At 70.4% G+C, this 57,671-nt stretch carries 49 protein-coding genes (2 of these 49 running past the window's edge); 8 read left to right on the forward strand and 41 right to left on the reverse strand.

The features are described 5' to 3' along the window. Positions 1-493, reverse strand: the 5' portion of a protein-coding gene (locus AC6JA9_RS27905) for a YicC/YloC family endoribonuclease (RefSeq protein WP_141331812.1). Its footprint begins 386 nt before the window's first position; only the first 493 of its 879 coding nucleotides appear in the window; it begins with the start codon at positions 491-493; the stop codon falls past the left edge of the window. A gap of 83 nt (positions 494-576) precedes the next feature. Between AC6JA9_RS27905 and AC6JA9_RS27910 the strand changes: the two genes are divergently transcribed. Then, positions 577-1,671 carry a glycosyltransferase family 9 protein gene (locus tag AC6JA9_RS27910; protein ID WP_497958104.1) on the forward strand — a complete coding sequence of 365 codons (1,095 nt, stop codon included), beginning with the start codon at positions 577-579 and terminating at the stop codon, positions 1,669-1,671. Here the strand turns inward: AC6JA9_RS27910 and AC6JA9_RS27915 are convergent. The 10 genes from AC6JA9_RS27915 to AC6JA9_RS27960 form a co-directional block, all read right to left on the reverse strand. Continuing rightward, positions 1,661-1,843, reverse strand: coding sequence for a Trm112 family protein (locus AC6JA9_RS27915; protein ID WP_497958105.1), 183 nt, complete (start codon positions 1,841-1,843; stop codon positions 1,661-1,663). The two genes, AC6JA9_RS27910 and AC6JA9_RS27915, sit on opposite strands and share 11 nt — an antisense overlap. Positions 1,844-1,846: 3 nt before the next feature. Then, a complete protein-coding gene (locus AC6JA9_RS27920; protein WP_046714800.1) occupies positions 1,847-2,335 on the reverse strand; it encodes an adenylyltransferase/cytidyltransferase family protein in 489 nt (162 codons plus the stop codon). Continuing rightward, positions 2,332-3,345, reverse strand: coding sequence for a bifunctional heptose 7-phosphate kinase/heptose 1-phosphate adenyltransferase (locus AC6JA9_RS27925; protein ID WP_497958106.1), 1,014 nt, complete (start codon positions 3,343-3,345; stop codon positions 2,332-2,334). Before AC6JA9_RS27925 ends, AC6JA9_RS27920 begins: the two co-directional genes overlap by 4 nt. Before the next feature lie 31 nt (positions 3,346-3,376). Then, positions 3,377-4,480: a tetraacyldisaccharide 4'-kinase gene (gene lpxK, locus AC6JA9_RS27930; protein WP_497958107.1), complete on the reverse strand. Its 1,104-nt coding sequence runs from the start codon at positions 4,478-4,480 to the stop codon at positions 3,377-3,379. 55 nt (positions 4,481-4,535) lie between these two features. Next, positions 4,536-5,570, reverse strand: a complete 1,035-nt coding sequence (locus AC6JA9_RS27935; protein ID WP_497958108.1) for a glycosyltransferase — start codon at positions 5,568-5,570, stop codon at positions 4,536-4,538. Positions 5,571-5,574: 4 nt separating this feature from the next. Then, on the reverse strand, positions 5,575-6,582 hold the full coding sequence (locus AC6JA9_RS27940; protein WP_483578281.1) for a glycosyltransferase family 4 protein: 1,008 nt from the start codon (positions 6,580-6,582) through the stop codon (positions 5,575-5,577). After that, on the reverse strand, positions 6,579-7,862 hold the full coding sequence (locus AC6JA9_RS27945; RefSeq protein ID WP_497958109.1) for a 3-deoxy-D-manno-octulosonic acid transferase: 1,284 nt from the start codon (positions 7,860-7,862) through the stop codon (positions 6,579-6,581). Before AC6JA9_RS27945 ends, AC6JA9_RS27940 begins: the two co-directional genes overlap by 4 nt. A gap of 21 nt (positions 7,863-7,883) precedes the next feature. Further along, positions 7,884-9,053 carry a PHP domain-containing protein gene (locus tag AC6JA9_RS27950; RefSeq protein ID WP_267700339.1) on the reverse strand — a complete coding sequence of 390 codons (1,170 nt, stop codon included), beginning with the start codon at positions 9,051-9,053 and terminating at the stop codon, positions 7,884-7,886. 544 nt (positions 9,054-9,597) lie between these two features. Next, the gene (locus AC6JA9_RS27955) at positions 9,598-11,382 is read right to left on the reverse strand and encodes an ABC transporter ATP-binding protein (RefSeq protein WP_497958110.1); all 1,785 of its coding nucleotides are present in this window, start codon (positions 11,380-11,382) and stop codon (positions 9,598-9,600) included. A 4-nt stretch (positions 11,383-11,386) separates the two neighbouring features. Continuing rightward, positions 11,387-13,270 (reverse strand): DUF4388 domain-containing protein, encoded by a 1,884-nt coding sequence (locus tag AC6JA9_RS27960; protein ID WP_223745839.1) that lies wholly within the window; start codon positions 13,268-13,270, stop codon positions 11,387-11,389. A gap of 61 nt (positions 13,271-13,331) precedes the next feature. Between AC6JA9_RS27960 and lpxB the strand changes: the two genes are divergently transcribed. Genes lpxB through AC6JA9_RS27975 form a run of 3 tightly spaced genes read left to right on the forward strand, consistent with a single transcriptional unit; the run spans position 13,332 to position 15,857 of the window. Further along, complete coding sequence (gene lpxB / locus AC6JA9_RS27965) at positions 13,332-14,483, forward strand: lipid-A-disaccharide synthase (RefSeq protein ID WP_267700337.1); 1,152 nt, start codon at positions 13,332-13,334, stop codon at positions 14,481-14,483. Positions 14,484-14,500: 17 nt separating this feature from the next. Continuing rightward, positions 14,501-15,205 (forward strand): polyprenol monophosphomannose synthase, encoded by a 705-nt coding sequence (locus AC6JA9_RS27970; protein WP_046714810.1) that lies wholly within the window; start codon positions 14,501-14,503, stop codon positions 15,203-15,205. 19 nt (positions 15,206-15,224) lie between these two features. Further along, complete coding sequence (locus tag AC6JA9_RS27975) at positions 15,225-15,857, forward strand: MarC family protein (RefSeq protein ID WP_141331721.1); 633 nt, start codon at positions 15,225-15,227, stop codon at positions 15,855-15,857. 1 nt (position 15,858) lies between these two features. Here the strand turns inward: AC6JA9_RS27975 and AC6JA9_RS27980 are convergent, their stop codons facing one another. The 20 genes from AC6JA9_RS27980 to AC6JA9_RS28075 all read right to left on the reverse strand — a co-directional run bounded on the left by AC6JA9_RS27980 (position 15,859) and on the right by AC6JA9_RS28075 (position 40,444). Then, the gene (locus AC6JA9_RS27980; RefSeq protein ID WP_046714811.1) at positions 15,859-16,317 is read right to left on the reverse strand and encodes a hypothetical protein; all 459 of its coding nucleotides are present in this window, start codon (positions 16,315-16,317) and stop codon (positions 15,859-15,861) included. 33 nt (positions 16,318-16,350) lie between these two features. After that, positions 16,351-17,376, reverse strand: a complete 1,026-nt coding sequence (locus AC6JA9_RS27985; RefSeq protein ID WP_497958111.1) for an OmpA family protein — start codon at positions 17,374-17,376, stop codon at positions 16,351-16,353. A gap of 238 nt (positions 17,377-17,614) precedes the next feature. Next, complete coding sequence (locus AC6JA9_RS27990; protein ID WP_223745836.1) at positions 17,615-18,436, reverse strand: LpxI family protein; 822 nt, start codon at positions 18,434-18,436, stop codon at positions 17,615-17,617. Positions 18,437-18,445: 9 nt separating this feature from the next. After that, entirely contained in the window at positions 18,446-19,222 is a 777-nt protein-coding gene (gene lpxA, locus AC6JA9_RS27995) for an acyl-ACP--UDP-N-acetylglucosamine O-acyltransferase (RefSeq protein WP_046714813.1), read from the reverse strand. A gap of 29 nt (positions 19,223-19,251) precedes the next feature. Further along, positions 19,252-19,719, reverse strand: a complete 468-nt coding sequence (gene fabZ / locus AC6JA9_RS28000; protein ID WP_046714814.1) for a 3-hydroxyacyl-ACP dehydratase FabZ — start codon at positions 19,717-19,719, stop codon at positions 19,252-19,254. Further along, positions 19,719-20,783, reverse strand: coding sequence for a UDP-3-O-(3-hydroxymyristoyl)glucosamine N-acyltransferase (lpxD, locus tag AC6JA9_RS28005; RefSeq protein WP_223745835.1), 1,065 nt, complete (start codon positions 20,781-20,783; stop codon positions 19,719-19,721). Before lpxD ends, fabZ begins: the two co-directional genes overlap by 1 nt. Positions 20,784-20,795: 12 nt before the next feature. Further along, complete coding sequence (locus tag AC6JA9_RS28010) at positions 20,796-21,353, reverse strand: OmpH/Skp family outer membrane protein (protein ID WP_223745834.1); 558 nt, start codon at positions 21,351-21,353, stop codon at positions 20,796-20,798. 103 nt (positions 21,354-21,456) lie between these two features. After that, complete coding sequence (gene bamA / locus AC6JA9_RS28015) at positions 21,457-23,697, reverse strand: outer membrane protein assembly factor BamA (RefSeq protein ID WP_223745833.1); 2,241 nt, start codon at positions 23,695-23,697, stop codon at positions 21,457-21,459. 295 nt (positions 23,698-23,992) lie between these two features. Next, the gene (locus AC6JA9_RS28020) at positions 23,993-24,667 is read right to left on the reverse strand and encodes an ABC transporter ATP-binding protein (RefSeq protein WP_046714818.1); all 675 of its coding nucleotides are present in this window, start codon (positions 24,665-24,667) and stop codon (positions 23,993-23,995) included. Between the two features lie 2 nt (positions 24,668-24,669). Next, complete coding sequence (locus AC6JA9_RS28025; RefSeq protein WP_223745832.1) at positions 24,670-27,069, reverse strand: FtsX-like permease family protein; 2,400 nt, start codon at positions 27,067-27,069, stop codon at positions 24,670-24,672. Between the two features lie 12 nt (positions 27,070-27,081). Then, positions 27,082-28,611 (reverse strand): lysine--tRNA ligase, encoded by a 1,530-nt coding sequence (lysS, locus tag AC6JA9_RS28030; RefSeq protein WP_223745831.1) that lies wholly within the window; start codon positions 28,609-28,611, stop codon positions 27,082-27,084. A 73-nt stretch (positions 28,612-28,684) separates the two neighbouring features. Next, on the reverse strand, positions 28,685-29,068 hold the full coding sequence (locus AC6JA9_RS28035; RefSeq protein WP_141330615.1) for an anti-sigma factor family protein: 384 nt from the start codon (positions 29,066-29,068) through the stop codon (positions 28,685-28,687). Beyond that, positions 29,065-29,691, reverse strand: a complete 627-nt coding sequence (locus AC6JA9_RS28040) for an RNA polymerase sigma factor (RefSeq protein ID WP_223745830.1) — start codon at positions 29,689-29,691, stop codon at positions 29,065-29,067. The genes AC6JA9_RS28035 and AC6JA9_RS28040 overlap by 4 nt, the downstream gene beginning before the upstream one ends. A 123-nt stretch (positions 29,692-29,814) precedes the next feature. Then, a protein-coding gene (prfB, locus tag AC6JA9_RS28045; protein WP_223745829.1) for a peptide chain release factor 2 occupies positions 29,815-30,937 on the reverse strand; the annotation gives its coding sequence in 2 pieces (ribosomal slippage) (positions 29,815-30,867 and positions 30,869-30,937; 1,122 coding nt in all). 78 nt (positions 30,938-31,015) lie between these two features. Then, positions 31,016-32,344 (reverse strand): Lnb N-terminal periplasmic domain-containing protein, encoded by a 1,329-nt coding sequence (locus AC6JA9_RS28050; RefSeq protein WP_497958112.1) that lies wholly within the window; start codon positions 32,342-32,344, stop codon positions 31,016-31,018. Positions 32,345-32,442: 98 nt separating this feature from the next. Further along, positions 32,443-33,300 (reverse strand): rRNA maturation RNase YbeY, encoded by an 858-nt coding sequence (gene ybeY, locus AC6JA9_RS28055; RefSeq protein ID WP_141330607.1) that lies wholly within the window; start codon positions 33,298-33,300, stop codon positions 32,443-32,445. A gap of 22 nt (positions 33,301-33,322) precedes the next feature. Beyond that, positions 33,323-35,824 (reverse strand): HD family phosphohydrolase, encoded by a 2,502-nt coding sequence (locus AC6JA9_RS28060; protein WP_223745827.1) that lies wholly within the window; start codon positions 35,822-35,824, stop codon positions 33,323-33,325. Between the two features lie 134 nt (positions 35,825-35,958). After that, positions 35,959-37,053, reverse strand: a complete 1,095-nt coding sequence (locus AC6JA9_RS28065) for a PhoH family protein (RefSeq protein WP_141330603.1) — start codon at positions 37,051-37,053, stop codon at positions 35,959-35,961. Between the two features lie 83 nt (positions 37,054-37,136). After that, entirely contained in the window at positions 37,137-38,258 is a 1,122-nt protein-coding gene (locus AC6JA9_RS28070; RefSeq protein ID WP_248544382.1) for a DUF4388 domain-containing protein, read from the reverse strand. A 2-nt stretch (positions 38,259-38,260) separates the two neighbouring features. Then, positions 38,261-40,444 carry a tetratricopeptide repeat protein gene (locus tag AC6JA9_RS28075; protein ID WP_497958113.1) on the reverse strand — a complete coding sequence of 728 codons (2,184 nt, stop codon included), beginning with the start codon at positions 40,442-40,444 and terminating at the stop codon, positions 38,261-38,263. Between the two features lie 152 nt (positions 40,445-40,596). Here AC6JA9_RS28075 and mazG point away from each other — a divergent pair, with 152 nt between their 5' ends. Next, positions 40,597-41,769, forward strand: a complete 1,173-nt coding sequence (mazG, locus tag AC6JA9_RS28080) for a nucleoside triphosphate pyrophosphohydrolase (protein WP_497958114.1) — start codon at positions 40,597-40,599, stop codon at positions 41,767-41,769. 136 nt (positions 41,770-41,905) lie between these two features. Further along, the gene (rpsT, locus tag AC6JA9_RS28085) at positions 41,906-42,178 is read left to right on the forward strand and encodes a 30S ribosomal protein S20 (protein WP_141332110.1); all 273 of its coding nucleotides are present in this window, start codon (positions 41,906-41,908) and stop codon (positions 42,176-42,178) included. 75 nt (positions 42,179-42,253) lie between these two features. Here the strand turns inward: rpsT and lptE are convergent, their stop codons facing one another. The 3 genes from lptE to leuS are packed head-to-tail and all read right to left on the reverse strand — an operon-like array spanning position 42,254 to position 45,926. Further along, positions 42,254-42,778, reverse strand: a complete 525-nt coding sequence (gene lptE / locus AC6JA9_RS28090; protein WP_141332109.1) for an LPS assembly lipoprotein LptE — start codon at positions 42,776-42,778, stop codon at positions 42,254-42,256. 31 nt (positions 42,779-42,809) lie between these two features. Further along, positions 42,810-43,412, reverse strand: a complete 603-nt coding sequence (locus AC6JA9_RS28095) for a hypothetical protein (protein WP_497958115.1) — start codon at positions 43,410-43,412, stop codon at positions 42,810-42,812. 12 nt (positions 43,413-43,424) lie between these two features. Beyond that, the gene (gene leuS / locus AC6JA9_RS28100) at positions 43,425-45,926 is read right to left on the reverse strand and encodes a leucine--tRNA ligase (RefSeq protein WP_223745822.1); all 2,502 of its coding nucleotides are present in this window, start codon (positions 45,924-45,926) and stop codon (positions 43,425-43,427) included. A 698-nt stretch (positions 45,927-46,624) separates the two neighbouring features. On the opposite strand from leuS, the gene AC6JA9_RS28105 reads away from it, so the two are divergent. Both AC6JA9_RS28105 and AC6JA9_RS28110 read left to right on the forward strand, forming a co-directional pair. Further along, positions 46,625-49,477 carry a SusC/RagA family TonB-linked outer membrane protein gene (locus AC6JA9_RS28105; protein ID WP_370640307.1) on the forward strand — a complete coding sequence of 951 codons (2,853 nt, stop codon included), beginning with the start codon at positions 46,625-46,627 and terminating at the stop codon, positions 49,475-49,477. A 3-nt stretch (positions 49,478-49,480) separates the two neighbouring features. Further along, on the forward strand, positions 49,481-50,866 hold the full coding sequence (locus AC6JA9_RS28110; protein WP_223745820.1) for a RagB/SusD family nutrient uptake outer membrane protein: 1,386 nt from the start codon (positions 49,481-49,483) through the stop codon (positions 50,864-50,866). Positions 50,867-50,956: 90 nt separating this feature from the next. On the opposite strand, the gene AC6JA9_RS28115 is transcribed toward AC6JA9_RS28110, so the two are convergent. From AC6JA9_RS28115 to AC6JA9_RS28145, 7 genes are all read right to left on the reverse strand, one after another. Next, positions 50,957-51,850: an NAD(P)-dependent oxidoreductase gene (locus AC6JA9_RS28115; RefSeq protein ID WP_497958116.1), complete on the reverse strand. Its 894-nt coding sequence runs from the start codon at positions 51,848-51,850 to the stop codon at positions 50,957-50,959. A gap of 99 nt (positions 51,851-51,949) precedes the next feature. Next, complete coding sequence (locus AC6JA9_RS28120) at positions 51,950-53,680, reverse strand: putative ABC exporter domain-containing protein (protein ID WP_497958117.1); 1,731 nt, start codon at positions 53,678-53,680, stop codon at positions 51,950-51,952. Next, entirely contained in the window at positions 53,677-54,435 is a 759-nt protein-coding gene (locus AC6JA9_RS28125) for an ABC transporter ATP-binding protein (protein WP_223745817.1), read from the reverse strand. Before AC6JA9_RS28125 ends, AC6JA9_RS28120 begins: the two co-directional genes overlap by 4 nt. Before the next feature lie 16 nt (positions 54,436-54,451). Beyond that, complete coding sequence (locus AC6JA9_RS28130) at positions 54,452-54,832, reverse strand: response regulator (protein WP_223745816.1); 381 nt, start codon at positions 54,830-54,832, stop codon at positions 54,452-54,454. A gap of 46 nt (positions 54,833-54,878) precedes the next feature. Beyond that, on the reverse strand, positions 54,879-55,916 hold the full coding sequence (locus AC6JA9_RS28135) for a protein-glutamate methylesterase/protein-glutamine glutaminase (RefSeq protein WP_267700321.1): 1,038 nt from the start codon (positions 55,914-55,916) through the stop codon (positions 54,879-54,881). Beyond that, complete coding sequence (locus AC6JA9_RS28140) at positions 55,913-56,794, reverse strand: CheR family methyltransferase (RefSeq protein WP_228557003.1); 882 nt, start codon at positions 56,792-56,794, stop codon at positions 55,913-55,915. The genes AC6JA9_RS28135 and AC6JA9_RS28140 overlap by 4 nt, the downstream gene beginning before the upstream one ends. A gap of 15 nt (positions 56,795-56,809) precedes the next feature. Further along, positions 56,810-57,671, reverse strand: partial view of a HEAT repeat domain-containing protein gene (locus AC6JA9_RS28145; protein ID WP_426745774.1) — the end only. 1,115 nt of this gene lie beyond the right edge of the window; the window shows 862 of its 1,977 coding nt (coding positions 1,116-1,977); its start codon lies off the right edge, out of view; its stop codon occupies positions 56,810-56,812.

The raw sequence follows: 57,671 nt of genomic DNA on the forward strand, positions 1-57,671 counted from the left end.
GCTTCATGCGCGCATCGAGGTCGGCGTGGATGGCCTCCCCCTCGACGAGCCGCATCTTCTCCAAGGCCCCGAGCGCCTGGTCCAGCGCCGCCGTCACCGCGGGCGTCGCGGACTCCAGGTCGACGCCCTTCTCCTCCAGGCGGACCACGCCCTGCTGGTTGGCCACCTGGGACCAGGTGACGTCCTGGGAGAGGCCCAGCTCCTTGGCCAGCTCCCGGAAGGTGCGCAGGTACTCGCGCGCCAGGTTGAGGTCCACCGTGGGCACGGTGCCCGAGGCCGTGGAGGACTGCCGCTTCACCAGCAGCTCCACCGAGCCACGCGCCAGCCGGTCCTTCACCTGCTTCGTGACGAGCGGCTCCAGGGAGGCGAGCTCGCGCGGCAGTCGCGCCTTCACCTCGCAGAACTTGTGATTGAGCGAGCGCAGCTCCACGGAGACCTCTTCGTCTCCCACGCGCGCGCGGCCCGCGCCAAACCCGGTCATGCTCTTCAGCATTGGGCGGTTGCTAGGGGCTTTCCGCCCGCAGGTCAAGCAGCGTGCTTGCACGCCTTTCAGTTCTGTGTAGGGTCCGCGCCGCGATGTCCTGGCACAAGCGGCTCGAGTTATGGGCGAAGCTGGCACTCGCGCTCGTGGCGTCCCTGCTGTTCTGGCGCCCCGGCCGCAAGCTGCGCCCCGGAAAGTCTCTCCCCGTCCCCCGGAAGGTGCTGCTCGTGCGGCCCGACAACCGCGTGGGCGAGGCCCTCCTCACCACCCCCCTGCTGCGCGCCCTCAAGGCCCAGGTCCATCCCGCGCCCGAGGTCCACGTCCTGGTCCACGCCAAGGTGGCCCGGGTCCTCGCCAACCACCCCGACGCGGACCAGGTCATCGCCTTCGACCGTCGCCACATCTGGGCCGGTCCCCTGGCCCCCGGCATCCGCTCCCTGCGTCAGGCGAACTACGACCTGGTGGTCGACTGCGCCAACTGGGAGGCCCCGTCCGTGACGAGCGCGCTGGTGTCGCGACTGGCCGCGCCTCGCGCCGTGGTCGTCGGCCCCAAGGTCTGGCCCGTGACGTACCTGCACTCGCTCTCCGTTCCCGCGCGGCCCGATACCCGCAGCGAGGCCGTCCAGCGCACCCACCTGCTCTCCCCCGTGGCCGGCAACGAGCTGGCCCGGGAGCTGTCCTTCCGGGAGCCGTACATCCGCGACTCCTTCCGCACGTTCCTGGAAGAGGACGCCTCCATGCCGTGCGCGGTCATCAACCCCGGCGGCCGGCTGGGCCCCCGTCGCATCCCTCCGGAGGCCTTCGCCGCCGCCGCACGGGCGTTGCTGGAGGCGGGCCGCACGCCCATCGTGACGTGGGGGCCCGGAGAGGAGGAGCTGGCGAAGGCCGTGCTCGTTGGCGCGCCCGGGGCCCGACTGGCGCCTCCCACCAACCTGGATGAGCTCGCGGCCCTCATGCGCGCCGCCGGCCTCACCGTGTGCAACAACACCGGGCCCATGCACCTGTCCGTCGCCGTGGGTGCGCCGACGTTGGCGTTCTTCCTCCGGATGGACATGGAGCGCTGGGGCCACGCCTATGGCCCACACCGCATGGTCGACCTCACGTCCATCGTCGATGGCGCGGGAGGACAGGGGCTCGAGGCTCGCGCCGCCGAAGAGGCGCGGTCCTTCGCCGCGAAGCTCACCCCTTAGGCGCGTCCTCGCGAGTCATCAGCTCGGGAAGCAGCTGCGGCACGCCGTCCTTCACCGGCCACGAGGCACGGCAGGCCGCGCAGTGGAGCCGCTCCGTGGCGCCAGTCCCCAGGACGACGAGCGCCCCCTTGCATCGGGGGCAGCCCAGCACCGCCAGGAGCGGGGCATCCATGGGCTACTTCGCGTCCTCACGCCCGAGCCGACGCGCCAGCTCCGTGGTGCTGTGGTTCTTCGGGTCGCCCGACACCGCGGTGCGGCCACCGTAGGCACGGACCTCGTCACCCTCGGGGATGCTGTCGGGCGTGTAGTCCGTGCCCTTCACATGCACGTCCGGCTTCAACACCCGGATGATGCCGCGCACGTTCGGCTCGTCGAAGACGATGACCCGGTCCGTGCACGCGAGGGCGGCGACCAGCTCCGCGCGCTCGTTCTCCGGGATGTGCGGCCTGCCAGGCCCCTTGTACGCGCGCGTCGAGGCGTCCGAGTTCACCGCCACCACCAGCACGTCCGCCAGCTCGCGCGCGCCCTCCAGGTAGCGCACGTGGCCCACGTGCAGCAGGTCGAACACACCGTTGGCGAGCGCCACCGTGCGGCCCTCCTGCTTCCAGCGGGCCCTCGCCTCGGCCACCTGCTCGAGCGACTGAATCTTCTCCAAGGTGCTCATCGCGAGCTCCGCAGCTCCGCCAGCAGCTCATCCCGGGACACCGTCGCGGTCCCCGGCTTCTGCACCACCATGGAGCCAGCCACGTTCGCCAGCCTCGCCGCCTCGCCGAACGAAGCTCCAGCCGCGACGGCCAGCGAGAAGGTCGCAATCACCGTGTCGCCTGCGCCCGTCACGTCCACCGCGGCCTTCGCGCCGTGCACCGGGATGAGGTCCACGCCGCCGTCCGCGTCGAAGAGCGCCATGCCGTGGCGGCCCCGCGTCACCAGCAACGCACGACACCCCAGCCGGCGCACCGCTTCCTTCCCGGCCAGGAGCAGGTCCTGCTCCGAGCGCACGGGCCGGCCCGCGAGCGCCTCCAGCTCGGGCTCGTTGGGCTTGCACACCGTCAGGCCCGAGAACGACGCGAGCGCATAGCGACTGTCCACGCACACCGGCAGCCCATCCGCCGCGAGCTTGCGGAGCACACCTCGCACCTCGTCGTTCAGCACCCCCGCGCCGTAGTCCGAGACGACCACCGCGTCCGCGTCCCGAGCGGCCTGCTCCACGTGACGGGCCAGGGCCTTGCGCACCCGGGGCGGCAACTCCGAGCGCTGTCCCCGGTCCAGGCGCAGCATCTGCTGCCGCGTGGTGCTCAGGCCACCGGCCAGGATGCGCGTCTTCGTCTCCGTCGCGATGTCTCGACCGCCCACCGCGTGCAGTCGGACGCCGGCCTCGGAGAACAGGTGGCGCAGCTCGCCGCCCATCTCGTCCGCGCCGAGCACACCGACGGCCGTCACCTGGCCCGTCAAGGCGCGGACGTTGGCCGCGACATTCGCGCCTCCGCCCAGCTTCACCTCCGCGGACTCGTAGCGGACGATGAGCACGGGCGCCTCGCGGCTCACCCGGTCCGTCTGTCCGTAGATGTAGTGGTCTGCGACGAGGTCCCCGACCAGCAGCACGCGACGACGCGAGAACGCGAGCGGCAGGCGAGAGGGCAAGGGCGAGGAGCGAACGGGCGAGACCGCGGCCATGGCGGCGGTTTGTCCCACAGCCCCCCTCGTCTCACAAGTCGCCTGACGCGCCCGCCAGCCCGAGCGCCCGATACAGGTGGGCCGCTCCCTCCAGCACCTCCACCCCCAACCGCACCTTCCACGCCTCGAACCCGGGAGGCAGCCGCACCGCGTCCTTCTCCGTCGTCGTCACCATCACGCCGCGACGCGCCGCCCGCTGGACCACGTCCTCCAGCTCCTCGGCAGTGAAGCGGTGATGGTCCGGGAACAGCGCCGCGTCGACGACCTCCACCCCCAGCGTCCTCAGGGTCTTCAGGAAGCCCCCCGGCCGGCCAAGCCCCGCCAGCGCCAACACGCCCTGCCCTCTCAGGCGCTCCGGTGGATGCGACATGCCCTCCGGGTCCACCCATGCCGAGGGCCCATAGCGCGCTCGCACCCGGGGAATCGACTCGGCTTCTCGCGGAAGGCTCACCGCTGGGGGCTCACCCACGGCCGCCGCGGACGTGCGCACCCAGAGCAGCGTGGCGCGTCGAATCGATGAAGCGGGCTCACGCAGCGGACCTCGCGGAAGCATGTGGCCATTGCCCAGCCCCACCGCCTCGTCCACCACCACCAGGTCCTCGTCCCGCGCGAGGCGACGGTGTTGAAAGCCATCGTCGAGCAACACCGTGTCCAGGCCGAACTCGTCCCGTGCTCGCAGCGCACTGGCGACCCGGTCGGGATTCACGAAGAGCCTCACGCTCGGACATCGCGTCGCGAGCAACAGCGGCTCGTCTCCCGCGTCCTCCACCGAGGGGAGAGGCTGTGCTCCCGTGAAGGTCAGCGGCTCCCGTGAGCGCCGACCGTAACCTCTCGTGAGGATGCCGACCTTGCGCCCCGCCCGGACGAGCTGCTCCGCCAGGTACAGCACCGCGGGCGTCTTGCCCGTTCCGCCCACGTTGAGGTTGCCCACGGAGAGGACTCGGAGTCCCTCGACACGCTCGGCTCGCAGCAGCCCCTTGTCGTACAGGGCTCTTCGCAGTTGCACCGCCGCGGCGTAGCTCCACGACAACGCCGTCAGCGGAGACAGCAACGCCCTGCGGCCCCAGTCCTCCGGTGACGGTGGGTAGAAGACCCGCTCGATGGCGGTGGGCGACTCGGAGGCGGGAGGACTCAAGACCGACGGGCTCCCATCGCCCGGAGCGCGCTGGGCTCGACGTCCGACATGGACCTCATCGAGGAGCCCCGTTGGCCGCCTCGGCGTACATGGCGAGCACATCGGCGGCGATGCGCGCGTTCGTCGGATGGGCCACCGGCGCGAGCACTCCCGAGAGCGCCGCCGTCACGACGGCTTCGGGCGTGGGCTCGGCCACTCGCGCATCCGCCAGGTCCGGCAATGCGCCTTCGTCCACCGCGACCACTCGGACACCACACGCTCGCGCCTGGGCCGCGGCCCTCGCGCTCCAGTCATTCCCCAAGCCCAGCAGCCAGACCTCATCCAGCGCCTTGAGCCAGCGCGCGAAGGCCGCGCCCTGCTGATAGCCCGCGAAGGTCACCGCGTCCGTCAATCCCAGCGCAGCCACCTGATGGCGCGTCGCCTCCAGCAACGCTCCGTCACCCACGAGGATGAAGCGCGCGTGAGGATGGTGCTGGCGGTATTTCGCGAAGGCCTCCACGCCAACCGCATGGCGCCTCGAAGGCTGGAACGTGGAGACCATTCCCACCAGCGGTCCGCCCATGAGCCCCAGCTCGCGCCGGAGCGACTCGCGGTCCGCTTCGGGCCGGAACCTCGGGTCCACCAGCGCCGGGAGCACCCGGGCTCGCTTCCCTCGCTCCAACAGCCTCGGCAACAGCGCGCTCGCCGGAACCGTGTACGCGTCCGCCGCGGGCAACGAGGAGCGCAGCGAACGGGGCGCATGCAGCGAGCGCACCAGCACCGCGCCTCGGGGACGTCCCCACCTCGCGAGGAAGTGGTCGTGACTGAAGTGCGAATGCACCACGTCCACCTGCCGCGCGCGCAGACGCCGCGAGTCGCTCCACATGCGCCACGGCGGCGACTTCACGGACAACTCCAGGCCGCCTTCGTCCAACAGGCCGAGTTCCTGGAAGCGCGGCACCGCGGGCTCCTCCGCCGGCACGTCCTTGCGACGACGGTCCACCGCCACCGTCACCTCGTGCCCCGCCTCCCGCTGCGCTCGGGCCAGCAGCGCGACGTTCTCCGCGGGTCCACTGAAGAACGGGCTCGCGAGCAGGTGAAGGATGCGCATCCGCTCAGCGCCTCACCAGCGTGCGGTACAGCGCCTCCAGCGCGTGCGCCTCATGCTCCACGCCACACCGCCGACGTGCCTCCTCGGCCGCGTTGCGCCCCACCTGCCGCGCCCGCTCCGGCTCCCGCATCAACATGTCGAGGAGCTCCCGCAGCGCCTTCACGTCTCCCGGCTCGAAGAAGAAGCCCGTGCGGCCATGCTCGATGAGCGTGTCCAGGTACGGCAGCTTCGATGCCACCACACAGCAACCCGACGCCATCGCCTCCACGTGCACCAGCGAATACCCCTCCGCGTAGGACGGGTGCACCAGCACCGTGAGCCCCTGGTACCAGGGCTCGATGACCGACTGCTCTCCGGCCAGCGTCACCCGATCCTCGATGCCGGCGCGCAGGCCGTTCACCCAGTCCAGATCCGCGCCCTTCGCCAGGCCCACCAGCACGCCCTGCCACTCGGGGTGCTCGGGTAGCAGCGGACGCACCGCATCCAGGAAGTCGCCCTGCCCCTTCTCCTTCCGGATGCGACCGATGACGCCGATTCCCAGGCGCCCACCCTGCCCCAGTCGCTCCCAGGCCTTCTGTCGGTCCTCGGGTGGATGGAAGCGCGTCAGGTCGATGCCGTGCGAGATGACCGTCGACGGCAACGCGATGACGTCCGCCACCTGCTTCGTCAACGACACCAGCGCGTCCGCGCCCCGCGCGATGAAGCGCGTGAAACCACTGGGCGCCATCGACGTGTGCCGCGTGAACACCAACCGCACCTGGCGGCCCACCAGCTTCAACAGCATCCCCGCGAGCAGCTCGTTGTTCCGATGCGCGTGCCATACCACCGGCTCCGAGCGCGCCCTGCGCAGCAACTCCGGCCACGTGATGCGCGGCAAGCCCTCGCTCAGGCCCGAGCCGATGACCCGCGTCTCCGAGCCCGAGTCCTTCACCAGCGCCGGCACCACCGACTCGACGTGACGCGTGACGCCCGTGTACCGGTTGTGGAAATGCGGGTGGATGATGAGCGTCATCGCGGCTCCGCCCTTCCGTGCGGGAAGAGCGACAGCATCGCCTCGGCGTTGCGCTCGCTCGCGCCGGAGATCCGGCCCACCGTCTCCAGGGCCCGGGCCCCGAGCTCATCGATTCGCCTCGGGTCCTCCAACAGCTCCGCGAGCCTCGCGTGCAGCTCCTCCGCGTCCGCCACCTGGATGCCTCCGTGCTCCGACAACACCGCCACACTGTCCCGGAAGTTGTCCATGTGCGGCCCGAACAACACCGGCTTGCCCTGCCCCGCCGGCTCCAGGATGTTCTGGCCACCGCGCTTCGTGAACGAGCCTCCGACGAAGACCACCGTCCCCAGTCGGTAGGCCCGCGACAACTCGCCGATGGTGTCCAACACCACCACCTGCCCTCGCTCGGGGTTGCCCTTCGAGCGCAGCCCCACGCTCAGCCCCGCGTCCCGCGCGAGCGTCACCACCCGCGCCGCGCGGTCCACGTACCTGGGCGCAATCACCAGCCGCAGCTCCGGCCACTTCGCGAGCAGGCGCCGGTAGACTCCCAGCAGCGCCTCCTCCTCCCCCTCGTGAGTGCTTCCGGCAATCCACACGGGCGCGCCCACCGGCAGCCCCAGGACCTCGCGCAACGTGATGTCCTCCGGCGCGGGCCCCGAGGCCAGGGAGTCGAACTTCGTGTTCCCCGTCACCATCACCCAGTCGGGACGCGCGCCCAGACTCCTCGCCCGCTCCGCTTCGTCCTCGTGGCGCATCAACATCAGGTCCAGGTCCTTCAGCGGATTGCCGATGAGCCCGAACAACGCCCGGTAGCGCCCCACGTTCGCAGGCGAGAAGCGGCCGTTGGTCATCACCACGCGTGCCCCTCCGCGCTTCGCCGCGCGGATGAGGTTGGGCCAGATCTCCGTGTACTCGAGGACCAGGATGTCCGGCCGGAGCGCATTCATCGCCCGCCGCGTCGCGCCCCACAGGTCATACGGCACGTAGATGACGCCATCGATGTCCTTGGCCAGCCGCCCCGTCGCCATCGCATGTCCGCTGTCCGTCATCGTCGACAGGATGAGCTGGCAACCCGGGAAGCGCGCTCGCAGCGGCGCGAACATCGGGGAGAGCGCGAGCAGATCCCCCGCGCTCGCTCCGTGCAGCCACACCACGGGCCCATCGCCCCTCACGGGCAACGCGCCCGGGGAATAGAACCCCAGTCGCTGCCACAGGCCATGACGCGTCTTCCGGTGCACACACAGCACCGGGAGGAGCAGCGGGAAGAGCAGGTACGTGGCGAGGATGTAGAGGAGTCGCATGGACGGCTCCCCGGCCCTCTATCAGATGCCAGGGGTCCGAGGCAGCACACGCACGGGATTCGGAACAATCCAAGGTCGCCATTCGGACCCGAAGAAGCGTCCGGGCCCCTTCGCCCAGACCTCCACCCGCACCAGCCCCTCCCCCGTCAGCTCCACCGACGTGCCGTCCTCCCCCAGTCGGCCTTCTCCCCACACCTGCACCCGAACCGTGTCCACGTCCGGCAACCCCGGCAGGCGCACCTTCAGGACATCCCCCACCCGGGCCTCGCGCTGCTCCGGGTCCACGCCCTCCAGGGCGAAGCCCTCGGGCTCCCCCAGCGCGCGGAAGGAACAGAGCGCCGAGCCTCCTCGCAGCGCTCTCGTCACGAGCGCCGCGGCCACCTTCGCATCCTTCGGCAGGGGCGAGGGGAGCTGCTCGGGCGGGAGGTACATCGCGAGCGAGCTGAACACGGACTCGTACGACGGCAGGCCATGCGCATCATGCGCGCAGAAGGAGCGCTTGGGCTGCTCCCGCGAGAGGTCCATGAAGCGCTCGCCGGGCTCGGGCTCGGGCGCGACGAGCAGCATCACTCCATGCATCGGGTTCGCGAGATACGCGCCCACGGCCGGCAGCAACCGGCTCACCGGATTGCGCATGGCGTGACGGAAGAACGTGTCCGCCGAGTACAGCTCGAACCCCTTTGCCTCACGGGCGGTCGGCTCGTCCGTCCACGGGTTCTTCTTCTGCACCGGATGCGCGAGGACCGTCATGCCTCCCGCGGCCTCCACTGCCCTCACCGCATCCGCCGCGGGCATCCATCGCGTCATGCCCTCCAGCGGGCGCTCCATGCCGAACGCGACCAGGTGCCCCGCGGACGTCGAGATTTCAACGCCGGGAATCAGCAGCACGCCATCGCCCCAGGTCGGCGCGGGCGGCGTGAAGTCGTTGTGGTCCGTCAACAACACGAAGTCGAGGCCCGCGGCCTTCGCCGCGAGCACCACGTCGAGGGGACTGCCTCGTCCATCCGAGCGCGTGGTGTGCACGTGGAAGGCGCCCCGAATCCACCTCGGCTCGCCCTCCTTCGGGGGCACCACCGGGTATGTCGTGTACGAGGCCGGGAGCGCGAAGAAACCGCAGAGGCCCAGGAGGAGGAGCAACAGGCCCACCAGTGCGCGAAGCCCCTTGCCGAGCGCCACACGAAGTCGGCTCATCGCCCCTCTTCTCCACGTCGCGCAGGGACGACGTCGATGGATGTCACGATGAGGGCAACGCCCCTGGCGCCGCACCGAGGCAAAGCCTGTGACGACTCCAGCATCATTGTCCGGACCTCGGCCGTCCCCGAAACAGGCGCTCCACCACGTTCAGTCCCGACTCCTGGCGCGGGGACCCGGCTTCGCCGCACAGGCGTGGCGCGCACGAAGGAGCCTTCCGGCCAGCCCCCATCCGCGGGCCGACCGCACCGCTGCGCGCCAGCCCAGCACTCGCTCCGACGTATTGGCGCGGCTCCTGCGGAGACCACCGCGTCCCGCGACAGGTCCTGTGCCTGGATGCCGCCACACGAAGGCCTGCCCAGGCGCACCAGCGCCCGGTCCGACGGCGAGCGAACCACCCTGGTTCGTCGACGACGAGCCCCGCCCCGAGAGGCGTCTTGCCGCATGGGTGCGCTGCACGCCGGGACTTCGCTCCACCCGACATGAACCCGTGACTCCCGGACAGGCGTCTCACGGCATGCCCTCGGCTCCAGGGGACCGCGCTTCACGCGGCGCCTCGCTCGAGGGTGCCCTCCGTCTGCATCTTCCACAGCGCCGCGTAACGCCCGCCCCTCGCGAGCAGCTCCGCGTGCGAGCCGCTCTCCACCGCCCGCCCCGCCTCCATCACGTGGAGCACGTCCGCGTTCACCACCGTGGACAACCGGTGCGCGATGACCAGCGCCGTGCGCCCCGGCAACACCGCCGCCAGCGCAGCCTGCACCTCGCGCTCGCTCTCGGGGTCCAGGCTGCTCGTCGCCTCGTCCAGGACCAGCACGCGCGCTCGCGCCAGCACCGCCCTCGCGATGCAGAGCCGCTGCCGCTGACCACCGCTCAACGTCACGCCGCGCTCGCCGATGCGCGTGTCGTAGCCCTGGGGGAGCGCCCGGATGAACCCGTCCGCGTTCGCCACCTTCGCCGCCGCCTCCACTTCCTCACGCGTGGCGTCCGGTCGCGCATAGCGAAGGTTGTCCAGCACCGTCCCCTGGAACAACAACGGCTCCTGCGTCACCAACGCCAACTGCTCGCGCAGGCTCGCCGCCGTGTACCGGTCCATGTCCACGCCGTCCAACAACAGCCTCCCGGACTGGGGCCGCTCGAAGCGCAGGAGCAGCGACGTCACCGTGCTCTTGCCCCCACCACTGCCTCCCACCAGCGCCGTCACCTGCCCCGCCTTCAGCTCCAGCGTCACGCCCTCGAGCGCGCGCCGCTCGCCATACGCGAAGCTCACGTCCTCGAAGCGCACCGACTGGGACAAGGGCGGCGCCGACACCGCATCCGGCGCGTCCTGCACCGGGTGCTTCAGGTCCAGCAATGCGAAGAGCCGCTCACCCGCCGCCCCCGCCTGCATCGCGAACTGCGTCACCCGGCCCAGGTCCTTCACCGGCTGGTACACCAGGATGACCGCCGTCAGCAGCGACAACAGCGCCTCCGGCTCCATCAACTTCGCGCTCGCCGCGAAGGCCAACGCCCCCGCCAGCGCCGCCGCCGCCAGCACCTCCATGATGCCGGGCACCCCGCCTCGCGCCCACGCCGCCCCGACCACCGCCTCCTCGTGCGCCTTCGCGTGCGAGGCGAAGCGCGCCAGCTCCGCCTCCTGTCCGTTGAACGCCTGAATCGTCCGCAGTCCGCCGAGCCCCTCGTGGAGCTGCCCCGCCAGATGCCCCAGCTGCGTCTGCCCCTCGCGCGTGCCCTTGAGCACCTTGCGCGTCAGCCGCGACGCCGGCAGCGCCGCGAGCGGAATCACCACCAGCATCAGCCCCCCCAGCAGGGGGCTCATCGACAACGCCACCCCCGCCAGGATGATGACCTGCAGGCTGTCCCGCAGGTACGAGCCCACCGTGTACATCGCCGCCGCCTCCACCGCCGCGACGTCCGACGAGAACCGACTGAGCAGGTCTCCCTGCCGCTCACGCGCGAGCTGCGCCGGCGACAACGACGTGAGCTTCACGAAGAGCTCCCGCCGCAGGTCCTTCACCACCCGCTGCGCGAAGAGGCCCATGAAGTAGAACTGGCCCAGGTACCCCACGCCCTTCACCGCGCCCACCACCACCATCATCAGCGGGAAGCCCCACAGCGCCGCGTCACGCGGCAGGTCCGAGAGCCACGGCACCCGGTTCGCTCCGCCGAAGCCCTCCTCGCCGCCCGACAGCAGGAAGCGCAGCGCGGGGCCCGTCAGGTACGCGTACGCCCCCGTGGCGATGCCCACGAACGCCATGCACACGAACGCCACCACGAGCACCGCCGCATGCGGGCGCGCGTAGCGCAACAATCGCCAGAGTGTCCGCCCCATCTGCCTACCGTCCCACCTTGCGCAACGCCGCCTTGGCCAGCTGCGAGTACGGGTTGTACTCCAGCACCTTCAGCAGCTTCTTCCGCGCCAGCGGCGCATCCCCCAGGTCCGTGTCGATGATGGCCGCGATGATGTGCAGCCGCTCCACGTACGGCCCCAGGGACAACGCCTTCTTCAACACCTTCTGCGCCTTCTGCGCACGCTGAACCAACGGACCGCCCGCCCCCTGGTACGTCGCCCAGGCGAGGAAGGAGTAGTACTCCGGCTCGCGAGGGTTGAGCGTCACCGCCTCCTCGAACGCGTGCATCGCCGACAGGAAGTCCCGCCGCTTCAGCGCGGACTCGCCCCGGCGCAGCGCAATCTCGGCGTCCACCACCACCGCCGTGTTGCGCCCCACGTCCAGCTTGCTGAAGAGGTACTGGAGGTACGCCTTGCGCTTCTCCTCCACGCTCAACACCCGGTAGGACGCCGACAGCTTCTCCTGCACCGAGTCCAGCAGGTCCTTCAGGTCCGAGATGTCGTACTCGGCATACGTGTCCGGGTGAAAACGCATCGCCGTCTCGTGGTACGCGCGCTCCACCGCCTCCGCGTCCGCCGCGATGTCCAGCCCCAGGCTGCCGAAGTAGCTGCGGGTGATGATGCGCACCGCCTCCTCGCGCAGCGACGCCGCCGTCTCCACCGGCAACGACTTGCGCTTGCGCGGGCCAATCCGGTCCGGCACCACCGCCGCCGACAGCACGTCCGCCCCCGTCGCCACCGGCGTCGGGGAGAACGTCACGCCCCCCGTCAGCTTCAGGAACCACAGGAGCGAGTACGCCGCGCTCAGCTCCCCGCGGCCATGCGCGAGCAGCTCCTTGAGCACGATGCGGCCATTGACCTGCATGGCGATCTTGATGTCGTCCGTGTCCAGCGCCATCGCCTGCAAATCACGGCCGAACTCGGGCGAGCGCACCGGGTACTCCCCCAGGTTCGCCTTCAGCGACGCGGCCATCACCTTCAGCGGAAAGGTGCGCCGCGCGCCCTCGAGAATCTGCGCCAGCGGCGGCAGGTCCACCGACGCCACCTCCGCGGTGAACTCGTCGCCGGAGTAGAAGGCATACCGGCCCTCGCGCATGCCCAGCACCCGCGCCAGCTTGTCGCGCGTGTAGTCCCGCAACAACTGCGACAACTCCTCCCCCACCAGCTCCACGCCCGCGTCCGCCAGCGCCGAGCCGATGCGCAGCCCCGAGCCCAGCGCCTCCACCACCTGCTCCGCCTGCGCGGGCGTGGCGAGCTTGCGCTCCACGAGGTAGCGCGGCAGCGAGTCCTCCTTCACCGTCGAGTCGAAGCTCACCGGCCCGCCGCGCAGGAAGTACACCCGCCGACTCAGTCCCCGGTGCGCCACCACCAGCACCCCATCCCGACGCAGCCGGTGGATGGAGTGCAGCAGGCCGGGCAGCGGATAGCCCTTCAGCTCGCCACTGTTCACCGCCGGACGCGACAGCGTGGACGCCAGGCCCGACAGCGGCACCGCCTGCGCCGCGCGCACGAGCGACTCCAGCCGGGGCACCAGCTCGCCGGGCTTGAGCGGGTCCGCGACGTACGCGTTCACCTTCAAGTCCAACACCGAGCCCACGCCCCGCGCCCGCCCCAGGTGCCCCTTGTCGATGGCGACGATGGGCACGCGCCCACCCTGGCTGTGCCCCCGGATGAGCTGCACCACGTGCGAGCCCTCCACGCGCGGCAGGTCCACCGACAACACCATCACATCCGGGTTGTCCGCCGCGAAGTGCTCCAGCGCCGCGATGGGGTCATTCACCGCGCGCACGGAGTACCCGGCCTGCGAGAGCAGGCCCGTCAGGTGCTCGAGCGTGGGGGGATGGCTCTCGGCGAGCAGAAGCGTCTTCAAGGGTTGGCGCAGTCTACACCTTCACCCCGGCTTGCATCAGGGTACGATGCGCCCCCCTCACATGACGCCCCCGCCCCGAATCCTCGTCGTGGCAGGCGAGGCCTCCGGCGACGCCCATGCCGCAGAGCTCGTCGCCGCCCTCCAGGCCCGCCGTCCGGACCTCACCTTCTTCGGCATGGGCGGCTCGCGCCTGGCCGCCCGGGGAGTCGAGCTGCTCTTCGACGCCCGCGAGGTGTCCGTCATGGGCATCACCGAGGTGCTCCCCCGCATCCCTCGCATCCTCCAAATCATGAAGGGCCTGGCGAACGCGGCCGCCGAGCGGCGCCCCGACGTCGCCATCCTCGTCGACATCCCGGACTTCAACCTGCGCCTGGCCGAGAAGCTCAAGGCCCAGGGCATCCCCGTCGCCTATTACATCTCGCCGATGATCTGGGCGTGGCGCCGCGGCCGGGTGCGCACCATCAAACGCCTGGTGGACCGGATGCTGTGCATCCTCCCGTTCGAGGAGGACTTCTACCGGGAAGCCGGCGTCGCCGCCCGCTACGTGGGCAGCCCCGTCGTCGAGCAGGTCCCCGCCCCCGACAGCCCCACCGCGTTCCGGGAGCGCCTGGGCCTGGCCAGGGAGGCCCCCACGCTCGCGCTCCTGCCGGGCAGCCGGATGAGCGAAATCCGCCGGCTGCTGCCGTCCATGGTGGACGCGGCCCGCCGCCTGTCCGCCGAGCGGCCCGGGCTCCAGGTCGTGGTCCCCGTGGCCCCCACCATCCCCCGCGAGGAGGTGCTCTCCCGCTTCGAGGGCAGCGGCCTGACGCCGGTGCTGGTGGACGGGCATGCCCCGGAGGTGGTCGGCGCCAGCGACGCGGCGGTGGTCGCTTCCGGGACCGCCGTGCTGGAGGCGGGGCTGATGCAGCGCCCCCTCGTCGTCATCTACCGGGTGTCCCTCATCTCGTACTGGGTGGGCCGGCTGATGCTGAAGGTGGCCTTCGTGTCCCTGGTCAACCTGCTGGCCGGGCGGCGCGTGGTGCCGGAGCTGCTCCAGGGGGAGATGACCCCCGAGAGAATCGCCGACGAGGTCCGCAAGGTGTGGCTGCCGGGGGCCGCCCGGGACGAGATGCTCCAGGGGCTGGGAGAGGTCCGGGGGCGGCTGGGCGAGGCAGGGGCCGCCACCCGGGCGGCGGAGACCGTCATGGAGCTACTGCCCCCGCGCGCCATTTAGGGTATGTCGGCCCGGCCATGAACCCAGCGCTGGTCTGCATCCCCACCTACAACGAGCGGGAAAACATCGAGGCCATCACCCTGGCGGTGCTCAAGGCCGACCCGCGCGTCGACATCCTCATCGTCGACGACAACTCGCCGGACGGAACGGGGCACATCGCCGACCAGCTCGCCGCCAAGGAGCCCCGCGTGCGGGTGCTCCACCGCGAGAAGAAGGAGGGCCTGGGTCGCGCCTACCTCGCCGCCTTCCGCTGGGCCCTGGCGGAGGGCTACACGTACATCCTGGAGATGGACGCGGACTTCAGCCATGACCCGCGCTACCTGCCCGGGTTGATGGACGCGGCCGAGGCGGGCGCCGACCTGGTGCTCGGCAGCCGCTACGTCACGGGCGGCGGCACGGTGAACTGGGGCGTGGGCCGCCAGGTCATCAGCCGCGGCGGCAGCCTCTATGCCCGCACCATCCTGGGCGTGGGCGTGCAGGACTTGACTGGCGGCTTCAAGTGCTTCCACCGCCGGGTGCTGGAGACCCTCGACCTGGATGCCGTACACAGCACCGGGTACGCGTTCCAGATCGAGCTCACCTACCGCACGCTGAAGAACGGCTTCACCGTGCGTGAGGTCCCCATCATCTTCGAGGACCGCCGCGTGGGGCACTCGAAGATGAGCAAGAAGATTTTCGCCGAGGCGCTCACCATGGTGTGGAAGCTGCGCCTCACGGTGTAGTCGCAAAGGTCGTGCGGTGATGAAGGACTACCTGACGCAATTCCTCGTCGCCCTGCCGGCGGTCTTCTTCGTGGTGGACCCCATCGGCGTGGTGCCGCTGTTCCTGGCCATGACGGCCGGGGACACGAAGGAGAAGATACGCCGCACGGCGATGCGCGCGTGTCTGGTGGCGTGCGGGCTGATGACCTTCTTCGCCCTGTTCGGCACCATCATCTTCAAGGTGTTCGGCGTGTCGCTGGGGGCCTTCCGCGTGGCGGGCGGAATCCTCCTGCTCATCACCGCGCTGGACATGCTGCGCGCGCGTCCGTCCGAGACACGCACCACCCCCACCGAGGAGCAGGAGGGCGTGGTGAAGGAGGACGTGGCCATCGTCCCCCTCGCCATCCCGCTGTTGTCGGGGCCCGGAGCCATCGCCACCGCCATGGTGCTGATGGCTCGCGGCAACTCCAACTCGATGGCCTCCACCCTTCCGGTGCTGGCGGCCATCCTCCTGACGTTCGTCTTCAGCTACTTCATCCTGCGCGCCTCCGGGCTCGTGCAGCGGGTGCTGCGCCAGTCCGGCGTCGCCATCGTCGAGCGTGTCATGGGGCTCATCCTGGCCGCCATCGCCGTGCAGTTCATCGCGGACGGCGCCAAGGAATTGCTGAAGTAACCTAGTTGCCAACGACCCAGGTGGGGCCCGCGCGGCGCAGCGTGCCCTGGGGCTTGCCCTCCAGGGTGAGCTCGTCCGGGCCCGCGCGGCGCGCGTCGTACGCGTAGCCCTCGCGAATCTCCTGGAGGTAGACGACGACGGCGTCCAGCACGCTGTCCTGCACCACCTTGAAGGTGGAGTCGCCGCAGCGGGGCTCATCGCCTTCAAAGAAGCGCTCCAGCATGGACTGCTCCGGGCGGCGCACGTACACGCGCACCGGCGTGGGCTCGTGACGGCCCTGGGCGGCGATCTCCTCCACCACCCGTGACGGTGTCGGTTCCTTCAACACGGATTGAACCAGGCTGCACTTGTCCGCCTCCACCTCCCGCCGCACGGCAAGCGGCGCCTGATGCGCGCAGCCCGCCCCCACCAGGAGCGCCATCCCCACCACGCCCCAGGTCCACCGTTGGAATCGGTCCATCCGCTGCTACCTCCTCGTCACTGCGTCCGTCCGCTACAGCTTCCTCCACCGCGGCGAGAAGGGAGCGCCGGCGAGCACCGGGTCCTCCACCGCGATGATGTACTCCGCCCGGCGGTTGGCAGCCTCCGCCGTCTCGTCCGGAGTCCGCACCGCGGGGGACTCCTCGCCAAAACCCTCGTAGAAGATGGGGACCTTCAGCCCTCGCTGACGGAAGGCGGCGGCGATGCTGCGCGCGCGCTTGAGCGACAGCTCGCGGTTGTCCGCCGTAGCGCCCACGGTGTCCGTGTGGCCCAGCACGTACAGACGAACCGCCGCGAAGCGGCCGTATTTCGCCAGCGCCTCCGCAATCAACGCATGGCTCCTGTCCAGCTTGCCTCGCTCGCCGGCGGGAATGTCCGCGCGCCCCGAGGCGAAGCCCACCTCTTCATGGGGAATGTCCACGCGCCACGGGAAGAGGTCCACACCCGTGTAGAAGTCCGATGTGTCGAAGGCTCGGAGGGAAATCTTCATCACCTTCCCCTCGGCGGCCGGCCAGCTCAATGACAGCGGCGTGCCCGCCTTCTCGCCCTTGAAGGCCACCTCCCCCTCGAAGGCCTTCTTCCCCGTGTCCATCAGCACGGTGAGCTCCACGCGGCTCGCGGGACGCGAGAGCTGGAAGCGCAGCGTGCGCCCCGGCACGTCCACGTCCTCCGGGCGCACGTCCAGGCGCAGCGGCCCGTTGAGCTCCGTGTCGAAGGACAACGGCAGGCTGCCCGACTCGGCGTTGGCGAAGCGCACCACCAGCTCGCCCTCGTAGTGGAAGCGGCCCTCGGGCTGCTCCAGCTCGATACGCCGGGTCATGCCTGGCTTCCCGCCGCCCTTCACGTCGACCACCTTCCCGTCGTCGCGTTTGAGCTTCACCTCGAAGCCCGCGATGGGCTCCTCGATGTGCACGAGCAATGCCGGGAGCTTCTCGCCCACCGCGGCCCGGCCCTCCAGGGACACGCGGATGGCGTCGGCGAACGCGGGCAGGGGTGTCGAGGCGACAAGACTGAGCAATAGAACCAGGCGGGCATTCATGGCGCGGCGTCGACTCCGGCGTCGCGGGTCGCCGTGCAACAGCGACCCGGATGGGTGGATTCCTCCGCGCCAGGGTAGGACGGTGTCCCCCGCGTGGAAATGCTTCGCGAGCGTGGAAACGCCTCGCGAGCCAGACGCGAGAAGCGCGCCGACATTCATTCCCGCGCGCCACACCCCTCAGGGCAGCCGGGGGGACGGCCACCAGGCCCTCTCCTGCCCGGGCGCGAGAAGGGGGCCGCTACCGCACGCCGACGAGCGTGATTCCCGCCGCGCGCGCGTTGGCGAAGAGCTCCGGCGCGTCCAGCAGCACCGTGCGCCCGGCCTCCAGCGCCAGCACCCGGGCGCCCACTTCCTTCATGACCTCCAGCGTGCGGGGCCCCGCGGCGGGCAGGTCGAAGCGCAGGTCCTGCTGCGGCTTGCAGCGCTTGACGACCACCGCGCCCGCGCCGCCCAGCTTGCCGCCCCGGCGGATGGCCTCGTCGGTGCCCTCCACGGCCTCGAGCGCCAGCACGTGGCCCTGGTGCACCACCACCGTCTGGCCCACGTCCGCCTGCCCCAGCAACGCCGCCACCTCGCGCCCCAGCGCCACGTCCTGCTGCTGCGTGGAGCTCAGCTCGGGGCCGGCCAGGTGCCCCTCGGGGCACAGCACCTCCCCGAGGAAGTCCGTGGGGGCGATGATGGTGATGCCGCGCGACTCGAAGTCCGCGGCCACCGCGCGCAGCAGCGCATCATCCCGGAAGCTGCGCAGCCGGGAGATGATGCGCACCGCGCCCAGGTCCGGCCGGGCCTCGGACAGGGCCTTCACCCGGCCGATGCCGCCCGCCATGGCCGCCTGCTTCACGCCCGCGGCGACGAAGGCCTTCTGGATGCGGTTGACCTGCCCCACCCGCACCCAGGTGAGCGAGCCCACCTCCGAGGCCAGGGCCGGGTTCGTCTCGCCCTTGTGGGCCACGGCCACCACCTCCAGCCCCCGGGCCCGCGCGGCGCGCGCGAACAAGAGGGGAAGCTGACCGTTGCCCGCGATGAGGCCGATGCGACCGTCCGGAGGTGCGTGCTCCATGTCCACAGCCTAGCGCGTCAGGCCGCGCTTGCTCTGGGAGATGAAGGACACCAGGTGGTCCACTTCCGGGTGGCCGCCCAGCTCCGTGCGCAGCCGCCCCAGCGCCTCCTGCAGCCCCAGCTTGGAGCGGAACAGGATGCGGTGGGCCTCCTTGATGCGCTCAATCTGGTCCTTGGTGAACCCGCCGCGCTCCAGACCCACGGTGTTGAGCCCCACCAGCTCCGCCCGGTCTCCCTGCGCCGTGGCGTACGGGGGGATGTCCATGGTGACCATGGCACCGCCGGAGATGAAGGCGAAGCGGCCCAGGCGGGTGAACTGATGCACCGCCGCCAGGCCGCTGATGATGACGTGGTCCTCCATCGTCACGTGGCCCGCGAGCGCGGACCCGTTGCCGATGCGGCACCCGTCGCCGACGACGCAGTCGTGGGCGACATGGCTGTTGGCCATGAAGAGGTTGCCGTTGCCGACGCGCGTGGCGCCGCCGCCGCCCGCCGTGCCCTTGTGCAGGGTGACGAACTCGCGAATCTGGTTGTCGTCGCCGAGCGTGAGCTCGGTGTCCTCCCCCGCGTACTTGAGGTCCTGCGGGTCCGCCCCCACCGAGGCGAACTGGAAGATGCGGTTGCGCGCGCCGAGCGTCGTGCGGCCCTCGATGACGACGTGAGGGCCCACGTGGGAGCCCTCGCCAATCGTCACCTGCGGTCCGATGACCGAGTACGGTCCAACGTGGACCGACTCGTGCAGACGCGCATCGGGGTGAACCACCGCGGTGGGATGAACCTGAGCCATGTCGTCTCCTCTACCTCGCGGGCCCGCGGTCAGGACGCCGCGCCCTCTTCCGCCGTCGCGCCCTTGTCCTTGTCCACCACCGTGGCCAGGAACTCGCCTTCGGCGACCTTCACGCCATCCACCGTCGCCGTGCCCTTCGTCTTCCACACGGCGCCCTTGTGGCGCAGCACTTCGATTCCCAGCTGCAGCCTGTCTCCGGGCACCACCGGCTTGCGGAAGCGCGCCCCGTCCACGCCCATCAGGTAGGTCACCTTCTGGCTCGGGTCCATGTTCTCGCTCTTGTACGCGAGGATGGCCGAGGCCTGGGCGAGCGCCTCCAGGATGAGCACGCCGGGCATCACCGGGTGGCCGGGGAAGTGGCCGTTGAAGAAGGGCTCGTTGATGGTGACGTTCTTGTAGGCGGTGATGCGCTGGCCGGGAACAATCTCCACCACCCGGTCGATGAGGAGGAACGGGTACCGGTGCGGCAGCAGGTTCTGGATTTCGCCGATGTCCATCACGGGCCCTTCTCCTTCTCGAGCTGCTCCACCCTTTTGCGCAGGGCGCGCATTTCCTTGAGCAGGTCCGCCACCTGCCCCGAGGCCGCGCTGGCCCGGAGCCACTCACGGTGGGGGATGGCCGGGCTGCCGCTCACGATCTGTCCGTCCGGGACGTCATGGGCCACGCCGGACTGGGCGCCGACCTTGGCGAGGTCACCCACGCGGATGTGGCCCACCACGCCCACCTGGCCCGCGAGCACCACGCCGGTGCCCACCTCGGCCGAGCCGGACACGCCCGCCTGCGCGCAGATGAGCGCCAGCGGCCCCACGCGGACGTTGTGGGCGATCTGCACCAGGTTGTCGAGCTTGGTGCCGCGCCCCACCACCGTCTCGCCCACCGTCGCGCGATCGATGCAGGTGCACGCGCCCACCTCGACGTCGTCCTCGATGCGGACGATGCCGACCTGGGGAATCTTGAAGTGCTGGGGCCCGTCTTCCCCTTCCGGGTCGAAGGCGAAGCCGAAGCCGTCCGCGCCCACCACGCTGCCGGCGTGGAGGATGACGCGCGAGCCCACCACACAGCGCTCGCGCACCGTGACGTTGGGGTGCAGCACGCTGTCCTCGCCGACGGAGGCGTGCTCGCCCACGTAGGCGCCGGGATACAGCACCGAGCGCGCGCCCACCTTCGCGCCCGCCTCCACCGTCGCGCCGGCGAGCACGCTGGCCTCCGGGTGCACGGTGGCCTCCGGGTGCACCCACGCGCCCGGGCGGATGCCGGGGGCGGGACGCACGTCGGGGTGGAACACGCGCAAGAGCCGCGCGTAGGCCAGGTGCGGATTGGACACGCGCACCAGCGCCACGCCCTCGCGGGCCGGCTCGCTGGTGCCCACCAGCACGGCCGAGGCGCGGGAGGCCTCGAACTGGCGGCGGTAGCGCGTGTTTCCGTAGAAGGACACGTCTCCCGGGCCGGCTTCCTCGAGCCCGTTGAGTCCGTGGATGAGCTGCTCAGGGTCGCCGAGAAGCTCGCCACCGACGAGGGCGGCGAGCTCCCCGAGCCGTCGGGGTGCGGGAGAGGTCTTCACGGGAGCGCGGGGCTACTTCGTCGGGGCGTCCTTGGCCGCCGTCGTCTTCTTGCCGGAGCCGTTGTAGGCCCGGATGACCTCGTTGGAGATGTCGTACTGGGCCTTCGCGAAGACGATGCCCGAGTCCCGCTTGTCCAGGACCATGCCCAGGTCATCGCGCTGCGCGATGGAGGCCACCACCTGGTCGATCTTGTTGATGATGGGCTCCATCTCCTGGCGCTCCTTGTTGGCCGCCTCGCCCCGGCTCTTCTCCCACTTCTGGGCGAGCACCATCACCTTCTTCTGCAGCTCGCCCTCCTTCTGGGCGCGCACCTCGGCCGTCATCGCGCTCGCCTGCTTGTCGAGCGTCTCCTTCTCGGCACGCAGGGCGGTCTGCTCCTTGTCGATCTCCTTCTGCTTGTCATCCAACCACTTCTGGAGACGGGCCTTGGCGGCCTTGCCGTCATCCACCTCGAGCAGGACGCGCTGGAGGTCCACGTAGGCGACCTTCAGTTCGGCGGCCGAGGCGGCCACCGGCAGGGCAAGCGACAGGACGGCGGCCAAGGCCGCGACAGTGGTGCGAAGCGACATGTTCAACAGCTCCTCAGGGAAGGGTACAGGGTCCGACGTCAGACGCCCGGGCTTGTTCAACCCTTCCCGCCAGGGCGGGGCCGGGACGACAGGCGACGGCTTATCAGAAGAAGTTGCCGATAGTGAACTCGAACAGAATCCGGTCGTCCTCCGGCCGCCTGGTGAGCGGGATGCCCCACTCGAAGCGCAGCGGGCCGATGGGGCTGAACCACCGGAACCCGAAGCCCGCCGAGTGGAAGAGGCCGAGCGGCAGGTCGTTCTGTCGGTCCTGGAAGAAGCGCTCGCTCGACGCGAAGGCGTTGCCGGCGTCGTAGAAGAGCACACCCCTCAGGCCGGCCTTCTCGAAGATGGGGAACTCCAGCTCGAAGTTGAAGACGAGCTGCTTGTTGCCGCCGACGAGGAAGTCCGTGACGGTGGCGTCCGGACTGCCGGAGCGGGGCACCTTCACCGAGGGGCTGATGCTGCGCAGGTAGTAGCCGCGGACGCTGTTGATGCCACCCACGTAGTACAGCTCGGAGATGGGCAGCGGCTTGTTCGAGTCGAGCTGCTGGATGTAGCCGATGGTGGCGTTCGTCTTGAAGACGAAGCCCAGCGGCATGGGGAAGTACAGGCGCGAGTACGCGGTGTACCGGTTGAAGAGGAACGTGCCGCCCAGGAAGTCCGGGGCCAGCTCCACCGAGCCGAAGTGGATGAAGCCGCGCGAGGGGAACAGGCGGTTGTCGCGGCGGTCGAACGAGAGCGACAGGCGCGCCGCGCTGGTGGTGCCGGACAGGAACTGGTTGGCCAGCAGCACCGCGCCCAGGTTGGAGCCCGCCTCCACGTTCACCCATTCCCGGGTGTAGCCGATGGTGCCCAGCAGGTCGTCGATGAACTGGTAGCCGATGGAGACGGTGCCGCCGGTGGAGTTGCGGATGAAGCCGTCGTAGTCGGCCTGGACGCGGAAGAACTCCGCGGACAGGAGGTAGTTCGTGTCCAGGAAGTACGGGTCGTAGAACGACAGCTGCACCAGCGAGCGCAGGCCGGAGATCTGCGCGGACGCGGAGACGCTCTGGCCCCAGCCCAGGAAGTTGTTCTGGGCGATCTGCGCCGTGAAGATGAAGTTCTCCACGTTGGAGAAGCCCAGGCCCACCTGGAAGGTGCCGGTGGCCTTCTCCTTCACCTCCACCTGGAGGACGATGGTGTCGTCGGTGCTGCCGGCGCTCTGGGTGATCTCCACCGTCTCGAAGAAGCCCAGCGCGGTGACGCGGTCCTTGCTGCGGCGCACGCCGGTGCCGCTGTAGAGCTCACCCTCGTAGACGCGCAGCTCGCGGCGGATGACCTTGTCGCGCGTCTTGCTGTTGCCGACGACGTTGATGCGCTCGATGGTGACCTGGGGGCCCTTCTGCACGTCGAAGGTCAGGTCCACCGTGCGGTTGTTGGCGTTGACGCTGGTGACGGGGTTGATGTTCGCGTACGCGTAGCCCCGGTCGTAATACACGTCCGACAGGCCGACGATGTCCTGCGACAGCTGCGAGCGGTTGAAGCGCTGGCCCGGCGTCGACTTCATCAGCTGCGCCATGCGCTCCTTCGACACGTCGTCGAGCAGGTCGCCGGAGAAGTCGATCTTCCCGATGTCGTAGGCCTCACCCTCCTCGATGCGCAGGGTGATGTAGATGTAGCGCTTGTCGGCGGAGAGCTGGACGGTGGGCTTGTCGATCTTGACGTTGATGAAGCCCCGGTCGAAGTAGGCGATCTGGATGACGGCCAGGTCGCGCTGGAAGGCCTCCTCGCGGTAGGTGCCCTCGCCGGTGAAGAAGGAGAAGTAGCCACCCTCGCGGGTGATCATCGTCTCCTTGAGCTCCTGGGCGGGGACCTTCTCCGCGCCGATGAAGGTGATCTGCTTCACCATCACCTTGGCGTGCTCGTTGATGATGATGATGACGTCCACGCTGCCCCCCGTCTCGGAGGGCTTGATCTGGTGGGTCACCTCGGCGAGGAAGTAGCCCTTCTCCACGTACTTGGCCTGGATCTTCTTCACCGTGCTGCGCACGGCTTCCATGTCCAGGATGGTGTTGGGCTTGGCGTCGAGCTCGTCCTTGAGGTCGTCGCGGCTGAGCTCCTCGTTGCCCTTGAGGTTCACGGCCCGGACGATGGGCCGCTCCTCCACGCGGACGACGTAGGCCACGCCCCGGGGCAGCCGCTGCACGAGCAGCTCCACGTTGGTGAAGTAGCCCAGGGCCCAGACGGCGCGGAGGTCCTCGGCGGACTTGGACGCGTCCAGCGTCTGGCCCACCCGGGTGCGCAGGGCGCGGCGGATGGCCTCGGCCTCCACGCGCTTGTTGCCCTCGACGCGAATCTCCACCACCCGGTCGGGGTCGCCGTCCTCGGGGGGAGCCTCTTCGTCGACGGGGGCGTCCGGGGGACGCGCGGGAGTCGGGGTTGCGGGCGCGGGGGAGCTCGGAACCGGGGCCTCGGAAGGCGCACCCCCGTTCACCTGCGCCTGGACGGAGCCGGGCACGAGCGACCACAGGACGACCGCTAGCAGCGGGAGCAGTGACTTGCGCGACAGAACGGGGTGCCTCAAGGGGAGACCGGCCAGGAAAAGGCGGGGCAATCTACGAGAAGGGGCCGAAGACCCTCAATCCAAAAGCGCGGAGCCATCAAGCCTCCGACACCTGCCCCCCTGCCAACCGCAGGCGGCGGGGCATGGAACGGGCCAGGGTTTCATTGTGGGTGACGACCACGGCGGTGATGCCCAGGTCCCGGTTGACGTCCCTCAGGAGCTGATGGATGCCCTCGCCCGTGGCCGGGTCCAGGTTGCCGGTCGGCTCGTCGGCGAGCAGGACGGCGGGCTTGAGCACCAGGGCGCGCGCCAGGGCCACCCGCTGGGCTTCACCACCGGACAGTTCCCCCGGCCTGTGGTCCACCCGCTGTCCCAGTCCCACCCGCTCCAGGAGCTCCCGGGCGTAGGTATAGGCGCCGGCGCGGTCCTTGCGCTGGATGAGCGCGGGCATGGCCACGTTCTCCAGGGCGGTGAACTCCGGCAGCAGGTAGTGGCTCTGGAAGACGAAGCCCATCGTCTGGTTGCGGAACTCGGCGATCTCCGCGTCGTTCATGGCGAACACGGAGCGGCCCTCGAAGAAGACCTCCCCGGCGGCCGGCGCGTCCAGGGTGCCCAGCACGTGCAGGAAGGTGCTCTTCCCCGCGCCGGAGGCGCCCACCAGCGAGACGAGCTCTCCCTTGCCGATGTCGAGCGACACCGCGCGCAGCACGTCGATGCGCTTGCCGTGCAGGAAGTAGCTCTTGAAGACGTTGCGGATGGACAACAGCGTCATGGCTACTCCGCCTTCAACCCTTCCACCGGCTCCACGCTGCTGGCCTTGAGGGCCGGGTAGATGGAGGCCAGGTACGTGACGAGCACCGCGATGACGACGGCCAGCGCGGTCTGCAGGGGCTCCACGCGCACCGGCAGCGCGGGGATGTAATAGACCTCGGGGTCCAGCTTGATGCCGACCTTCTCGATGAAGAGGCACCACGACAGGCCGGAGAACAGGCCCAACAGGCCGCCGGCGACGCCAATCTGGAGCCCCTCGGCGAGGAAGATCTTCACGATGCCGCCATCGGGGACGCCCAGCGCCTTGAGCACGGAGATCTCCTTGCGCTTCTCCAGCACGAGCATGATGACGGTGGCGACGATGAGGCCCGCGGCGACGATGATGATGATGGAGAGGATGATGCCCATCACCAGCTTCTCCAGGCGCAGCGCGGAGAAGAGGTTCTTGTTCATCTCGCCCCAGTCGCGGGCCCGGTAGGGGTAGCCGCCCAGCGCCTTCACCACCTGCCCGGCGATGCGGCGCGCGTCGTCGATGTCGAGCACCTTCAATTCGATGCCGGACGCGCCCTGGACGCCGAAGAAGTCCTGCGCTTCCTTGAGCAGGATGTAGACGAACTTGGAGTCGTACTCGTACATCCCCGAGTAGAAGATGGCCGCCACCCGGTAGGCGCGGTTCTTGGGGACGGGGCCGGACGGGGACAGCTCGGTGCCCAGCGGGGACACGACGTTGACGCGGTCCCCCACCACCACGCGCAGGGACGCGGCCAGCTCCCGGCCAATCACGATGCCGGGCAGCACCGCCGCCGCCTTCTTGGCGGGGCCGGTGCGGCGGATGATGTCGTCCTCCGCGGGCGCCTCGTCACCCTCCCCCGCCGGGGTCTCGGACTCCTCGTCGTCCCCGCCACGCGAGAGGATCTTCTCCGGCGTGTAGAGGATGTCGAGCGAGCCGCCGCCCAGGATGTTCCGGGGCAGGTCCGTCACGTCGCCCACCGTCTTCGGGTCGATGCCCTTGATGATGACGCCGTCGACGTTGCCCTCGGACGCGATCATCACCTGGTTGATGATGAACGGCGTCTGCCCCGCGATGCCCGGGACCTTGCGGATGGTCTCCATGACCTTGGGGTACTCGGGCAGGTCCCCCGCGTAGCGCGACACCACCGCGTGCGCGTTGGTGCCGAGGATCTTCTGCTGCAGGTCCGCCTCGAAGCCGCTCATCACCGACAGCACGATGATGAGCGCCATGACCCCCACGCCCACGCCGCCCACCGACAGCGCGGTCATCATCATGGTCGGCGACTGCTCGCGCAGCTTCAGCTTGTGCAGCGCCTCGGAAGCGGCCAGCGGGTCCGACAGGCCCAGCGAGCGGATGCGCGTCTTCTCCACCGCGGCCTCGGCGGCGCGGATGATGAAGTAGACGAGCAGCGGCGGGATGATGCCGAACATCAGCACCGCCAGCGTCCCCAACAGGAGCGACGGGCGGAACACCGCCACGTGGCGGCGCGCGACGAACAGCTCGAAGCCGAGCTTCAGGTCCACGCGCCCGCTGCCGGCGGCGATGAAGCCCGTGTTGATGCCGAGCACCAGCGCCAGCACCAGCCCGGTGAAGGTCAGCCAGTACGCCAGCTCCGGGCGGCCCAGCAATCCCGCGACATACGTCACCTCGCGCAGCCGGTAGCCGAGCGCGAGCTGGAGCGACGGAATCCGCTCCATCAGCGTGAGCAGGATGGGGACCGGCAGGCCCAGGTAGAGCACGCCGATGGTGGCCTCGGGCAGCGCGAGCCGCTGCGCGCGCGAAGCGCCCACGAAGCCGGAGATGAAGGCGACCAGGCCCGCGACGACCAGGGCGATGGCGAACGCCCCCGTGGGCGGGAGCGACAAGCCACCGCCGCCCGCGTCACGCGCGGAGGACAGGTCCGTGGAGGGCACGCCGCTGGAGAGCACCGTCTGGAGCAGCACCAGCACCAGCTCCGCCAGCAGGATGCCGCCGCCGTACGCCGCCAGGGTGCTCCAGTAGAAGTCCCGGTAGCGCGCCAGGCGAGGATACAGCGGGGCGCCGGCCGCGGGGCTCGGGCCTTCCGTGGGCTCGGGCGCGCGGCGGATGCCGGAGGCGATGAGCCCCCAGCCCACCAGCCAGGCGAGCGCCCCCGACCAGAGGAAGCCGGGGCTGCCCAGGGGGAGCGACTGCTTCGCGGCGGCCTGCGCCGGCAGCAGCATCACGCCGTCGACGAGTTGGGCCACCCCACCCCAACCGAAGAGCGACAGGCCCAGGGCCGAGGCCACCTCCGCCCACGCCTCGGAGGCGGAGATGGAGAGGCCGACGAGGATGAGGCCCACCAGGGCCACGAGTCCTCCGGCCCAGATGAGACTCCAGCGATGGACGGTCTGCCGTTCTGCCGAGTGCACTTGGCCTCCTGGCTACTTCGCCAGTGGCTTGAGGAGCGGAAAAAGGATGACGTCGCGGATGCTCTGCGAATCCGTGAACAGCATCGCGAGGCGATCAATCCCGATGCCCTCACCCGCCGTGGGGGGCATGCCGTGCTCCAGGGCGCGGATGTAGTCCTCGTCGTAGTCCATCGTCTCCTGCTGTCCGCGCTGCTTGGCGTCGAGCTGGGCCTGGAAGCGGCCCTTCTGGTCCAGCGGGTCGTTGAGCTCGGAGAACGCGTTGGCGATTTCCCGACCCGCCACGAACAGCTCGAACCGGTCCGCGATTTCCGGATTCTGGTCGTTGCGCCGGGCCAGCGGCGAGACGGCGGTGGGGAAATGGGTGATGAAGGTGGGATGGATCAGGGTGTGCTCGACGTGGGCCTCGAAGAGCGCGCCCACCAGCTCCCCGTGCGTCATCGTGTCCACGGCGCGGCGCTCGGCCTCGCCGCGCGTCGTCTTGAGCAGTTCGTGGCGCAGCTTGCCCTCGTCCGACATGTCCTTGTCGGACAGCGCGCTGCCCAGCGCCTCGCGGATGGCCTCCGTCATGGAGATGCGCTTCCAGCCCTTGCCGAAGTCAATCACGTGCTCGCCGTACTTCACCTTGGAGTCGCCGGTGACGGCCTTGGCCGCCTCCGAAATCATCTCCTCGCTCAGGTCCATCAGGTCCTCGTACGTGGCGTACGCCTGATAGAACTCGAGCATGGTGAACTCGGGGTTGTGCCGGGTGCTGATGCCCTCGTTGCGGAAGTTCCGGTTCACCTCGTAGACGCGCTCCAGGCCGCCCACCACCAGTCGCTTCAGGTACAGCTCCGGAGCGATGCGCATGTACAGGTCGATGTCGAGCGCGTTGTGGTGCGTGGAGAACGGCCGCGCGGCGGCGCCCGTCACCAGCGGGTGCATCATGGGCGTCTCCACCTCGATGAAGTCACGCCCGTCGAGGAAGGAGCGGATGAAGCGGACCAGCTTGTTCCTGCGCAGGAACGTCTGCTTCACGTCCGGGTTGGACACCAGGTCCAGGTAGCGCTGGCGGTAGCGACTCTCCACGTCCGTCAGGCCGTGCCACTTCTCCGGCAGCGGGCGCAGCGACTTGGTCAGCGGGGAGAACTTCGTCGCGGCCAGGGTCAGCTCGCCCGTCTTCGAGCGGAACAGCGTGCCGGTGACGGCCAGGAAGTCGCCCAGATCACACAGCTTGAAGACCTCGTACGCGTCCGCCAGCGCGTCCTTCTTCATGTGGACCTGGATTTCGCCCGAGCGGTCCCGCAGCTTGATGAAGGCGGCCTTGCCGAACGAGCGCATGGCGACCAGCCGGCCCGCGACGTCGTAGGTGACGGGGGTCTGCTCGAGCGACTCCGGGGTGGAGTCCGCATGTTTGGCTAGGATGTCGGCGGCGAGGTGCTGGGGAGCGTGGCCGTTGCCGTACGGGTTGAAGCCGGCCTCGCGCCACTTCGCGGCCTTCTCCAGCCGCTGCTCGTAGATTTCCTGCTCCTTCGAACCCAGGTCGTTGTTCTGGTCTTCAGCCATCGCGCGCCCTTCCAAGAGGCGCGGCACCGTAGCCAAGGCTCCCCCGGGACGCAACGCAACACATCGGGAAGCTTCAGGGGGCGGCCATCACCAGGAAGGCGGCCACGGCGGCGGCCAGGAGCAGGGGGATGAGGATCTCCACCGGGAAGCGGTGGTTCATATGCGCCATGTGCAGGCCCTTGAGGCCGAAGCGGCGCTGGCGGCGCACGCGCGTCATCACCAGCGACGCCAGGGCCGGGGGGGCCTTCTCCTTCTGCACACCCCGCACGCGCTGCACCGTGCGCGAATAGCCCTCCCACCCGTGGCGGCACTCGTCGCAGCCGTCCAGGTGCGTGCGCACCGCCTGCGCCTGGGGGGCGGGCAGCTCGTCGTCGGCGAGCGCGAGGAACAGGGCCCTCGCCTCGCGGTGGTTCATCCGCGGGTCCACGTCCGGGAGTCTGCGATGGAATTGGCTCATGGCTCAAGCCGCCCCAGGAGATTGGCCAGCTTCTCGCGCGCGCGGTGCAGCCGGCTCTTCACGGTGCCCTCGGGCAACTCCGTGATGTCCACGATTTCGTCGTAGCTCAGCCCCTCGATGTCGCGCAGCGCCACCAGCACGCGCGCGTCGGGGTCCAGCTGGGAGATGGCCCACTGCACCCGGGCCCGCTCGCGCGCGGACTCCAGGGCGGCGTCGGGCGCGGGCGGGGCGCCCGGGCCATCCACCCACGCCTCGCTCGTCTCGTCGTACTCCTCCGAGCGGCCCCGGCCCCGGCGCTTCAGGTACTTCAGCCGGTTGATGCAGTGGTTCTTGGTGATGCGGAACAGCCAGGTGGACAGCCGCGCGTCCTCGCGGAAGCGGCGGACGTTCTGGTGCACGCTGACGAAGATCTCCTGCACCAGGTCATGCGCCTCCTCGCGGTCCCCCAGCATGCGGACGCAGAAGTCGTAGACGCGGTCCTGGTGGGTGCGCACCAGCTGCTCGAACGCATCCGAGTCCCCCTGACGCAGGCGCGCCAGCAGGGCCGCGTCCTCACGCCGGGAGTCGGACGCCTCGGCGGCCGGCCCGTCCTGTCCGATTTCGAGCACGCCGCCCGGTGACACCGGTGTCCTCCCGCGACGGCCCCTCCATCCCAGGAGGAGCCACTGCCCCAGAAGCCTACCCCTTTCCCCTGCCCCGCCGCCTTCCGACAGCGGGGCGCGGAAAAGGTTCCACCGGACCTGTGACTAATCCAACGCCGCGTTGCGGTTGGGGTTCTTCACGCCCAACAACTGCGCGGTGATGAACTCCTCCAGCTCACCGTCCAGCACCGAGTCCACGTTGCCCGTCTCCACGCCGGTGCGCAGGTCCTTCACCATGCGGTACGGCGCGAGCACGTAGGAGCGGATCTGCGAGCCGAAGGAGATGTCCTTCTTCGCGGCCTCGGCGGCGTCGCGCAGGGCCTCGCGCTTCTTCATCTCCAGCTCGTACAGGCGGCCGCGAAGAATCTTGAAGGCCATGTCCTTGTTGGCCGACTGCGAGCGCTCCGTCTGGCAGGTGATGATGATGCCCGTGGGCAGGTGGCGCAGCTGCGCGGTGGAGGACGTCTTGTTCACCTTCTGTCCACCGGCGCCTCCGCCCCGGATGAACTTCAGGTCGATGTCCTTCTCCGGGATGTCGATTTGAATGGTGTCATCGACCTCCGGGTAGACGTCCACGGACGCGAAGGCCGTCTGGCGGCGCGCGTTGGCGTCGAAGGGGGAGATGCGCACCAGCCGGTGCACGCCCACCTCGGCCTTGAGGTAGCCGTAGGCGAAGTCGCCCTCGATGCGCAGCGAGACGTTCTTGAAGCCCGCCTCCTCGCCCGGCACCTCGTCGTTGATTTCAACCTTCCAGCCCTTGGACTCGCAGTAGCGCGTGTACATGCGCAGCAGCATGGCCGCCCAGTCCATGGAGTCCGTGCCACCGGCGCCGGCGTTGATGTCCATGAAGCAGCTGCTGCGGTCCTGCTCGCCGGAGAGCATGCGCGCCAGCTCCAGCTTGGCGACCTCGCCGTCCAGCCCCTCGAGCGAGCCTTCCGCCTCGCGGGCCGTGTCCTCGTCACCGGCCTCCGCGGCCAGCTCCAGGAGCGTCTGCGCGTCATCCAGCCCGCGCATCACCTTGTCGTAGGCGCCCACACTCAGCTCCAGCGTGGACTTCTCCTTCAACATCGCCTGCGCCTTGGTGTTGTCGTCCCAGAAGTTCGGCTGCGTGCTGTCCCGCTCAATCAGCGCGATGCGGGAGCGCTTGCGGTCGAGGTCAAAGATGCCCCCGGAGCGCCAACACGCGCTCCCTGAGGCCGTTGATCTTCTCCATCGAATCGTTCGCCATGGTGTGTCGTTCCTCGTCTTCGGACGCGTGCGGCGACGCTCGCCGACCGCCCGGGTGAAAGGGTTGAAGGTGAAGGGCTCAGGGCGCCTCGAGCCGAGCGACGGGCCCGTCCCGCCGCGCTGACGTCCGCGCCCCGCCCGGCAGCCGCGCCAGCAGGCGCTCCAGGCCGAAGGCCCCCGCCATCCCCAGGGAGATGGGCAGGATGAGCGCGATGAGCCGCCAGTTGTCCTGGTCGAACGGCGGCAACAACTTGAGCACCACGCCCAGCACGCCGCTGCCCGCCAGCACCGCCCAGAGCTTGAACAGCCTCGTGCGCGCCTTCGGGTTCTTGCCCCGCATGAGGGACACGCCGAAGGGGATGGCGAGCAGCGTCAGCGGGTTGGCCAAAAAGAGGTTCTCGTTGCGGTACGTCACCGTGTGGTCCGTGACCAGCCACATGACGAAGAGCGCCGTGCCGGGGATGCCCAGCACCAGCCCGAGCAGCGCTGTCTCCAACCCGAGCAGCACCCGGGGCAGCCGGCCGCCCTTCTTGCGCTCCCAGGCGGCGAGTCCCAGCGCCGCGCCCCCGAGCCCCAGCCCGAGCGCCAGGATCCAGGGTCCCCAGGGCGGAGGCTCGACGGGAGGACGCGGGCGGTTGGACGCCTCGTAATAGTTCCACTGCCGGGCCACCAGCGGTCGCAGCTGGCCGTCCGCGCCCTTCACCTGGAGCGTGGCGACCTGCTGCTCCAACTCGTCCGGGAGGAAGGCCTCCTCCCAGCGGGTGATCGGGTGGTCGATTTCATCGTTCATCATGAAGTCGAGCAGCACGCTCATCGGCGGGTTCACTGCGGTGTAGCGCCGCGTGTGCTCGCGCAGCGTCATCCGCCCCGGCGCCCGGTCCGCCTCGCGCAGCTGGCCCCCCGTGGCCACGTCGATCATGTCCCGCAGACGCGTGACGCAGTTGTCGTTGTAGTGGTGATACAGGTACTCGCGGTTCTCCGGCAGGACGTTGTCGGCCAGGCGCCTGGCGACCTGCTCGCGCTGCTCCGGGGTGAGGTTCAGCTCCTGGATGCGGACGTCGCGGTCCTCGGCGCGGTAGTAGCGGTAGGTGGCCTCCGTGCGGGCCTGCCCCACCCAGAACTCCAGGCGGCCCATGGCGAAGCGGGCCAGCATGGCGTCGTCGAAGGAGAACATCCCGTAGTTGTAGAGACGCGAGACGCCGAGCTTGCGGTCCTCGACCACCAGCGAGCCGTGGCCCCACCAGGCGGGCACGTCGTCGCCGGGGCTGAACGTGGCCAGCGAGATGACCAGGTCCTCGCCCTGGCTCTCGCCCGTGCCCCAGGGGGGCACAAGCCCCGACTGCGCATGCGCGGGAGACGCGAGCAACAAGCCGAGCAGACCGAGGGCGATGAGCGACAGGCGGAGCATGGCTGTGTCCAACACGCGGGAGGCGGCCTACCTATCATGCGCGATGGCCGACTCAATCGACAGGATGCCGGATTGTCCGACAGGGAGCCGTGCGAGGCCTACATCAGGCTGCGCGCCCGGCGGGCCTTCGCGTCCACCTGGAGCGAGTCCGCCACCATGCCGCGCTCGCCCAACAGCTCCTCCTCCAGGGCCGCCATCCGCTTGGCGTCGCGCGGGCGCTCGTGGTCGTGCCCCAACAGGTGGAGCAGCCCGTGCGCCAGGTAGCGCGCCATCTCCGACTCCAGCGGTCGGCCGTACTCCTTGGCCTGCCGCTTCGCGGTGTCCAGGGAGATGACCACGTCGCCCAGGGGCCGGGGGCCCGGAGTCCCCTTGGGCAAATCGCCCGCGGGGAAGCTCAGCACGTCGGTGGCCTTGTCCTTGTCGCGCCAGGTGCGGTTGAGCCGGCGGATGGCCCGGTCGTCGACGAGCGACAGCGACAGCTCGCAGTGCGCCAGCGACAGGCGCGTCAGGTAGTCGCGCGCCCACGTCGTGAGCAGCCGGCCGAACTCCTTGCCCTGGGGGTGCGCCACCTGCAGCGTGACGACGTTCTCCGTCTTCGGGGGCGCGGGGGCCTCCATGTGCGCGCGCTCGGGGCGGAAGGCCGGGGCGCAGACGGACCAGTAGTCACACGCGCCCTTGCCGTCGTTGCGGTACACCACGCGCTTGCCGCGAGGCACCAGGCCGACCTCGCCCGCGGCGATGCGCTCGCGGCGGCCCTCGATGACGAGCGTCAGCTCGCCCTTGAGGACCAGCACGACCTCGTCGAACTCCGGCCGCTGCGCCGGCTCCGCCCAGCCCGGCGGCGCCAGCATGCGCGCCACGGAAGCCGAGTCCGTGCCGGTGGTCGCCGCGCCCACGAACTCCTCGATGCGCTTGCCGTCGTCCCTCGGGATGACCTTGCCCTTGCGCAGTCTCACGCCGTCACTCCTCGCACCCCTGTCACGAAGCCCCCGCCGAGCGTGCCTTGTCCTTGGTCTCCACGGCCTTGCCCCCCGCCACCACCAGCGGCGGCGCCTTGCCGCCGCCCACCGCGCCGGCCGGATACACCGGACGCGTGTGGTAGATGCCCTCGAGCGTGTGCAGGAAGGACTGGGAGATGAGGTTCAGGTCCTTCAGCGTCAGGTCGCACTCGTCGAGCTGCCCCTCGGAGAAGATGAGGTTGATGATCTTCTGCAGCTGGGCCTGGAGCTTGGGCGTGGTGGGCTCCGCCATGGAGCGCGTCGAGGCCTCCACCGCGTCGGCGATCATCACCAGCGCCGCCTCGCGGAACTGGGGCTTCGGTCCCGGGTAGCGGTAGATGCTCTCGTCGATGGGGGGCGCGCCTTCCTTGCCCTCCTGCTCCTTCAAGGCCTTGTGGTAGAAATAGCCCACCGTGCGCGTGCCGTGGTGCTGCGGAATCGCGTCCGCCACCAGCTTGGGCAGCCGGTACTGGCGCGCCATCTCCAGGCCCTCCGTCACGTGGCGCTTGATGATGACGGCGCTCATCGCGGGGGCCAGCGAGTCGTGGCGGTTCTCGCCCTTCTGGTTCTCACCGAAGTAGAGCGGATTCCGACCCTTGCCGATGTCGTGGTAGTACGCGCACGAGCGCGCCAGCAGCGGATTGGCGCCGATGGTCTCCGCCGCGTTCTCCACCAGCGTGCCGATGATGATGGAGTGGTGGTAGGTGCCGGGCGCCTGGACGATGAGCTCCTTGAGCGCCGGGTGGTTGAGGTTCGCCAGCTCCAGCAGCTTGATGTCGGACGCGTAGCCGAACGTCATCTCGATGAGCGGCGTGAGCGCCATCACCATCACCGGCACCGCCAGCGACGAGCCGACGAACGCGCTCAGCGCGGTGATGGCCGTGTCGGCCGTCAGGCCCTTGCCCTCGACGAGGAACAGGAACAGCACCGCCACCGTGTTGGCCGCGCCGGTGACGAGCCCCGCGCGGAAGATGCCCACGCGGTCCTTCGCCCGGACGATGCGGTCGGCCGCCACCAGCGAGCCCACCAGCGTGTAGATGCCGAACGCCAGCGAGTTGCCCAGCATCACGCCCGCCAGACACGCGAACACCATCGCGAAGAAGAGCGCCAGCTCCTGCGTGAGGATGAAGCGCACCAGCATGGCGCCCGCGGCCACCGGGAACACGTAGTAGAGCGCCTCGATGGGCAGCGCCGTGTACCGGTCCTGGATGGCGTCCGCGATGGACACCCAGAGCTGCAAGAGCGCCAGCGTGCCCACCAGCAGCATCCCCAGCAGGACGCCGTCCTTGCGCGTGGGCCGGAAGCGGCGGAACGCCGTCATGCAGAAGAAGTACGAGGCCACCACCAGCAGGGCCACCAGCCCCGTGCCGCCCAGCTGCACCTGCACCAGGTCCAGCCGGTCCGTCTCCGCGCGCATGCCGCGCAGCACCACGAGGTGCCCCTCGTTCACCAGCTCACCGTCGCCGATGACGCGCTGGCCCTTCTTGATGGAGATGACGGCGTCCTTCACCGCCTGCGCGGCCTGGTGCCGGCGCGCGTCCGTCTCCGCGATGTTGATGGTCAGGTTGGCGCGCACCAGCCGCTTGGCCAGCCGCAGCACCGCGCGGCGCTGCACACCGGGCGCGTCCGGCAGGAGGTTGCCGGGGATGGAGGCGAAGCGCTCCATCTCCTGGTGCGCCTCACGGATGTCCGCCACCTGCGGCGCGCCGTTGGGCAGGGTCTCCTCGCCCTTGTTCACCACGTCCCGCACGGTGAGGCCCTGGGGGGCCTCGCGGGCCAGCTCCTCCCGGGAGCCCGCCACGTTCACCGGGCCCTGCTCGGAGCGGTACGCCCGCTCCAGCAGCAGCAAGGTGGCCGTCTCCACCTCGTCCGAGAACCCCTTCGCGTAGAGCGCCTGGAAGTCCTCGGCCTCCAGCCCCGCGTCGCGCTGGCCGAAGAGCAACTCTTGGAGCTCCGCCTGCATCTCCTCGCGCGTCCGGCGCTCACGCTCCACCTGCTCGGGCGTCAGCACCGGGGCCTTGCGCGACTTCTTCGGGGCGGCGCCCTCCTCCGGCTCCAGCTCCGACTGGGCCTCGGCCAGCTCCGCCAGCCGCTGGCGCATGGTCGCGAAGGAGGCTCGCACCACGGTGCGCAGGTGTCCCACCACGGCCGGGTTCAAGTCGTAGACAGGCTTGACGGCGGAGCGGGCCTCCTGGCGCCGCTGGGCCGTCATGGCGCGGTGGACGACCTCGTAGTCGCGCGCGGCCTTGAAGCCGGCGGGGGAGCTGGCCCGGAAGGGCTTGCCGAGGTTCTCCTCGGAGAGGGCGGGGATCTGCTGGCTGTACAGCCCGGGGGAGATGACGAAGCCCGCCCCCACCGACACGAGGAGCAGGAGGAACACCTGGACCGCACGCCGCCCCCACACGCCTCGGCCCAGGCCAAAGCGTGCTGCGAGCGCGTCCAACGGACTGGGCGCGGGGTGCTGCGGTTCCGGTTCGTCCATGGAGGTCCTCACCCTAGATAGGGGCCGTGGCTCCATCAAGGCCGCAGCGTCCCGGAATATTCACGGGGCCGGAAATACGAATGCCCGCCCGCCAGGGTAGGCGCGGGTGGGCATACGTAAGCCTCGACAGGTGCTCAGCCGACGGCGGCCTCCGGCGGGATGGCGACCAGGGGAGCGGACTCCGAGGGGGAGGCCGTGGCCTGGGCGGCCTCGCGAGCGGCGTGGGCCTCGCGCTGCGCCAGCTCCGCCTTGTCGTACGCGCGGATGACCTCCTGGACCAGCGGGTGGCGCACGACGTCCACGTCGGAGAACTCCGCGAAGTGGATGCCGTCGATGTTCTTGAGCACCGCGCGGGCGTGGTTCAGGCCGGACAGCTTCCCGGTGGGGAGGTCCACCTGCGTCACGTCGCCGGTGATGACGGCCTTGCTGTTGTAGCCCAGGCGCGTCAGGAACATCTTCATCTGCTCCACGGTGGTGTTCTGGGCCTCGTCGAGGATGACGAAGGCGTCGTTGAGGGTGCGGCCGCGCATGAACGCCAGCGGAGCCACCTCCACCACGCCCTCCTCCACCAGGTGCGCCGCGCGCTCGGCGGCCATCATGTCGTGCAGCGCGTCGTAGAGCGGCCGCAGGTACGGGTTCACCTTCTCCTGCAGGTCTCCGGGAAGGAAGCCGAGCTTCTCACCCGCCTCCACCGCGGGGCGCGCGAGGATGATGCGCTTGACCTTGCGCTCCTGGAGGAAGGCCACCGCCATGGCCATGGCCAGGTACGTCTTGCCCGTACCGGCGGGGCCGATGCCGAAGACGATGTCGTGGGCGCGGATGGCGTCCACGTAGCGCTTCTGGGCGATGCTCTTGGGCGCGATCTGCCGGTTGCCGGAGCTCTTGAGGACCGGGCCGAGCATGACCTCCTGCAGGGACTCCGCGCCGCGGCCGAGCACCTTGATGCCCTGCTCCACGTCCTCGCGGTAGATGGGGCGACCGGCGCGGATCATCCCCTCCAGGTTCTCCAGGAGGCGCACCGTGAAGGCCACCGCGTCGGAGGGGCCGGACAGGTGGAACTCCGTCCCCCGTTGTCCCACACGGACCCCGAGGCGTCGCTCCATCAGTTTGAGGTTTTCGTTCTGGTTGCCGCACAGCGCCAGGGCCGTCTCGTTGTCACGGACGTCCACCTTGGCGGAGGAGGCGGTGACGGCGGCTGCGGGCGCTTCCAACGTGGCGGGGTTTCGCAATGCGGGTCGTTCCTCGGGTCGGTACCAGTTGTCTTCAACGTAACGCCGCCCCCCCGGCTCCGAAAGACGACTTCACGCAGAGGCTAGCGCAAGGGTGGCAGGAGGACGAACCGCCGAGCGGCCAGCCGCCGGTAGTAGTACTCCTCCCGCCAGGGGTATCTGAGTTCCTCCGAGCTCAACAATCCAGCCTGGACCAGAGCATCCAACCGCTCCGGCAACTCACCCCGTTCCAGACGGAACACTTCGAGCGCGGCCTCGATGCGGACGCGTTGGGCATCGGAAACATGACGCTGGGCCGCTGGGTCCGCGAACGCCGTGGCCCCGCGCGTGCGCTCCGCATCGGAGAGCGCCACCCGGAAGACGACCACCCCCAGCACCGCCAGCACCAGCATGGTGGCCACCACGCGCCCCACCGCGCCCACCAGCCGTGAGAGCAGCCGCTCGTCACCTGGGGCCGGAGCCCTTGCGCCCTCGGGGTGGATGACCCGGACGTACTCGCCCTTCACCAGGTTGTGCAGCGCCTTGCAGGTCTCGAACTCGCCCAGGCAGCAGACATCCACCAGCTTGCGCAAATCCCGGCCGGGCGCGATTTCGTCGTACACGCGGCGCTCGGTGCCCGCGATGACGCCCAGTTCGCCGCCCTCCTCGCCCTCGCGGGGCGGGGGCAGCGCCTTGAGCCGCTCGAAGGAGAGGTCGTCGCGGTGGATGGACTTCCGGATGACGGGCCACTCATCCACCATCCGGAAGCCCTCCATGAGCACCGTCTCGGCGCGCAGGGGGCGGATGGCCTCGGCGTCGGGCTCCACGGGCTCCTGGATGAACTCGTAGGTGCCGGCCTTCCACGTGAAGAGGCGGTAGAGCGTCTCCGTGGCCTGCAGCTGCATCATCGACTGGAAGCGCTCGGTGGTGAGCGCCTGGCTGGAGACGAGCACGTCGCCCAGCCGCTTCAGGGTGCGCCGCTGCGTCTCCAGCGCCGCCTCCAGCTGCGTCTCGGTGATGAGCTCGGCACGCACCAGCATGGCGCCGATGAGGTCCTTGCGCTTGCGGGTGACGCTCTCGACCTTGATGATGTGGCCGTCCCGGAAGCCGATGCGGACCTCCTGGTCCTTGTTCTCCAGTTGCAGCGAGCCCGTCTTCTGCTGCTGGCCGATGAGCTGGAGGATGTCGCCGATGCCGAAGTCCTTGAGCGTTCCCTTCAGGGACATGGCTACTCCTCTCCCCTGCGCAGCCGGACCAGGCCCCGCAGCGACATCAGGTGGATGCCCACCAGCAGCAGCACCGCCGGCACCAGCTTGAGGTACAGCGGCGCGTCCGCGTACGGCGCGCGCACCAGGCCCCGGTACAGCAGCGAGGCGGCCAGCGCGAAGAGGAACAGGAAGGCGTACAGCGCCCCGCGCACCGTGCTCCCGGAGAAGACGTGTCCCGCGCCGGACAGGAGCGTGCCCACCGCGTACGTCACCCGACCCACCCAGGCCTGGTGCCGCTGCACTTCATCCGCCTTGCGCTGACGCAGCTGCTGGGGAACCAGGCCCCTGCGACTGAAGACGTTCACGCACTGGCCACACTGCGTGCTGCCCACGCCCAGCTCCGGGTCGCACCGCGTGCACACAGGACGGCCGCAGCGCTCGCACACCTTCGCGGCCTTCAGCCGTCGCGCCGCAACGCCCCAGAGCACCAGCAGCCCCGCCACGCCGGCGGGAAGCAGCCAGGACACCGGCCCCGGCGCCACGCCCGGCAACACCCAGCCGGACAGCTGCGCCTCCACCCGCCGCCCCGCCTCCGAGCCGTCCGCGAGCGACAGCCACTCCGATGCGGGCACCGTGGGCGCGAGCGTCAACAGGTTGAGCAGCAAGCGGTCATCCGGAGGGGGCTCGCGGCGGAGCAGCTCGCCATCGAGCGCCTGCGCGGACGCGGTCGCCGTGGCCGCGCGGTCCAGTTCCTTGCCCACCTCCGAGTCCGGCAGCGTCTTGGCCCGCCGGCGGTGGAGCTGCGCCAGGTTGTAGTGCGGCGCGGCCATCCTCGGGTCGGCCTGCGAGGCCTGCACGTAGAGCTGCGCGGCGCCGTCCACGTCCCCCAGCCCCACCAGCGTGTTGCCGAAGCGGGTCAACAGGCGCGCGTCCCCGCTGCGCACGGCCGAGGCTGCCTTGAAGTGCGTGCGGGCGTCCTCCAGCAGGCCACGGCGCGACTCGTAGTGCCCCAGCGCGTTGAGCTCCGCGAAGGTGGCCGCGCGCGACTCGTGCCGCGCCTTGACGCGGGCCACCGCGCCCTCGGCGGACAGGCCACCGCGCTCCAACAGAAACACGTCCTCGGCGGGCGTGCCCGCGAACGCCGTCACCCGGGTGAGCTGCCCCGCGGCGAGCGGCGTCAGGCCGAGCCCCGCCACCAGCACGGCGGAGACGACGCGCTCCCGGTTCGTCAGGTACGCCGCCACCACGGCGAGCAGCACCAGCAGCCGGGGCACCAGCCCCCACGGCAGCGTCAGCGGCAGCCCGAGCAGCAGCACCCCGAGCAGCGCCGACTGCCAGCGCGCGACGGCTCGCGGCAGCAGGTGGTGGAAGTCGTGCAGCGCGTAGCGCACGCGCCTGAGGAACAGCAGCGCGACGAAGAGCACGGCCATGGCCGACCAGGCCAGGAGCAACAGCGAGCCCAGGTCCGCCAGCGCCGGCCCCCGGTAGCGGGGGTCCAACGCGAGGGACAGGAAGGCGGCGCGAAGCTCGCCCAGCACCCGTCCCACGGCGGTGAAGTCCTCCTGGGCGTAGAGCTCCGCGAGCTCGAAGTGCGCCAGCGGGAGCCGGGGCGACAGCTCCACCGCGAGCCGGGCCAGCCGCACCGCGCCGCCCATGTCCCCGGCCCGACGCCGGACATCGGACTCGCGGAGGAAGCCGACGCTGATGGGCTCCAGGTCCGCGGCGAGCAGCTCCTGCTTGAGCGTCAGGAGTTCCTGCTGCGCCTTCTCGGCCGTGCCGACGTCGTTCGTCGAGCGCGCATGCCGCCAGCGGTCCCACACCGCGAGCACCTCCTCGTCCGACACGCGAGGCGTCAGGACGGGGCTCAGCACGGGCCGGGGCACGATGACGGGGGTCGGCGCGGGCTCGACGACGGGCGGGGTGGGCGTGGCGGCGCGCGCGGGAGGCGGTCTGGCCTTCTCTCCCCGTCCGGTGCGCCGGGAGGCCGGATCCTGCTCTTCGTCGACGTCGAGCTCGCCGTCCTCGACGGGGGTGTCGTCCTCGGGCCCGGCCGCGTCGTAGGACTCATCCTGGAGGTCGGGCTCGAGCGGGCCCGGATCCACCTCCTGGAGGCGCGTGGGCGCCTCGAGCTGCGCGAGGGCCGACGCAGGGGACAGGAGCAGCAGGCCCGAGAGGAGGAGGGAGGGAAGCAGGAAGCGGATCATCCAGGGCTCGGATGATAGGCGAGCCGGGCCGAACCACGAAAGACAACGCCACCTGTCCGGTCAGGACCGGCTTTCCGGGACGGCCGGCCAGGACCACGTGTTACAGGGTCGGCATGTCGCGGGACGGCCCGCGCGAGGGAGGCGTGAACGACATGGGGACCCCCGGGACCGAGCTGGAACGTCTGGTGGACATCATGCGGCGGCTGCGGGCCCCGGACGGCTGTCCCTGGGACAGGGAGCAGACGCTGGGCACGCTGCGGCCCTACCTCCTCGAGGAGGCCTTCGAGGTCCTGGACGAGATGGACCGCGTCACCGAGGGCGGCCCCTGGCACCCGCTGTGTGAAGAGCTGGGAGACCTGCTCTTCCAGATTGTCTTCCACGCCCAGCTCGCCGCCGAGCGGGGTGAGTTCACCATGGCCGACGTCAGCCGGGCCATCAGCGACAAGCTCACCCGCCGCCACCCCCACGTCTTCGGCGAGCAGCGCGTGGACGGCTCCGAGCAGGTGCTGGCCAACTGGGCGAAGCTCAAGGCCGAGGAGCGCAAGAAGAAGACGGGCAGCGAGGGCTCCGTCCTGGACGGCGTCCCCTCCGCCGCGCCCGCCCTGCTGCGCGCCGAGCGGCTCACCGAGAAGGCCAGCCGCATCGGCTTCGACTGGCCGGACCTGGCCGGCGTGCGCGGCAAGCTGGCCGAGGAGCTGGTCGAGCTGGACGAGGCCATCGCCTCCGGGGACAGGGCCGCCATCGAGCATGAGCTGGGCGACGTCCTCTTCTCCCTGGCCAACCTCGCGCGCTTCGTGAAGACCCCCGCCGAGGACGCGCTGCGCCTGGCGAGCCTCCGCTTCACCCGGCGCTTCCAGCACATCGAGGCCGCGCTCCGGGCCGAGGGGGTCCCCTTCGGCGGAGCCACCCTGGAGCACATGGAGCGCCACTGGCAGGCGGCCAAGTCCCAGGAGAAATCCCTCCCGCCCCCCACCCTGCCCCGCGCGCCCCTGTCCACCCTGCGCCTGGGCGTGGTGGATCTGGAGGCCCAGGCCGCCTTCTGGACGCCGCTGGCGGCCCTGCTCGGGTGGATCATCCCGGCCCCTGTCCCGGCGGGCGAGGCCCGCTACGAGAGCGGATCCATCCGGCTGGTCTTCCAGCGCGCGAAGACGGCGGCGACAGGGGCCACCCTCACCCTGGAGGCACCGTCCGAGCACGCGGTGGCGCTGATCCGCCGGCAGGTGGAGCGGACCTCCCCGAGCGCCGTGCTCGAAGCGGGCGCCGGGCGGCTGACCTTCCGGGACCCCGCCGGGCTGGTGTGGGAATACACCACCCAGGCTGGGTGATTCCCCCGCCAGAGCCTTCTGATCGCGTCCGGAGCCCGGAAAACCCGTCCGTACGCACACGCCCGTCTTGACGCCTGCGAGGCGTCGCAGTAAGGACGGCCCCTCTTTTTAGCCTGCCTTTCGCTGGAGATTTCTCTTGGCCAACACCAAGTCCGCAGAGAAGCGTTACCGTCAGTCCCAGAAGCGCCGCGCCCGGAACGTCACCGTCCGCACGGACGTGAAGAGCGCCGTGAAGTCCGCCCGGGAGGCCATCGGCTCCAAGGACGGCGCCAAGAAGACGGACGCGCTCAAGGCGGCTTCCAAGGCGCTGAGCAAGGCCGCGACGAAGGGCGTCATCCACAAGCGCACCGCCTCGCGCCGCATCTCCCGCCTGGCCAAGGCCGCCGCCAAGAGCGCGCGTCAGGCCTGATGCACCCGGGGGCCTCTCGACAGGTCCCCACCCAGTCCTCGAAACAGGCTCCCCGGGAGGAGGCTCCGCGCCTCCTCACCAGGTGCTGGCGAGCCGATCGAACCCATCCCGCATGAGCACCTGCGCCAACCGGTCCAGGGCCGCCTGACGGTTGGACTCGGCCTCGAGGATGTCTCCGCTCCCCGGCAGGTAGTCCTCGGTCCCCGAGATGACTGTCTCCTGGGGTGGCTGCCCTTCCCGCACCAGCCGCAGGCGCACCGTCGCGGCGACGCGGAAGAAGCGGCCCACGATGGTGGGCGAGCTCCACAGCGACAGCACCGCCCCCTCCACCTTCGCGTCGCACGACGCCCCGCTGCCCAGCCGCCCCACGCGCGTCAGCTCCTGGCGGAAGTGGCGCGTGAAGAGCGTCTCCAGCGCGGGCTCCGGCGTGTCGTTGGTGAAGATGGGCGCGCACACGGACTTCACGCCCTCGGGCAGCCCCTCGCCGCGCGGCGTGAAGCGGTAGCCACACCCGGACAGCAGCAGGGAGCCCACCCCCAAGCCCGACAGCAGCACGGCCACGTGGAGACGCCGTGAGGCGGACTTCGAGCGGAGCGACATGGGCGGCACCCTACCCGCCCCGGCCCTTACGTCAAGCGTGAGGCCCGTCCACCGGGCGCCCGTCCGCGTCCGTCACCACCACGCCCCGCGCCTTCACCGCGCTCGCCAGCGTGCGCCAGGCCTGGAGCAGCCGCGCGTCCCGCTCCGAGCCCCGCCGCGCGAGCCCCAGGGACCAGCGCGTCGTGCCGCCGGTGGACGTCTCCAGCACCAGCGTGTGCACGCGGCACACGGCCGCCAGCAGCACCCCCAGCGCCGTCAATCCGAAGGCCACGACCTTGAGCACCAGCACCGACGTCACGGCCCCCAGCGCACCGAAGCCGCAGAGCATCAGCGCTTCCAGGAAGGGCCGTGACTCGAGCGTCAGCGCGCGCAGGTGGACCAGCTCCACCACCCGGGGAGAGACGCCCTCCGCCATGCGATAGGAGAGCCGCCCCGCCTCGCCGACGAGCTGGCGGCCTCCCCCCAGGTCCGCCGTCAGGAACGGCCCGGGAGGAGCGGGAGGCGGCACGTCCGCCGGCGGTGGGGCCGGCAGCGGCGCCTCCGGCAGGGGCGCGCCACACGCGATGCACCGCGCGCCGCCGGCCGCCTGGGGCCGACCGCACGCGGTGCACATGACGAGGACCTCGGTGGGCACCCGACTCCCCGCTCAGCCGACGACGAAGTTCACCAGCCGCTTGGGCACGAAGACGAACTTGCGCAGCGTCTTGCCGGTGATGGCGGACTTCACCCGCTCGTCCGCCTCCGCCGCCGCGCGCACGTCCGCCTCGCTCGCGTCCGCGGGCACCTGGATCTCCGCGCGCAGCTTGCCGTTCACCTGCACCGCGTAGGGGATGACGTCATCCACCACCAGGGCCGGGTCGAACTCGGGCCACGTCTGCGAGACGGTGAGCTGCGCACTGCCGTAGGCCTCCGCGATTTCATCCGCGATGTGCGGCGCGAAGGGCGTGAGCATCATCGACAACAGGCGCACCGCCTCCGCCATGGCCGCCTTCTCCGCGGGCGTCTCCGGCGTGCCCGCGTCGGAGAGCGCGTTGAGGCACTCCATGATGCCCGCGATGGCGGTGTTGAAGGACAGCCGCTCGATGGCCTCCCCCACCCGCTTCAGCCCCTTGTGCGCCGCGCGGCGGATCTCCAGCGCCTTGCCCTCGAAGGGGCCCGCGTGCGTGGCGCCCGCCACGGCGGCCTGGTGCGTGGAGGCCAGCACCCAGACGCGCTTCAGGAAGCGGAACACGCCCTCCACCTGGGCGTCGGACCAGTCGAAGTCACGCTCCGGCGGGCCGGCGAACGCCACGTACGCGCGCGCCGTATCCGCGCCGTACTTCTCGATGATGGAGGCCGGCGCGACGACGTTGCCCCAGCGCTTGGACATCTTGCGCTTGTCCGGACCGTTGACGATGCCCTGGGTGATCAGCCGCGTGACGGGCTCGTCCACCGGGCTCAAGCCCAAGAGCTTCATCACCCGGGTCCAGAACCGGAAGTACAACAGGTGCATCACCGCGTGCTCGGGCCCGCCCACGTAGATGTCCACGGGCAGGAAGCGCTGGGCCTCCTTCGGGTCGAACGGCGCGGCGTCGTAGTGCGGCGACAGGTAACGCGCGAAGTACCAGCAGGAGTCGACGAAGGTGTCCATCGTCTCCGCCTCCCGGCGCGCGGGGCCACCGCACCTGGGGCACGTGGTGTTCACCCACGAGGCGACCTTGGCCAGCGGGGGCTCGCCCTTGCCGGTGAGCACCTCCTGCACGTCGATTTCGGGCAGCTTCACGGGCAGCTGCGACTCGGGCACGGGGATGCCGTGGCGCTGCGGGTCGCACTTCTCGCAGTAGACGATGGGGATGGGCGTGCCCCAGTAGCGCTGGCGGCTGAAGCCCCAGTCCTTCTGGCGGTACGTCACCGTCGCGCGGCCTCGGCCCTCCGACTCCAGCTTGCGCGCCATCTCCTGACGCGCCGCCTCGGACGTCTTCCCGCTGTACTCACCGGAGTCCACCAGCACGCCGTACTCGGTGTACGCCGCCTCCAGCGCGTCGCCCGCGGGCAGCGGGTCGCCCGAGGCCGGCTGGATGACGACCTTCACGGGCAGGCTGTACTTGCGCGCGAAGGCGAAGTCGCGCTCGTCGTGCGCGGGCACGCTCATCACCGCGCCGGTGCCGTAGTCGCTCAACACGAAGTTGGCGATCCACACGGGCACCGGCTGGCCGGTGAACGGGTTGAGGGCGTGGGCGCCCGTGAAGACGCCCTCCTTCTCCGTGTCCTCGCCCGTGCGCTCCGTCTTGGACTGGGCCGCCATCTTCTTCACGAAGGCGTCCACGTCCGCGCGGCGCTCGGGCGTCGTCACCTGGGCCACCAGCTTGTGGTCCGGCGCCAGCACCACGTAGGTGCAGCCGTAGAGGGTGTCCACGCGCGTGGTGAACACGCGGATGGAGGCGTCATGCCCCTGGACGCGGAAGTCCGCCTCCGCGCCATCCGAGCGCCCAATCCAGTTGCGCTGCATGGACGTGATGCGGTCCGGCCACTCCTTGAGCGTGTCCAGCGCGTCCAACAAATCCTGGGAGAAGGCGGTGATGCGGAAGGCCCACTCGGGCATCTCGCGGTCCACCACGGGCGAGGAGCAGCGCTCGCACACGCCGTCCTTCACCTGCTCGTTGGCGATGACGGTGTGGCAGCCGGTACACCAGTTCACCTTGCTGAAGCGGCGATAGACGAGCCCCTTCTCCAGCATCTTGATGAAGAACCACTGGTTCCAGCGGTAGTACTCCGGCTGGCTGGTGTTCACCTCGCGGGACCAGTCGTAGCTGTAGCCCAGGCTCTTCATCTCCGCCTTGAAGGAGACGATGTTCTCCTGGGTGCGGATGGCCGGGTGCACGCCGTCCTTGATGGCCGCGTTCTCCGCCGGCAGGCCGAACGCGTCCCAGCCCATGGGGTGCAGCACGTCGTAGCCGCGCATCAGGAAGTAGCGCGCGTACACATCCCCGATGAGGTAGTTGCGCACGTGTCCCATGTGCATCTTGCCACTGGGGTACGGCAGCATCTCGAGCACGTACTTCTTCGGTGCGCCCGGACGCTTGCCCGCCCGGAAGATGCCGGCCTCGTCCCAACGGGCCTGCCACTTACCTTCAATCGCCTGCGGCTCGTAACGCTCGTTCATCGCCATATCCGCTGCGCCTCTTATGGGAGGGCCGGCCCTGGGGGCAACCAATCTCGCCGGCCACTCCTGGCCGACGGAGCCCGCTTTCTCCGGCTGACCCGAGAGAACCCCCGGCCCGGCCGTTCTGTGCCCGCCGCGCGCATGGAACCGGGCGGCCGCAGGCACGGATGCACCGCGCCAACACAGCCCGCTACAGCGCCGCCCTGCGGGGGCTGCTGCGGTGACGCCTCCACCCTCCCCACCACGTCGACCTTGCGGAGATCCACGACGTCCCCCCTCGGGTAGGGACACCGCTTCCCTCGTGGCGTCGGTCCATCGCGCTTCGCGTCAGTCAGCTCTCGATACGAGATCGGAATATTTCCGTTTGGATGGATTTGGCCAACATTCTTGAAAAACAAGTCTTACCATTGACTTGGTTCAGTTCACCCACCGACGATTCGCGCCCACGGCACCTGCAGGGGGGGCCGTTCCCACCGTTGCGAGGAAAGATCCGAATGACGCTTAAGAGAGCGTTGATTCCGGGGTGCGTGATCGCACTCTTCTCGTTGGAAACCATGGCGCAGGAGGCCACCACTCCGGCTCCCGAGCCGCAGGCTCCCGCGGCGCAGGCTCCGGCGACCCCGGCACCCGCTCAGGCTCCGGCCGCCACCACTCCAGCCTCCCCCCCGCCCGCCGCGGCGCCCGCGCCCTCCTTGGGCCGGACGGTGAAGGGACGCGTCGCGGACCGGCTGACGAACGAGGGCCTGCCGCTGGTGCGCGTCATCATCAAGGGCACCACCCAGGGCGTGGAGACGGAGCTGGACGGCACGTTCTCGCTGCCCAACGTCCCGCCGGGGGCCACCACGCTGCTGTTCTCCAGCCAGGACTACGGCGAGCGTGAGGTGCGCGTCGGCGCCACGCAGGACAACGTGAACGTGGCGCTCGACAACGTCTTCTCCGAGGAGATGGTCGTCGTGGGCCGCGCCTCCGAGCTGGCGCGCAAGCACCTGGCCAACTCCGTGGCCTCCGTCAGCGCGGAGGAGATGAACCGCGCGCCCGCGCAGACGGTGGACCAGGCCCTCCAGGGCAAGATCGCCGGCGCCAACATCCAGCAGAACTCCGGCGCCCCGGGCGGCGGCATCCAGATGCGCCTGCGCGGCGTGTCCACCATCAACGGCTCCACCGCGCCCCTCTACGTCATCGACGGCGTGCTCGTCAGCGACGTGGCCATCGCCTCGGGCGTGTACGTGGTGACCGACTCGGTGGGCGGCTCCAACCCGAACCCCACCCAGGACAACCAGGTCAACCGCATCGCGGACATCAACCCCAACGACATCGAGAGCATCGAGGTCCTCAAGGGCGCGTCCGCCGCCGCCATCTACGGCTCCAAGGCCGCCAACGGCGTCGTCATCATCAACACCAAGCGCGGCCGCGCCGGCGAGCCCAAGGTGGAGCTCACCCAGCGCGTGGGCATGTACACGCTGGCCAACAAGCTGGGCACCCGCCGCTTCGAGACGGTGGAAGAGGCCGTGGAGACCTTCGGTCCGGAGGCCGCCAACTACTGGACCGGCAACCGGTATGACCACGAGGCCAAGCTGAGCGGCCGGCGGGACCTGTCCACGGAGACGCTCGCCAGCGTGAGCGGCGCCAGCGGCAACACGCGCTACTTCGCGTCCGCGATGCTCCGCAACGACGAGGGCATCATCAAGAACACCGGGTACGAGAAGGAGTCGTTCCGCCTCAACCTGGGTCAGACGATCGGCGAGGTGGTGGAGGTGAACGTCGCCACCAACCTCATCCACACGCTGGGTCAGCGCGGTCTGACGAACAACGACAACCAGACCATCACCAACTACATGGTGCTGCCCAACGTGCCCGAGTTCCTGAACATGGACCCGGACGCGGCCGGCGTGTACCCCACCAACCCGTTCCTCGGCAACGGCGCCAACCCGCTGCAGACGGCCGCGCTGGTGAAGAACGACGAGGACGTGTGGCGCTTCATCGGGTCCGGTGACGCCACCGTGCACCTGATGAAGACGGACGAGCACCACCTGCGAGTGCTGGCCAACGCGGGCGTGGACCGCTTCCAGCAGGAGAACCGGCTGCTGTTCCCGCCCGAGCTCAACTTCGAGCCGGTGGACGACACCTTCCCGGGCACGTCGCTGTTCGGCACCAGCCAGGTGCGCAACCTCAACGGCGGCCTCAACCTGGTGCACAGCTACAAGCCGGCCTCCAAGTTCCTCAGCGCCACCACGTCCGTCGGTGTGCAGCTCGAGGAGCGCCGCATCGACTCCACCTACGTCATCAGCGAGAACCTCAACGCCGGCCAGCCCGGCGTGGACAACGGCACCGTGATTGGCGTGCGCGACGACGCCAACCACGTGAGGGACCGCGGCTACTACCTGCAGGAGGAGGTGCTCCTGCTCGAGGAGCGGCTGACCCTGGTGGGCGCCGTGCGTGGCGAGCAGTCCAGCGTCAACGGCAACCCCAACAAGCTGTTCTTCTTCCCCAAGCTGGCGGCCGCGTACCGCATCCCCACGCTGCCGGCGTTCATGAACGAGCTGAAGGTCCGCGCGGCCTACGGCGAGACGGGCAACCTGCCCCAGTACGGCATGAAGTTCAGCGGCATGAGCGCGCTGAACAACGTGCAGGGAACCCCGGGCCTCATCGGCACGGGCGTGGCGGGCGACCCGAACATCCGTCCGGAGCGCCAGCGTGAAATCGAGGCCGGTGTCGACGCGCTGCTGTTCGGCGGCGACCTGACGCTGGAGCTGTCCGTGTACCAGCGTGGCATCAGCGACATGCTGCTGCGCCGCGCGCTGCCCACCTCCACGGGCTTCACCACCCAGTTCGTCAACGGCGGCTCGCTGCGCAACCGCGGCATCGAGGCCATGGTGCAGGTGACGCCGCTGAGCGGCCCGCTCGAGTGGACCAGCTCCGCGACCTTCGCGCTCAACCGCAGCAAGGTGACGAACCTGCCGGTGGCGCCCTTCCAGGCGGGCGGCTTCGGCAACTCGCTGGGCGCGTTCTTCATCGAGGAGGGCGCGTCCGCCACGCAGATCGTCGGCAACGTGGGCCGCGACGCGAACGGCAACCCCATCGTCCGCAAGATTGGCGACACGGAGCCCACCTTCACCATGGGCTTCGCCAACACGCTGCGCTACGCGGACGTGACGCTGTCCTTCCTGTGGCACTGGCAGCAGGGCAGCGACATCATCAACCTGACGCGCTACCTGTATGACAGCGCGGGCACCTCCGCGGACTTCGAGACGGCGGGCCGTGAGCGCGTGGCGAACCGCCGGGGCAACGCGACCATCTACATCGAGGACGCGACGTTCCTGAAGCTGCGCGAGGTGACGCTCAGCTACAACCTGCCCAAGAGCTGGGTGTCCGCCATCCCGAAGCTCCAGAACGCGCGGCTGAGCCTCAGCGGCCGCAACCTCCTGGTGTTCACGGGCTACTCGGGTCTGGACCCCGAGGTGAGCAACTTCGGCAACCAGGCCATCGCGCGCAACATCGACGTCGCCCCGTTCCCTCCCAGCCGCAGCTTCTGGACGTCGCTCGACGTCGGGTTCTAAGCCATGAACATGTACCAGACGAAGAAGACCCTGTTGGCGTTGTGCGCGGCGGTGGGACTGGGCGGCTGCGGCAGCCTGGACATCGGCGACCTCAACAACCCCAGCCTGGATGATTTCCGCGACAACCCCACCGTCTCCGGCGTCAACAGCGCGTCCACGGGCCTGCTGCTGGGCCACCGCGCGGGCGTGTCGGCGCCGAACGGCTACGTCGCGCAGCTGGGCGTCATCGGCCGCGAGGCGTACGTGTTCGACCCCGCGGACCCGCGCGCCATCGACGAGATGCTCGGCCCCGTCATGGACCCGGGCGCCGCGGCCTTCGGCGGCAACTACTGGACGGCGCCCTACGCCAACATCCGCAACGCCAACACCCTGCTGGCCGCGCTGGAGAAGGTGGCGGGCCTGTCGGACGCGCAGAAGGAGGGCGTGCGCGGCTTCGCGAAGACGATGCAGGCGCTCGACTTCCTGGTGGTCATCAACACGCGTGACACCCAGGGCGCGCCCATCGACGTGGACCGCCCGCTGGGCGCGGACCTGGCCCCCATCGAGGGCAAGGACGCGGTGTTCGCCCACATCGCCGGGCTGCTCGACACGGCCGCGGGCCACCTGGACAACGCCGGGGACAGCTTCTCGTTCCGGCTGAGCACGGGCTTCAACGGCTTCGACACGCCGGCGACGTTCCGCACGTTCAACCGCGCCGTCCGCGCGCGCGTGGCCGTGTACATGGGCCGCAACGAGGACGCGCTCACGGCGCTGAGCCAGTCCTTCATCACCGCCAACGTCCCGGCCGATGACGGCGCGAAGGCCGCGGCCCTCGCCTCGCTCAACGTCGGCGTCTACCACGTCTTCCGCGCGGCCTCCGGCGACGCGGACAACGGCCTGTTGTCCACCACCGTCTTCGCCCACCCGTCCATCGCGACGGACGCGGAGACCGCGGGCGCGGGTGGCCCGGTGGATGACCGCGTGACGCGCAAGACGGTCAAGCTCAACGCCCCCGTCAGCGCCGCGGACGGCAAGCTGACGACGGACCTGCGCTTCACGCTGTACACGTCCGCGGACGCGCCCGTGCCCATCATCCGCAACGAGGAGCTCATCCTCCTGCGCGCCGAGGCCAACATCGGCATGGGCCAGATTGGCGCCGCCGCGGATGACCTCAACTACATCCGCACCCGCTCCGGCCGCCTGCCGGCGCGCACGGACATCACCGCGGAGAACGCCGTGGACGAGCTGCTCAAGCAGAAGCGCTACTCGCTGATGTTCGAGGGCGGCCACCGGTGGATCGACATGCGCCGCTACGGGAAGCTGGACGAGCTGCCGCGCAACCTGGACCCCAACGTCCCGCCGCACGCGTTCTTCCCCATCCCCGTCGCCGAGGTCAACGGACGGCAGTAGCCGTCCTCCGGGGCTCCAGCGCCAACGCCTGGAGCCCCCGTCGTCACAGCCCCGGGTGCGCGCATCGTCGCTCGCCCGGGGCGTTTCATTTCAGCGAGGAGGCCTGCCCAGCCCCGCGCGCTCCGCGACGAGCGCTCCCAGCGCGGACCAGTCCAGGTCTCCATGTCCCTGGGCCACGCCGCCCAGGTACTGGTCCCTCACGAGGCTGGCCAGTGGCATGGGCACCTCCGCCGCGCGCGCAGCCTCCAGCACCAGCCCCACGTCCTTGAGCCCCAGCCGCAGGGCGAAGCCCGCCGGCGAGTACCGCTCCTCCGCGATGGCGCGGGCGTAGTTGGCGAAGATGGGCGAGCTTGCGAAGACGGACTGGAACACCTCCAGGAACTGTCGGGGCTCGACGCCGGACTTGCGCGTGAAGGCGAACGCCTCCGCGAGCGCCTCCAGCATCGACGCGATGAGGAAGTTGCCCGACAGCTTCACCACGTTGGCCATGGACGCGTGCTCGCCCAGCACCGTGAGGCCCCGGCCCAGGGACTCCAGCAGCGGCTTGACGCGCTCCACGTCCACCTGCGCGCCCGCGGCCACCACCCACAGCTGCTTCGCCTCGGCGGCCTCGGGGCGGCCGAACACGGGCGCCGCCACGTAGCCCTGCCCCGCGCTGGCGTGCGCGTCCGTCAGGCGCTGGGAGAGCGCCACGGAGATGGTGCTCGAGGAGACGTGCACCGCGCCCTTGCCCAGCTCCTCGATGATGCCCTGGGCGCCCAAGGACACGGCCTCCGCCGCCACGTCGTCCGCGAGCATGCTGAACACCACGTCGGCGCCCCGGGCCGCGTCCGCGGGACTCGACGCCATGCGCGCGCCCTGCTTCACCAGGGGCTCGCCTCGCGCCGGTGAGCGGTTCCACACCGTCAGCGCATGCCCGGCGCCAAGCAGGCTCTTCGCCATGGGCAGCCCCATGTTGCCCAGTCCCACGAATCCCACCTTCATGTCGCGCTCCCGTCGGTTCGGTCCGCGGACTTCCTGCGCGCCCGGGCCCGGTGCCCGCCACCTCTTTCCGGGCGCGAGTCCAGGAGCCGACGCTCGGGCCTACTCCGGCCGGTCCTCGGAGACGTCCAGGTGTTCGAAAGCGCGGCCCAGCCAGAGCACGCCCAGCCCCACCTCCGTCAGCAGCACGGCCGCCGCCGCCAGCCCCGCCAGCGGCAGCGCCCAGAAGTCCAGCGAGCTCCAGGCCACGAAGGCCACCAGCGAGCCCACCAGCGCCGCGGGCACCAGCCCCAGCAGGGACACCACCAGCGAGCCCACCAGCGTCAGCAGGCGCTGGCCCAGGGCCTCGATGCCGCGCGCGCTGCCCACCCGGTCCGCCGGAACCCACGCGGGGAACAACACCACCGCGCCGTTCTGGACGAACAGCCCCGCCAGCGCCACCGAGGGCAACAGCGCCGCCAGCGCCAGTCCCCCGGGCCACCAGTACGTCATGAGCCAGTCGTCCTCGGCGCCCGGGCCACAGACGAGGCCCACCGCGAGCAGCCCCAGCTGCAGGCTGCTGACCACCAGCGCCGACGCCGCCAGCTCCGCGCCCACCACCTGCCAGCCCGCGAGCGGCAGCGCGCGCAAGAGGTCCAGCTTCGGCAGGTCCATGCGCAGGTCCATGCGGAACGCGCTCGGCCCCACCACCGTCATCATCACCGCCAGCAGCGTGGCCATGGGCCCCACCACGCGGCGCGTGTCGGTGAACACGTTCGACTCGCCCATCACCGACACGATGACGGCGGCGAGCAGCAGCGGCGCCATCACCGTCCACACCCCGCCCGCCATCCGCTTGCGGGTGATGAGGTTCTTCCAGATGAGCGCCACCTCGGGACGCCCCCGCGCCGACAGCCGGAAGGGCGCCTTTCGAGCCCCCAGCCCGCCCTTGCGCACGAGCGTCCCGGACAGGCGCTGGGACTGCTCACGCACGCGCGCCTCGGCCTGCGTCACCGCCGTCTCCTCGAAGGGCACCTCCGCCAATCGCACCCAGACGTAGTGCGCCACGGCCAGCACCACCACGGGCGGCAGCGCGCTCCAGAAGGCCGAGGTGTCGCGCGCCAGCGACGGCGCCACCAGGAGCCGGCCGGGCCACAGCACCGCGCTCAGCCCCGGCGAGGCCACCACCGCCTCCACCCAGTGGCGCAGCGCCCCCGGCGTCCCCACCGTCCTGGGGAACGGGTACGTCTCCAGCGTGGAGAACACCCCCATCACCACCGCGGCGAGCACCAGCCCCACGCCCACCCAGCGCTCCACCTGCCCCCGCCGTCCCCTCGCAGCCCAGCGCGTGCGCATGAAGGACGCCGCGATGCCGTGCAGGTACAGCGTGCCGAGCGACAGGAAGGCCCCGGCGAAGAAGAGCGCGGGCTCGGGGCTCACCACCCGGCCGACGAACAGCGTGGCGAACAGCGCGCCCACCGCCGCGCCCATCGCGCCTCGGGCGAGCTTGTAGTGCAACAGCGAGCGCCGGGTGACGGGCGCGGGGAACAGCTGCACCACCTCCGTCTCCGTGAAGGTCAGCGAGGGCCGGTCCGGCCCCAGCGCCCACGCGGAGAACAGCGTGACGAGCACCGAGCCCACCAGCGACAGCTCCGCGAACAGCCTCACGCCCGGAGGCACCGCGGCCACCGGTCCCGTGAAGTCCAGCCGGCGCAGGAAGAGCGAGTAGATGTAGAACAGGCCCACCGCCGCGCCCACGAGGTAGCGGGGCTTGCGCAGCCGCAGCACCTGGAGCCGCAGGCGGTTGCGCGTGGACGCAAGCCAGAGGAAGAGCACCGCGCCCGGGAAGCTCACGGCCTGGGCATCTCCGAGCCCGCGCCGCTGGTGATACGCACGAAGAGGTCCTCGAGCGACGCGCTGCCCGCGTCCGGTCCACTCAGCCGCGCGCGAATCTCCTCCAGGCTGCCGAGCGCCATGGCCCGCCCTCCTGCAATCACCAGCAGCCGGTGGCACAGCTCCTCCACCAGGGGCAACAGGTGCGAGGACAACACCAGCGCCGAGCCCTCCTCCGCGCGCCGACGCAGCGAGTCCTTCATGCGCCGGATGCCGATGGGGTCCAGGCCCGTGAGCGGCTCGTCGAGCAGGATGAGCCGGGGCGAGTGCAGGAAGCCGCAGGCGATGGACAGCTTCTGCTTCATGCCGCGCGACAGCTCGCCGGGCAGCGCCTTCTCCTTGCCCGTCAGCTCCATCTCCTCCAGGAGCGCGCGGCCCCGCGCCTCCCAGTCCTCCACGCCGTAGAGCCGCGCCGTGAAGTTCAGGTGCTCCCACACCGTGAGGTAGTCGAAGAAGCGCGGCTCGTCGGGCAGGAAGGCCAGCTCGCGCTTGGCCTCCACCGCGTCCTTGCCCAAATCATACCCCGCCACGATGACCTTGCCCGCCGAGGGCGGGAGGATGCCGGCGAGGCAGCGCAGCGTGGACGTCTTGCCCGCGCCGTTGGGGCCCACCAGGCCCAGCACCTCGCCGGGCGCCACGTTGAAGTGCAGGCCCTGCACCGCCGTCACCGCGCCGTAGCGCTTCTCCAGGCCCGCCACCCGCAGGACGAAGTCCATTCGCACGCCCCTCGCCTCAGGCCAGCTTCAGCAGGTCCCTGACGGTGTCCATCACCACCTTGGCCTGCACGGGCTTCACCAGGTACGCACTGGCGCCCAGCGCCAGCGCCCGCTCCCGGTCCGCCGCCGCGCCTTCCGTCGTGATGACGACGATGGGCACGCCGCGATGGTCCGTGGCCTGACGGATGTGGTGGATGAGCTTCAGCCCGTCCATCAACGGCATGTTGATGTCCGTGAGCACCAGATCGAAGCGGCCCTGGGTCAGCTTCTTGAGCCCCTCGGCGCCGTCCTGCGCCTCGGTGCAGACCATCCCGCTGATGCGCTGCAACGCGTACATGATGCTGCGTCGCATCGCCTGCGAGTCGTCGACGACGAGGGCTCGAATCTGCTGCGTCATGGCCCGCGCACACTAACACCCGACCCCGTCGCCCCGCCCGGCCATCTCACCGTCGACGACGGGCCAGCGAGGCGAGCGCGGGTCCGATTTCCCCCAGTCGCAGCACCCGCTTCACCGCCCCGGCCGCCACCGCCTCGCCCGGCATGCCGTACACCACCGCGGTCTCCTCCGACTCCGCCCAGACCTCGCCCCCCGCGCGCTGCACCTCGCGCGCCCCCAGCGCCCCGTCCGCCCCCATGCCCGTCAGCACCACCGCGAGCGCGCGCGGGCCCAGCACCTGCGCCACGCTGGTGAAGAGCCGGTCCACGCTCGGCGCGTACTTGTCCACGGGCGTCGGCGGGGGCGTGTGCAGCTCCAGCCGCGTCCCCCGGTCCACCACCACCAGGTGCCGGCCTCCGGGCGCGATGTACACGTGCCCGGGCTGCACCACGTCCCCCTCGCTCGCCTCCGTCACGGAGAAGGGGCCAATCCTGTCCAGCCGGTCCGCGAAGGCCCGGGTGAACTGCGCGGGCATGTGCTGGCTCACCAGCACGCACGGCGTCGGCTCCGCGGCCAGCCCCTCCAGCACACGCTGCACCGCGGGAGGTCCTCCCGTGGACGCGCCGATGGCCACCACCAGGGGCAGCTCGCCCGCCACCGCCAGCGCTCTCGCCCCGGGCGACACGTGGCGCTGTCCCGGCCGCACGTGCAGGGCGGCGCGCACCTTGTCGAGCAGCTCCACGCGCAGCCCCTCCAGCTCCTCGGGCGTGCCGCGCGCGGGCTTGGCGATGAAGTCGAAGGCGCCCAGCTCCAGCGCCTTGAAGACATCCGAGCGGTGCGCGTAGCTGGAGATGACGATGACGGGCGTGGGCGCCGTGCGCATGAGCAGCCGCAGGAACGTGTAGCCGCCCAGCTTCGGCATCTCCAGGTCCAACGTCACCACGTCCGGCTTGAGCTCCAGGACCTTCTTGAGGCCCTCCTCGCCGTCGGCCGCGCGGTCCAGCACGCGCACGTCCGGCGAGGACTCCAGCAGCGTGGTGAGCGTGTGCCGGTTGTGCGCGGAGTCGTCGATGACGAGCACCGAGACCGTGCCCCGCTCGCTCATCGGACCTCACCGCCCGCGAGCCCCGGCAGCTCGGGCCTGCGGTACACCAGGTCTCCGCGCAGGTGCACCAGCTCGAAGTCCGCGCCCAGGTTGAGCAGGTTCTCCGAGTGCCCCAGGAGCAGGTACCCCCCGGGCACCAGCCTGTCGCGCAGGATTCGCAGCACCTTCCTGCGCGCGGACTGGTCGAAGTAGATCATCACGTTGCGGCAGAACACCGCGTCCATCTTCATCACCAGCTGGCTGCCGGCCTCGTCCAGCAGGTTGTGATGGCCGAAGGACACCATGGCGCGGACATCGTCGCGCACGCGCACCTTGGTGTTGCCCGCGGGGACGAAGAAGCGCTCCAGCAGGTCCGCGGACGTGGCGCGCAGCGCGGACGGGCCGTACTCCGCGCGCCGCGCCATCGTCAGCACGCGCCGGGAGATGTCGGAGCCGTACACCTCCACGTCCCAGCCCTCGAAGCGGGGCTCGTCCTTGAGGAGCATCGCCAGCGTGTACGCCTCCTCACCGGAGGAGCACCCCGCGGACCACAGGCGCAGCCGCTTCGTGCGCGCGTTGCGCTTCTCGAGCACGGGCAGCAGCTCCTCCCGGAAGGCCTTGAGCTGCGAGGGCTCGCGGAAGAAGTACGTCTCGTGCGTGGTGAGCGACTCGACGGCGGCCTCCAGCTCCGCGTGCCGGTTGGCGTCGTAGCGCAGGTAGCGGTGGTAGGCGCTGAAGTCCGGGACGCCCAGCGTCTCCAGGCGCGGCCACAGCCGCCGCTCCATCACGAACTTCATGTCCTCGTGCACGAGGATGCCGCAGTGCGAGTACACGTGGTCGCGCAGGAGCCGGAACTCCTCCGCGGTCATCTCCGGCCGACTGTCGTCGAAGCGAGCCACCCCGAGTCCCCCCGCTCAGCGCCGCGACAAGCGCTCCACCGCGTCCGCCAGTGCCTGTCGAGCCAGCGCGTCCGGCTCCGTCTCCAGCACCCGACGGGCCGGCTCCAGACACTCCGGCCCTCCCGAGTCTCCCAGCACTCGCGCCGCCGCCGCGCGCACATCCCAGTGGGGATGCTCCAGCAAGGATACCGCCAGAGTCACGCCCTCCCGCGACACCGCACCCGCGGACAACACCGCCTTCACCACCTCCTCGTCGGAATGCCCAGACGCCTCCCGCAGCACCTTCGCCTCCACCCGGCCCAGCCTCGACAGCGCCCGCACCGCGGCCACCGCCAACGCGCCGTCCGGATGACGCACCAGTCGCTCCAGCTCCGGCGCGCGGTCCACCGCGCCGCTCTCCCCCACCGCCTCCACCGCGGCCCGCCTCACGGAGGCGTCCTCGTCCTGGAGCGCGGAGCGCAGCAGCGCGCCCGCCTCCGCGCCTCCCAACCGTCCCATGGCGCGCGCTCCCGCCGCCCGCACGGGAGAGGCCTCGTCCGCGAGCGCCGCGCGCGCCAGCTCCCGACCGACGCCGCCGTCCACCTCTCCGGCCACCTCCACCGCCGCGGCTCGCCAGCGCGGGTCGACATCGCGCGCGAGCGCACGCAGCGACGGCAGCGCGGGCGCGCCTCCCACGCGGCCCAGCGCCGTCACCGCCACGGGGGTGGCCCGACGCGCCACCGCCTCCTCCAGCGCCGACAGCACCGCCGCCCGGCAGCTCCCCGCGAGCGCGCCCAGGGCCCGCGTCGCCGCGCCCGCCGTCACCGGGTCCCGCAGCAGATCCACCAGCGGGCTGGCCGCCTCCGGTGAGCGGGTCCGCCCCAACGCCCGCACCACC

It is taken from the genome of Myxococcus sp. MH1, from assembly GCF_059738865.1.

Excerpts from the sequence above, each read along its gene's own strand:
- fabZ (WP_046714814.1), bottom strand. The coding sequence starts at position 19,719 with ATGGACATCGGCGAAATCCAGAACCTGCTGCCGCACCGGTACCCGTTC.
- AC6JA9_RS27910 (WP_497958104.1), top strand. The coding sequence starts at position 577 with ATGTCCTGGCACAAGCGGCTCGAGTTATGGGCGAAGCTGGCACTCGCG.
- AC6JA9_RS27935 (WP_497958108.1), bottom strand. The coding sequence starts at position 5,570 with ATGCGCATCCTTCACCTGCTCGCGAGCCCGTTCTTCAGTGGACCCGCG.
- AC6JA9_RS27940 (WP_483578281.1), bottom strand. The coding sequence starts at position 6,582 with ATGACGCTCATCATCCACCCGCATTTCCACAACCGGTACACGGGCGTC.
- AC6JA9_RS28050 (WP_497958112.1), bottom strand. The coding sequence starts at position 32,344 with ATGCTCCGCCTGTCGCTCATCGCCCTCGGTCTGCTCGGCTTGTTGCTC.
- AC6JA9_RS27980 (WP_046714811.1), bottom strand. The coding sequence starts at position 16,317 with ATGGACCGATTCCAACGGTGGACCTGGGGCGTGGTGGGGATGGCGCTC.
- AC6JA9_RS28020 (WP_046714818.1), bottom strand. The coding sequence starts at position 24,667 with ATGACGCTGTTGTCCATCCGCAACGTCTTCAAGAGCTACTTCCTGCAC.
- AC6JA9_RS28115 (WP_497958116.1), bottom strand. The coding sequence starts at position 51,850 with ATGAAGGTGGGATTCGTGGGACTGGGCAACATGGGGCTGCCCATGGCG.
- AC6JA9_RS28060 (WP_223745827.1), bottom strand. The coding sequence starts at position 35,824 with ATGGACGAACCGGAACCGCAGCACCCCGCGCCCAGTCCGTTGGACGCG.
- AC6JA9_RS28070 (WP_248544382.1), bottom strand. The coding sequence starts at position 38,258 with ATGTCCCTGAAGGGAACGCTCAAGGACTTCGGCATCGGCGACATCCTC.
- AC6JA9_RS28075 (WP_497958113.1), bottom strand. The coding sequence starts at position 40,444 with ATGATCCGCTTCCTGCTTCCCTCCCTCCTCCTCTCGGGCCTGCTGCTC.
- AC6JA9_RS28135 (WP_267700321.1), bottom strand. The coding sequence starts at position 55,916 with ATGAGCGAGCGGGGCACGGTCTCGGTGCTCGTCATCGACGACTCCGCG.
- AC6JA9_RS27950 (WP_267700339.1), bottom strand. The coding sequence starts at position 9,053 with ATGAGCCGACTTCGTGTGGCGCTCGGCAAGGGGCTTCGCGCACTGGTG.
- AC6JA9_RS27915 (WP_497958105.1), bottom strand. The coding sequence starts at position 1,843 with ATGGATGCCCCGCTCCTGGCGGTGCTGGGCTGCCCCCGATGCAAGGGG.
- lysS (WP_223745831.1), bottom strand. The coding sequence starts at position 28,611 with ATGGCTGAAGACCAGAACAACGACCTGGGTTCGAAGGAGCAGGAAATC.
- AC6JA9_RS27985 (WP_497958111.1), bottom strand. The coding sequence starts at position 17,376 with ATGAATGCCCGCCTGGTTCTATTGCTCAGTCTTGTCGCCTCGACACCC.
- AC6JA9_RS27945 (WP_497958109.1), bottom strand. The coding sequence starts at position 7,862 with ATGCGACTCCTCTACATCCTCGCCACGTACCTGCTCTTCCCGCTGCTC.
- AC6JA9_RS27975 (WP_141331721.1), top strand. The coding sequence starts at position 15,225 with ATGAAGGACTACCTGACGCAATTCCTCGTCGCCCTGCCGGCGGTCTTC.
- AC6JA9_RS28035 (WP_141330615.1), bottom strand. The coding sequence starts at position 29,068 with ATGAGCCAATTCCATCGCAGACTCCCGGACGTGGACCCGCGGATGAAC.
- lptE (WP_141332109.1), bottom strand. The coding sequence starts at position 42,778 with ATGTCGCTCCGCTCGAAGTCCGCCTCACGGCGTCTCCACGTGGCCGTG.
- AC6JA9_RS28125 (WP_223745817.1), bottom strand. The coding sequence starts at position 54,435 with ATGGACTTCGTCCTGCGGGTGGCGGGCCTGGAGAAGCGCTACGGCGCG.
- AC6JA9_RS28110 (WP_223745820.1), top strand. The coding sequence starts at position 49,481 with ATGAACATGTACCAGACGAAGAAGACCCTGTTGGCGTTGTGCGCGGCG.
- AC6JA9_RS27990 (WP_223745836.1), bottom strand. The coding sequence starts at position 18,436 with ATGGAGCACGCACCTCCGGACGGTCGCATCGGCCTCATCGCGGGCAAC.
- lpxB (WP_267700337.1), top strand. The coding sequence starts at position 13,332 with ATGACGCCCCCGCCCCGAATCCTCGTCGTGGCAGGCGAGGCCTCCGGC.
- AC6JA9_RS27955 (WP_497958110.1), bottom strand. The coding sequence starts at position 11,382 with ATGGGGCGGACACTCTGGCGATTGTTGCGCTACGCGCGCCCGCATGCG.
- lpxA (WP_046714813.1), bottom strand. The coding sequence starts at position 19,222 with ATGGCTCAGGTTCATCCCACCGCGGTGGTTCACCCCGATGCGCGTCTG.
- AC6JA9_RS27925 (WP_497958106.1), bottom strand. The coding sequence starts at position 3,345 with ATGGCCGCGGTCTCGCCCGTTCGCTCCTCGCCCTTGCCCTCTCGCCTG.
- AC6JA9_RS27920 (WP_046714800.1), bottom strand. The coding sequence starts at position 2,335 with ATGAGCACCTTGGAGAAGATTCAGTCGCTCGAGCAGGTGGCCGAGGCG.
- AC6JA9_RS27970 (WP_046714810.1), top strand. The coding sequence starts at position 14,501 with ATGAACCCAGCGCTGGTCTGCATCCCCACCTACAACGAGCGGGAAAAC.
- AC6JA9_RS28010 (WP_223745834.1), bottom strand. The coding sequence starts at position 21,353 with ATGTCGCTTCGCACCACTGTCGCGGCCTTGGCCGCCGTCCTGTCGCTT.
- mazG (WP_497958114.1), top strand. The coding sequence starts at position 40,597 with ATGGGGACCCCCGGGACCGAGCTGGAACGTCTGGTGGACATCATGCGG.
- leuS (WP_223745822.1), bottom strand. The coding sequence starts at position 45,926 with ATGGCGATGAACGAGCGTTACGAGCCGCAGGCGATTGAAGGTAAGTGG.
- AC6JA9_RS28130 (WP_223745816.1), bottom strand. The coding sequence starts at position 54,832 with ATGACGCAGCAGATTCGAGCCCTCGTCGTCGACGACTCGCAGGCGATG.